The sequence below is a fragment of the Hymenobacter sp. YC55 genome (assembly GCF_029433095.1).
GTDB lineage: Bacteria > Bacteroidota > Bacteroidia > Cytophagales > Hymenobacteraceae > Hymenobacter.
The window spans coordinates 1,554,918-1,612,588 of the sequence record NZ_JARNTX010000001.1 but is presented as its reverse complement, the minus strand read 5'-3'; the positions used below and the strand labels follow the sequence as shown (position 1 = coordinate 1,612,588).

Genomic DNA, 57,671 nt, shown 5'->3' with positions numbered 1-57,671 from the left:
CGGCTTTGGGCCCGCGGGAGGTCGGGTACGGCCCAAGTACGAGGCACTTTAGACGGAGAATTGATTTACTTGCGCAGTGGACGCGGCAACCTGTTCGAGCAAGAGCCGGTGCGTGCATGGGTGAGTTACCAATACAATTTTCAGCAGCGAAAGGGCACCTTCCTGCGCACCCATGCTACGCTCAATGGCGACACCGTACTTATTCGTGGCACCCACCAGGCGCCCGCACCCGGTCAAGCACGGGGTACCCGCCTTGATTTGCGTATGGTAGGCTCGCAACCCCTGATGGAAGTGTTGCACGTGGCCCTCCCTAACAATATGCAGCGGTATCTGCTTGGAGCCCAAAGTACCAGCCATGCTCGTATTTGGTACACGATAAAGGGGCTAAGCGGCCCTACGGCTCGTCCGCGCACAATTCTTCAGTTTCAGCTACACAACGCGCAACTGCAGTGGGCTGATTCTTTGCGGCGTATCCGGCGCTGGGACGCCCGAGGCACGTTCGACAATGGACCGGAGCACTCCCCTCGCACCACTTCCCTTTCTTTCGACCAGTGCCGCCTGTACTCTTCGGCTGGTGAACTAGATGCCGTTATTACGGCGCGCGATTTTACTCGTCCCATCCTGAGTGGCCGGATACGCGGCCGAACCGAGCTTCAGACGCTCGCGGCAGTGGTAGCACCGGGTTTATGGCAAGCCCGCCACGGCAATGCTGCTTTAGACCTAACCCTCAACGGACCACTACCCGAAATACAAACCCGGGCAGTTAGGCGGGCCAGTCGGGCGAGTGGGGCCTCCACCCCATCGGCTTTGGCCGTACGCGGAAATATCACGCTCGAGAATGCCTCGTTTCTGATTCCTAGCCGCGGCGCCGATATGTCGGAGCTGAATGTGCGGCTGGGTCTGCGCGACAGTTCGTGGCTACTAGAAAACCTAACGTGCCGCCTCAATGGCATGAATGTCCGCGCCAACGCCACTACTACCTATTTGCTGTCGTATTTCAACGGGCAGCACCCTACTACCTCTGTTGCGGGCACCTTTGTGGTCGATGAACTAAGGCTCGACCGCCTGCGCCGCTTGCTGGCCCCTCCGGCGGGGCGGCCCCACCGAGTGCCCCGGCCGAGGCGTGTGGGCCGGCCCCGCAACCAAGAGCTAGCAGCCCGCGCCATGAACCTGCTCCCTCCAGGACTGCATCTCAACATCCGATTGCAGTGCGGCAAGTTGGTGCTACCAGCCGATACGCTGCAGCAGTTAGCGGCCACAGTGCGCCACAACGGGAATTACGTACAGCTATCCAAACTGCAAGCTCACGTGTGGGGAGGCTCGGTAAGCGGCGCTATCAGTTGGCCTACTGATACGCTACAGATGCGCCCTGTGAACGTGCAGTTGGCACTGCGCTTCAATACCATAGAGTACCGCCGTATGCTAGCTCTGCTCGACCGACCATCGCGCGCAACAGCACCATCTTCTGTCCCGCCTGACCCTAGCTTGCGTGCAGCCATGCTGAGTGCCACTGGGCAAGTGGTGGCAACAGTGAAAAACCTGCGTCTTCCAGCAGGCGAGAACCTCACCAACCTTCAGCTGCGCATCAACAAAACCGGTCTGAATTTCCAGGTTCCATACCTGAACTTCCGTACCAGTGCCGGTGGGCAAGGTCGCGTCAGTGCTAGTGCTCGGCTAGGCGAGGGCCAATTGGCAGCGGCACATGCCGAAGTGGAGCTACGCTACGGCACGCTCGATGTGCAGCGCTTGCTCGGGCTACTGGCCGCACTTACTCCTCCATCTTCAGCGAAAGATAAGTTTGCTAATCCGGCTCGGCTACGTCCGACCACTTCTCCTTTTCTAGATGGCACTGTAACAGCACAAGTGCGTGTATCGGCCGACCGCGTGCAGTATGCCGTGCTTCGCGGCAATAATTTCCGGTTGATCAGCCACTTAGAGTCTGGGGCGGCGCGCCTGGAAAGCTGTTCATTACAGGCATTCGGAGGAAAAGTGTCCTTACAAGGACAAATGCAAACTGACGAAGGCACCAATCAATATCCCCTGCGGGCGCAGGTGCGTTTGCAAGACGTTGAGTTGCCAGCGCTGTTCCGGGTAGCGGAAGCATTGCATTTCGAAGTACTACGGCCCGATAACATTCGGGGCACTATGCGTTGCGAAGCCGATGTTCACACCACTCTCAACGCTGTCTTCTTACCCAACCTTCCCGAAACATATGCTTACCTTAAAACCGACCTGCGTGACTTGGAACTGCTAGACGTGGAAGCCTTAGCACAGGCTCTGAAGTTTTTGCGCGACAAGCGCACTAATCATTTGTATTTCGAACCAGTTAGTCCTCGATTCGTGCTCGACGGCAATCGAGTAATAGTACCCGCCTTGCACCTCAACAGCAACCTCACCGATTTGGCAGTAAGTGGTGAGTACCAACTCAACGGCCGTGCTAACTTGTACGTCGGCCTAAGCCCAATGCAGGCGTTGTTCGGTAACAACAAAAAGCGAGTGGCTCGTATCAAAAGCGGCGAAGCAGCGGCTCGACCTAGTCGGGGCTTGGTCTACGTAAACCTCAGCCGTGAGCCTGGCAGCCGTTATAAGGTGCGTCCATTTCAAAAGCAAGAGCAGCGCCAGCAGCAAGAAAAGTGGCAGCAACAGTACCAGCAGCTGGTCCGTACCCAACGCCTCGATACCACTTTGCGGCTCCTGCAACGTATTGAAGCCAGAAAAGATATGAACAATTAGTAGAATAAATATTAGCTTATAAAGAAGTCTTGATTCTAGTTTTTTTCTTATTCTATAAACTACCAAATTGCTGTACAAGGTGGTCTTCTGCTTAGCTATTACATACTTACTGTATGAGTTTGATACCCCAAATACTCATTCCCACCGATGAAATGCAACGCCTTCGTTCGATTCATCGATACGACGCGGCACTTTCATTACAGGAATCTGTTTTTGGTGAATTTGTAGCACTCGCAGCCCGTATTTTCAATCTTCCAATTTCACTGATTGCTCTCGTTGACAAAGAGCAAGTATCATACAAAGCAAACTACGGCCTTCCAAACGTACAGATCCAGCCACGGGAGGAAGCCCTCTGCTCGACGGCCATCCTCGACAACAAAGCTGTCGTGTACGCTGATTTAACAAACGAATCCTCGCCCCTGATTACAAATCAGGCCGCCGCCGCTGCCCGCGACAAAAAGCTACGCTTCTACGCTGCCGCTCCCTTACGCATGCCTGATGAGCGTCGTATAGGGTCGTTGTGCATCATTGACTACCAACCGCGCTATTTGAGCGAAGGTGAGCAACAGCTTTTAGAGCAGATAGCCACCTTGGTTAGTCAGATGGTGGCAGTGCGCTACTGCTGCCTACAAACTCCCGAGTTAGGAGAAGACCAGTGGTTCTTGATTCGCAATCAGGTACAGGAAGAGCTACAAGGCCTTCAAGCGCTAGTACGCTATTTGGCTACTCGTCACGGTAGCCCTGCTCCTATTCCTGAAGACATTCTAACGCTTATTAGCCGGCGCCTAAATGACCTTCGCGAGGTGCTCGATCAATACGAAAGCTAAAAGAACAAAAGCCTCCAGCAAGGAAAAATAGATTGAATAATAGCCGCACCTGGCAGTTAACTAGAAAAAGCCGAATCAGGCTTAACTAGCTAACTACTAGGTGCGGCTTTGTTTTGTGCTGCTCTCTTACCTCAGAAGACTTTCGGCAGATCAATACCCCGAATTGTGCGATACAGACTCAGCGCATTTTGGTCGGTAAGGCCACCGATATAATCAGTAAGCAGAATGATTTGCTCGTAGGCTGAAATTCCCTCTTGTGGGCCTTCGGCACGGAACTGAGCGGGCAATAGTTGTTGGAGTTTGCGCGAGCGAGGACCAGCTTGCGGATCGAAGGTGGCATGCAGAAACGCATCGAGCAGCCCAGCCATTACATCGAAGCCGGCTGCTTCTATCTCTAATACAGGCCGGCTATGGTAGAGGTGTTCCACGGTAAGAGCATGCATCCGTTGAAGCTGCTCCCAGCAGTCCAGATGCTGCACCAAGGGTTCGTCGGCGCGGCCGTGAAGGAAGGCGGAGGCGCGGTCGGCGAAGAGGCGGGCCGTTTGCTGCACCAACCGGTTGATGAGGCGCGCCCGGAGGTACCCCAGCTCCTCGCGCCAGTCGCGCCACTCGACAGAACCCCGTCGGTTTGGGGCATCGCCTAGCATTTCGCGAAGCAGCTGTAAGCCCGTTTCGCAAGGAATCAGACCAAGCTTGAGTCCATCTTCGAAGTCGATGATGCGGTAACAAATATCGTCGGCAGCTTCTACAAGGAAGGCCAGTGGATGGCGGTGGTAGAAACCGGCGGCAGAACCGGGCGGCTTCGGCAATAAGCCAAGCTCCTGCGCTATTTCCTGAAACCGAGTGGCTTCGGTTTGAAAATAGCCGTGCCGTTTTTCGCTGGTACCGCGGGTACTTGCTTCCTCCTCAAGCACCGATGGGCGAGGGTACTTCGTGTAAGCGCCCAGCGTGGCATAGGTTAACCCTAATCCTGCCGAGCCGCTGCTATGAGCGGCATACGTGTGCGTAAGGGTTCTAAAGCCTGCCGCATTTCCCTCGAAGCGTTGTAAGTCGGCACGCTGCGCGGCGTTGAGCACCCGCACAAAGGGTTCAGCGGCCGAACTACGGAAGTAAGTTGAAATAGCGTCTTCACCGGAGTGACCGAAAGGCGGATTGCCGATGTCGTGAGCCAAACAGGCCGCCGCTACGATATCGCCAAAGTCGGAATCGAGATGAGGCAGCGTTTGGGCTAGTCCTTCCGTTTCTTCGAGCAGCAGCCGCCCGCCAAGGCGCCCTAGAGAGCGTCCTACGCAAGCAGTTTCCAAGGAGTGCGTGAGCCGAGTATGCACGAAGTCGGTTTCGGGCAGGGGCATCACCTGGGTTTTGCGCTGCATCCGCCGAAACGCCGAACTGAAAACCACCCGGTCGTAGTCGGCTACGAACGCTCCGCGCACGGGTGGCGCATCTGTTACTACGTGCAACTGAGGCTGCTCGGGATACCGACGGCGGCTTAGCAGCCGCTCCCAGGTCATGGCAGGCGTATTGGAAAAATCGGTTTGGAGGTGCATCATCAGGTTGGCAAGGTACGGCAAAGGCCCTAAAACCTGAATCTTGTTGCTTCACATCCGGTGCTACTTGGGACACCACAACCCGCCGCTACACTTTACCCTATCACCAACTAAAAAGCAATGCTCGACTGTGCTGCTTAATAAACACAACAAGAAGTTGTTGGCAGTTAGTTTGGTCTTACCTGAGTAAGCGGCACCTCATGCCATTTGGTGAAGGCCTCCCATTGACGACGCCAGTAGGTATAATCACCTAGAACGCAAATGACTTTATCGCCCTTAAAATAAATACGGGTCTTGATCTGTTGGTTTCTCCAGTCGATAGCGCCCGCCTCATCGGGCTCCATATCCTCCACGTTTTGCCACAAAAAGGAACGAGGAGTTTCGTGTTCTTGGCCTAGCATATCTTGCCATAGCCGCATAGCATGCGCAACTGGAGAAGGAAACATAGAAGGTGACAACAAACTAGTAAATAAGATATAGTCTACACAGCGCAGACTCAACGGTAAAGCAATATAATTTTATTTTTCAATAAGAACACGCACTATTAATAAAAATAAAAAATGTAAAATTTTAAGTAACTGGTTACTTACTAGTCAAAATATGCCGCATAATTAACAATTATGATAGCACTTTGCACTTGTTTGTGAAATATTTGCTGACTTGCTATGCTGGCTTTCCTCACGACATAATCATACTATTCTGCGTGAGACATGGTAGTAAAACGTTTGCATCGAAGCATAACAAGCTAGTAGTAGGGCCGTCTACACTTCTACCGAGATCCTACGTGCTGCTTTTTCTCCCAACATATGTTGGCCTCTTCTAAGCAGCGAGTTATAAACAACTGTTAAAACGTAGCCTTGCTAGCTACTCAACACCAAAAAGCCAGGCAGTTAAGTGCTTGGCTTAAATGAACCTACATAAGGGTCGTTTCGGTACAGGCTAATCTACTAGCCTTGCTCATCTCCCATCCGGCCGAGCAGCCGCACGGTAGCATAGCCTAACACCAAAAATACGCCGTAAAGCAGCGTCACGCCCCAGGTGCTAGGGTGAGAAAAGGGATGCAGAAGTCTGCTAACAATGTCGAAAAACAAGGTGAGCGGGTTGGTGACTACATCCCAGGAGTTGAAGCGCAAGTAGCGACCCAAATAGATGCCAAACGAGCTTAATAGCAAGGCTACCGTAGCAAATGCCCATCCGGCACCAGCGCCTAACCGACGCGCCACTAAAGTTTGCATATCAATAAGAGAGGCGTAAGCCAGCATAAGCCCATTCCAAGCACAGCTTAGAATAAGTGCTAGATCGTACCAGTACGGGATGCTTACACGGCGCTCCAGATGGAACAGGTCGGTGAGGATGTAGGGAGCGTTAGGGAAAAACAGCAGCCACACCAATCCTACTGGCAGCAATACGCGGGCTTTCAATCGACCAGCCGACAAGCCAAGCATAGTGCTCAAGCCGAATGGTATGAACGCCAGAAACAGGTTCCAGAGCAGAAAGACGAACGTAATCTGATGAGTGAAAAACACCCGGAACGCAATGAGCACTACGCTTAAGGCAAGCGAAGCACCTAAAAGTAAAATGAGGTTGAGGCGCTGCCGAATATGGGGCAGAGCTAACGTAGCGAGAGGAAGCGGCATAGATACAAGAACGGAAGTTGCAACAGCAGATTGTACTGAATCAGGTGGTTACAAAATGATCTACTCCTGAAAGGTACAACGCACTAGCTGAAAGTGCATGCCGTTACTTGTTGAAAAACCAAGAATATACCAGCCACAGCACGGCAATAACCGCCATAATATACCATCCCCACTTGCCGGGGTTGCGTGGAGTTTCGTCGCTATAGTTTCGGGGGCGGGGTTTCAAGCCAGGTAACAGTGCCATGTGTCTATGCCATTTGTGTGCAGAATCAATTCTGTTTCAACAACGCAGATCGTTTACGTTCCGTTGCAGCACCAGCAAATGCAAACAGCCAGCCTTCCGCTCCCACCATCCGGCCTACTCTAGGCCCTGCTCAGTTCTGATGCTCCTACCTCTACCGACTTATAATATGCAGGTAGTAGAAAGCAAACACTGCGTTTTATTCAATTCCGCCAGCGGCCCAGCGCAAAGTAGCTTGGGTTTGGGCGTATTTGGCTTGCAGCTCAGCAAGTTTGACGCGGGCGCTAACGAGCGTGGCTTCCCGCGAATTGAGCAGAAACACCGAGCTTTCCCCATTTTCGAACCGAACTTGCTCGCCGTTGCGCAGGCGTTCCGCGTTTTGCACTACTTGCTCTTGCAGGCGCAATTGCTCACGCAGGGCGTCCCACTCATTTGCTACGGTGCGCACACCGGTTTGAATCTCGCGGCTATCCTGTTGCAAGTCCAACTCGGTTTCGCGGAGTTTGAGGCGGTTGAGTTGCAGCTTAGCGCGCTCCTGGCGCAGTAACAACGGATAGGCAAAGCTTACACCCAGCTTGTAGTTATTCTGCAGATAACTGCCGCTAAGGCGGGCGCCTGCTTCAGGATTGAACGGCTGACCGGCTTGCAGCAGATTATAATCTAAGTTAAGCTTCGGCAGAAGCTTGTTGGAAAGCAGGCGGCGCTCTATAGTTAGCTGACTAAGCTTAGCGCGGCTTTTCTGCAGCTCGGGATGAATCTGCAGGGCCAGTTCTGCTAAGGCTGCTACCGAATCGGGTGGCAGAAGGCGCCAGGCAGTGGGAACGGGCAACGCTTGGGGGCGCACCTGTGGGGGCAACTCCCGGGGTTGCTGCTGCTCGTCCCAGAGGTACGTACTAAGTAGTAACGTGGCGTTTTGCCATTGTACCTGGGCCTGTACCAGCGTGGCCTGGCGATTTTGCAGTTCCGTCAAAGCTTCAATCGAATCGATGGCGGCCAGGTCGCCTTGCCGCACCCGCTCCCGCACAGCACGAAAGCGCACGTCGGCCAAGTCGGTATTGCGGCGTAGCAGCGCTAGCCGCTGATAATGCAAGCTCCACTCCCAATAGTCTTTGGCAGCTTGTAGCACCAGCTTGTTGAGAGCCCCGCGCCGCTCGGCTTCCGCCAAGCCCTGCAAGGCTTGTGCCTGCCGTACGGCTGCCCGTCGCTCATCCATGAGTAGGCCCTGAACGACCGGCACGGAAACGCCCACGTAGCTTAAGCCAGCTAGCGGAGTAGCATTTTCGGGGTTGACGTAGGTACCCACGCCCCGCTCGAAACCGGCTTTTACATCGGCGCCAAACCAAAGCGGCACGCGCAACTGGGTGTCCCAGTCATGAAAATACTCTTTGCCACCAAAGGTTTTGCCGTAGTACTTGCTGCTCGCCGCCGGATCGAAAAGGCCACGGGCATAACGCACTTCCTGACGGGCACGCTCGGGTTGCAGCCCGGCTTGGCGGGCTACAGGATGGCGCAAGGTCACGTACGTTAGCAAATCGGCAAGGCTGAATACCTTGCTAGTATCTGTCAGCTCCACTGGCTGGGCTGTCCGTAGTGCCTGCTGGGCGCTCGGCGCTACAGATTGCTGAATCACCTGCCCCACTGCTCCTGCTGGTGCCCACAACCCAAGGGCGCCCACCAGCAGAGCTACTTTAATAGCACGCAAAACCGTCATTTCACTTCCTCCTCTCCGGCTTCCGTGTCGGCCTTGTCGGCTTTCTTGGCATCCTTAGCGGCGTAAGCAGAAGCCGGCTTACCCACGAAGTTGGGCGGGAAGCCGTTAAGTTGCCGCCACAGCTCGTACCAGATGGGCACATCATCCAGCAGCGCCCAACCATAAACACCTGAACCCACGCGCAAAGGTTTAGGCCAAGGCTCCTGCTCCGGGTCGGGGGTGACGAGCACGCGGTATTGGCCCTGCGAGTCGATGTTGTCGATAACGGCCACCACACCACCGAAGGTACCGAAGCTGGTGCCGGGCCAGCCACTGAATACCAGTGCTGGCCAGCCGTCAAACTGCAAGCGCACTCGGCGGCCTACACTTAGCAGCGGAATATCCATGGGCCGCACGTATAGCTCCGCGGCTAGTTGCGGCGCATTCGGCATCACCGACACTATCGGCTCTCCTTCTTTTACGATGTCGCCGAGGCCGGTTTTGAGGGCGCGCACCACGTAGCCGTCTTGCGGGGCTTGAATATGGTAGAACCCAGAGCGGATGCGCAGGTTGGCCAGCTCGTTACGCATTTTGGCAATCTGACCTTCGGTATCAAACTGGTAGGCAGTTACTGAGCGGCGGTCCGACTCGGATTTAGCTAGCTTATCCTGATACTCGGCCGACAACGAAGCCAGTTCCAGCTGGGCATTTACGAGTTCTTGGCGGCTTGCGCCCAGCTTGTTTTCCACGGCTTGGCGTTTGGCGGTGCTTTCCTGAAACTTCAGGCGCCGCTGCTCTAGCTCCGTCAACGATTTCAAGCCTTGTTTGTAGAGATTTTCCTGACGTTCGAGCTGCTGGCGCGCAATGTCGAAGTCGTTGTTGGCGGCCCGCAGTTCTGCCTCGTCGGAATTCACCTTGAGGCGGGTTTGCTCTACTTTGTTGCGGGCTTTGTCAAGACTCACGCGCAGGCCGCTGCGCAACGCTACTTGTTGGCTACTCAAGGCCGTGCCCTTAGCACGGTTTTCCTGCAGCGAGGCAATTTTGGCTTCTAGCTGCTCCCTAGTCCGGGCCAGCAGTTCGGGGTCGAAGTATTTGTCTTTGATTTCGGTGATGACTACCAGCGTGTCGCCTTTGCGTACGCGCTGGCCTTCGCGCACCTGCCACTGGTCGATGCGCCCGGCTATGGTACTCGGCACAATCTGAGGACGGTCTTGCGGGCGCAGCGTAGTGAGCGTACCGGTAGAGCGAATATTTTGCGTCCAGGGCATAAACCCCGCTACCAGTACCAAGAGCCCTAGCCCTGAGGCCCAGCGCGCCAGCATACGGCCAGCCCGCGGCGTTTGTACGTGCCGGAACGCGCGGAAACGAGCCACCATTGGGTTGGTTTCATCAAGCGGATGTTCGGCGAAAGGCATGGGAGTGAAAGTTTGTGGTGTGATGAAAAGGTGAGTGGGCGATAACTAGCTTAGATCGGTAACGAAATAGCATGTGCCACCCCTATGGATTGTCAACTGCTTGCTTAAGCGAGCAGCTCTTGTACTTCGGAGCGGCGGCTGAGGTCGGCGTAACTGCCATCGGCGAGGAGGCTACCATTGCGGAGCAGGGCTAAGCGGGGGCACAAAGCCAGCACGCGGGCATCATTGGAAGCCAGCAGAACGGTCCATTTGTGCTCGGGAGCCAGTATGCGGCGCAAGATGCGTAAGCGCTCGGCGGGCTCTACGCCGGGCAGAAAGTTGTCGAGCAGCAGCAGGCGGGGGCGGCGCACCAGTGCCCGGGCCAGCAGCAGCTTCTGGCGAGTGCTGTCGGCGAGGGGCGACCCAACTCCAAGGGGGGTATTCAGACCTAAAGGACGGGAGTAGATGTCGTCGCGCAAGCCAACCAAGTCCAGCGCCCAGGCGACATCGTCGGGCTGGATGTCGGCCTGGTTGAGGGTAAGATTTTCGAGTAGCGTAGCATCAAACAGGTTTTGGTGGGAGATATTATCCCCGACGTGCTGCCAGAGCGAAGCCGGTGCAATGTCTTGCATAGCCAACCCATCATACGCCACTACGCCCGTGTACCCTTCCAGCAAACCCGCTAGAATGCGGAGCAGGGTGGTTTTGCCGGATCCATCGAAACCCGCCAAGCCTAAGTGTTCCCCCGGCTTTAGCTCCAACGATACCTCTTTTACGGTCTGCTTGGTACTACCAGGATAGTGATAAGCAACGTGGCGTACTTCCACGCGCATTCCTTGCTGAGTGGCAGGCAACGGCAGCGCCGACCCCACGTGGCTTCCCACCATCGGCAGGTCGAGTACGTGCCCAATTTTGTCGAGCGAGGTGAGGGCGTCGTATACCACATCCAGCTTGAGCAGCACTTTCTCAATGGCCGAGATGGTAAGAATAATAACGATTTCAGCGGCCACAAACTGACCAATGTTGATCTGGCGGCTAATCAGCAGCCAGCAACCGATAATGAGCAACGCGGCCGTGATAAGCGTCTTGAAGGCGACAAAGCCCCAGTACTGGGTTAGCAGCACACTGAAATGACTTTTGCGCGCGGCCAGATACCCTTCAACCAAGCTATCAGTGCGGTCGAGTGCCAGCTGCTGACGCGGCGGATGCCGGAAGGTGTGTACCGTACGGGCCACATCTTCGAGCCAGGCCACTACGCGGTATTTGTACTTCGACTCGGTGAGGCTGGTGCTCAGGCCTCGGGGGCCCGTGAAGCGGATCATAAGGGCCAGTAGCCCTATCAGCAGCAAGCCAAACGCTATGAAAATAGGATGATAGAACGAGAGCAGCAGCAAGCCAAACAATAGTTGCACCGCGGCCGCTGAAAATTCAACCAGCAGCGTAGAAAGGCCTTTTTGCAGGGTCGGCGTGTCGAGCAGGCGGTTCATCAGCTCGGGCAGGTACTGGCCATTCAATGACTCGGTACGCACCCGCGGCAAACGCACGGCAAAATCAAAGCTAATACGGGCGAACAACCGTTGCTGAATGAATTCCACCAAGTACACTTGCATCACCTGCAAGCCTCCTACCAGCAGCGTACCCACCACAATAAACACAATGAGCACCACTAGCGACGTACTCACGTCGCCGCTGCTCACAAACCCGATAACCGACTGCACACCCAATGGCAGCGACAAGCTAATCAGCCCAGTAAGCGCCGCATACACATATAAGTAAGTGATGTCACGCCGCTCGGCTCCGAGCAGACGGAAAAGGCGCTGCGCAGGCGTGAGGGCAGAAGCATGATTATCAGCCATTTCTAAAGTAAAGTTTCTGGTTTGTAGACGCTCGTTGGTGAGCAGTCAGGGGTAGTTTCGGTGTGTTCCGAATGAGGGCAAAGAGCACGGTAGCTTATCGTCAGCCCCGGCGAGTACGGTTGGCAGTTGGTTGATTAAGTCAAGGCTTTGAAAACCAGATTCTCAAGAAAAGCATAGACCGTTTCCTCGGCAGTTTTTTGCTCGGCCGAGTTAGTGAGAGACGGCAGATGCTGCGCAAAAAACAGCTGCTTGCGCGTGGCTTCTAGCAGCGTGCTTACCAGCATGTGTGGATACGGGTACGTGGGGTTGATTTCGCTCACGACGGCCGCTATACCTGCTGCCAGCCGCTTATATTCCCGAAACAAACCCGCTTGGTTGTCTTGGTCGACATCCTTGGTGAGGTAAGCTTTTGAGGCCTCGTTCACTACAATGCGGTACAGTGCCGCTCCATCAACTTGCATGGTAGCTGCGTCGCACTGGTGGCCACGCGTGAGAATGCGCAGCATCAGCCGTAGCCGCTCGGCCGGATTTGGCACGTTGTGGGTGTGGAATCGGATTTGGTAGCTTAGCCACGCCCAATACCACGACACCAAATAGACCAGCAGCCGGTGTTTGTTCTCGAAGTAGCGGTAGAGCGACGCCTCCGTTGATTCAATGCGTATAGCTAATCGTTTGAAGGTGAACTGCTCGAAGCCAATTTCATCAATCAGCTTTATGCTTTCGGCCATCAGCCGGCGCCCTAAATCTGTTTGTTGCGGGTCGCGCAAATACAACCGCTCGTTCAACTCGATCCGCAGATGAGTGTTTGCAAATGGATGCGTTTCCATGAGGCAGAGCAAAGTAGCAGTATCGTTTATGATAGTGTTACTATCATACCGAGCTGTAAAATCGTTTGGGAGGACAAGTGAGAAGGTGTGTTGACTGGTTATTATTTGAATGCAAAGGTATTTCGCGAAGGAAAGCCTAGACTTAAAAAACCGTTAAATGGAGCTTAATTCGACATTAAATTCAGCTGTTGCTAACCAATGCTACTTCGAAGTGAAGTCGGCGTAGAGTGTAATTTGCTACGTAGATTTTTTGCTAGCTACATAACCAAGCAGCTACACCAGGTGATAGTAAAGCTATCATCTGGTGTAGCTGCTCTTCTGTTTGTATACCTCCCCATCCATCCTTCGTACATTTGAGCAATCAAGCTGCGGTGTTGCAGCTTGGCTCTTATTACGCCTCACTTTCCGGTTTCCTGGCTTATGCCGTTTTTTTCTTTTGTGCGACTTGCTGCGTTGGGTAGCTGCTTAGCACTAGCCCTGCCTAATCAAGCCCAACAAACGACCCCCAAGCCCGCGGCGACTCGCCCGCCAGCTACGACAAGCAAGCCCACTACCCCTGCCACCAGCAAACCAGTTGTTCCAGCCACCAAGTCTGCCACGCCGACCGCTGGTAAAACTACCACACCCCCTGCCAGCAAACCGGCGGCTACGGGTACTACCCCAGGTAGTAAACCCGCCGCATCCGCTACAACTAAACCAGCCACTGAGGGCAACGCGCCTAAAGCAGCTGTTGCGGCGCCCAAGCCCACTGGTCCGCCCTTGCCAGCCAACTTAGGCTCTTCGGACCCAAACACGCGCTACAAAAACGGCAAAACGCTCATTGGCCAGGCCCGCTACGACTTGGCCATGACGGAGTTGGAGCCGGCTGCCGCTCCTGGTACTCAGTTCAAGCAAGCTCCTGAAGCCGCTTACCTGTACGCCGTGGCTGCTAGCCGGGCGAAAAAATGGGCCGAGGCCGAACAGATGCTCAATCTGCTGCGCAATGAATACGCGCAGTGGCCTAGTATGCCCGAAGCATTGTTTTTGCAAGGCCAAGTATCGTTCGAGCAAAACGACTTCGATAATGCGCTGAAGGTGCTGGCGCAGATACCCGCCGACAAGCTAGTGCAGGAGCGCGAGAACATGAAGGCCATGTATTTGCCCCGCGTGAAAGACAAACCCACTTTCCAGAACCTGCTGAAAGCCTATCCGCAGGAAGCAACTGTGGGCCGTGCCTACGCCAGCAAGCTTGCCAACGGGGGCTGGTACACCGATGCCGACAAAGGCCAGCTCGACCAACTGATTACGAAGTTTGCGCTGGACCGCAGCCGCTATACCCCGCGCCCAGCTGCCCTCAAGAAGAGCATGTACAATATTGGTGTGCTCTTACCTTTCCAGTTCAACGACCCGAGCTGGGAAACGCGCCGCAAAAACCAATTCGTGACGGACCTTTATGCTGGCTTGCGCCTCGCGCAGGACTCTCTGCAGCGCGAAGGCCACCCGGTGCAGCTGTTCGCCTACGACACGGGTGCGGATACACTGCAACTCAAACAAGTGCTGGCTTTGCCTGAGTTGGCAAGCATGGACTTGATTATTGGACCTATATATAAGTCGGGCAGCAAGATTTTGGCGCGCTATGCTCAGCAAAAGCAGATTGTTTGTGTGAACCCGCTTTCCCAGGACGGTGACTTGGTGCTCGACAACTCGTGGCACTACCTTTTCGAGCCGAGCACGGCTACGCAGGCCCGGCAAGCAGCGCAGTTTGCTTACAACCGCTTAGGCGGAGCCCGCACGGCCGTTGTGCTGTACGAGGACACCCGGGATGAAGCAGCTTTCGGATTGGCGTACAAGCAGGCGTACGAGGCATTGGGCGGCCGCGTAGTGGAGTTGCGCCGCGTTAATTCCAACGTTGAAGAGTCGTTGAATGCCGGCTTTGCTGGCCTCGACTTGAAAAATGTGGGGCACTTGGTGGTAGCATCCGACGCTAAAAAGATCGGGCCTTACACCTTAGGGGCTTTAAAGACGCAAGATGCCCGCCCTCCCCTACTCACCTATGCATCCTGGCTCGACAACAACCGCATCGGCCTAGGCCAGCTCGACGCGCGCGACGTGTACTTTGTGCATCCGAAGTATCTTGATCCTGCTAGCTTTGGGGTGCAGCGCTTTCGGCAATTGTACACCCAGCGCCAGAACCTGCCGCCCTCGGTGTTTGCCTTTACGGGCTTCGAGCTGCTGTACTACTTTGGCTCGCAGCTCCACCTCAACGGGGCAGCGTTTCAGCAGCAACTCACCAACGCGGGACCGGTATCCGGAGCCGTATTCCAAGGCATTGGCTACCCCGGCGGAGCCCACGACAACCAGTATGTGCCGCTCACCAAATTAGAGCGTTTGGAGCTGGAAGTACTGAACCCAGTGGGCATCCGATAGGTTGTACTACTGGGGACGCGAAGCTCCAGTTTCGCGTCTTGGTTTGTATTTATCGTCACGTTACTCGTCTAACGATACGTGAAGCTGGAGCTTCGCGCTACTTTTCTGCTATGCAACTTTCCTCGCCTACAACCACCCCCGAACTGGCTCTGCAAACTAGTGCCGACCTATTCGAGCGCGCCAAAAACCACATTCCTGGCGGGGTCAACTCGCCGGTGCGGGCCTTCCGCGCGGTGGGTGGCCACCCCGTGTTCATGCAGTCGGCCAAAGGAGCTTGGCTGACGGATGTCGATGGCAATAAGTACCTGGATTTCATCAATTCCTGGGGGCCCATGATTTTGGGGCACGCGCCCGACGTGGTGCTGGACGCCGTGCAGGCGGCCATTCCGGCTTCGCTTTCGTTTGGGGCTCCCACGCGCCGCGAGGTGGAAATGGCCGAGCTTATCAAGCAAATGGTGCCCAGCATCGAGAAGGTGCGGCTGGTAAATTCGGGCACAGAGGCTACTATGTCGGCTATTCGGGTGGCGCGGGGCTACACGGGCCGCAACAAGATCATCAAGTTCGAGGGCTGCTACCACGGCCACGGCGACTCGTTTCTGATTGCGGCTGGCTCCGGCGCTCTCACCCTCGGCACCCCCGATTCGCCCGGCGTGACAGAAGGAGTAGCGCAGGATACTCTTACGGTGCCTTACAACGACTTAGAAGCCGTCGAGCAAATCATTGTAGCCAACGAAGGGCAAGTAGCGGCGTTGATTCTGGAGCCGGTAGTAGGCAACATGGGCTTGGTAGCGCCGCAGGAAGGGTACTTGCAGGGCCTGCGCGACTTATGCACGCAGCACGGCATTGTGTTTATCTTCGATGAGGTAATGACAGGCTTCCGCCTCGCTCCAGGTGGCGCGCAAGAGCTCTACGGCATCACGCCCGACATGACCACGCTCGGCAAAATCATTGGGGGCGGCATGCCCGTGGGAGCTTACGGTGGCCGCCAAGACATCATGGACAATGTGGCTCCCGCAGGCAAGGTGTACCAGGCGGGTACGCTCTCCGGCAACCCCATTGCTACCGCCGCCGGCATTGCCCAGCTTACGTACTTGCAGCAACACCCCGAACTCTACGACGAGCTAAACCGCGTTACCACCCGTCTCGCCGATGGTACCCGCCAGATTGCCGCCGATCTTGGCTTGAATTATACAGTGAACCAAGTAGGCTCGATGTTCAGCGTGTTCTTCACCGACAAGCCCGTTAACAACCTTGCCGACGCCAAACACTCCGACACTGAGGCATTTGGCCGCTACTTCCGCGCCATGCTGCAACGGGGCATCTACCTGGCTCCGGCTCAGTATGAGGCCCTATTCGTCAGCACGGCCATCACCGATGACTTGGTAGAAGTGTACCTGACCGCCTGCCGCGAGTCGATGCGCGAGGCGCACGGGCTGTAGCACTTCCTTGCTTTCCTCGCCACGAGTAAGAGTCTTCTCTGACAGCAAACAAAAAAGCCGGCCCTGTTTGGGGCCGGCTTTTTTGTGATGCTTGAGTTGGGGTTACTGAACCACCAACTTGAGTTGTTGTACCGTGTTGCCGGTGGTGAGGCGGGCCATATACACGCCTGCCGGAGCATTGCCTGCCTGCCACTCCACCTGTACTGCTTGCCCGGCCAGGGCTTTGCCAGTTTGCAAATGCTGGACTAAGCGGCCTTGCATATCGTAAATATCCAGCTGGTAGTTCTGGGCTTGCGCGGCAGTGAAGGTGATGGTGGTACGCCCCGTGAATGGGTTAGGGTAGCTGCTCACCACGCTTCTGGCCGCGGCGCCCGAAGTCGGCTTCATGGCTAATGCCGTAGCATTTTGTCCCCGAGCGCTGGTCTGAGTGGCACCCGTAGGCTCCTGACCGTATACCAGCTGGCCTTGCACGTACGCCGTAATGTGCATGTTTTCGGCTAATGCTCCCGCAGCTACCTGGTACGAGAAGTCGTTGGCTTGATTGAAATCAGACCAGTCGGCTTTGCCTAAGCGGTATTGAATGTTGCCGGTGCTGCTGAGCGGCGAGAAGCTGCCAAGCGCGGCGGCAAAATGCAGTTCGGCGTACGTTTCGGTGCCAGCCTGGCCGAAGGTTATCTGCACATTGTTGGCTCCGAAGTCTGCGTAGTCCAGATACGACTTGAGTTGCTGCGTGCCTTCTGGGCTAAACCAGTACCGCACCGTCAGGTCCTTGTATGCAATGGAGGTGTTGCCTTCGTTGCGCAGTTGTAAGTAGGTACTGATGGTGTTGGAAGTAGCTTTCTTCTCCCGGTTCTGCGACAAAGCCACCAGCTTCGTTACAGATGGCTCCAACGCTGGTTCTACTCCGCCTAACAACTCCCCGTTACGGTACACCGTGATGCGCTCATTCTTCAGATACGTGCTAGTGGCAGCGTAAGAATAGTCGTCGGCCTCGTTGAAGTTGGTTTGCGTCTGCTTGTTGATGCGCGACTGAATAGCACCGGAATTTCCACCGGCCGGCAGCGTGCCAGCCGCGCTAGTGAACGAATATTCCACGTAACCCGCAGCACCCTTTGCTGGCTCAGTAAGGGGTACGTACTGCGCCTTCACTGCGCCGGTGCCCACTTGGGCATAGTCAATTGTGGCTACCATCGTGGCGAAGTCCTCGGCCGTCAGCCAGTAGCGCACGCGCAGCTCCGAATAAGGAATAGCCTGGGTGCTGTTGTTTACCAGTTGCAGATTAGGCTTGATGACGTTGTTTGCCACTACCCCATCGGCATTCTGGTGCAGTACGCTGATGGTCGTTGGGCTTTGCACCGTCACTGGGAAAGTAGCCGAGGTGGTACCGCAGTCGTTGGTAGCCGTGGTTGTAACCGTAGTTGTACCCAAGGGGAAAATATAGGGCGACGTGATAGGCGTTGCAACGCCATTTTTCACAATCGAGTACGTGATGGCTGGAGCTGGCGTACTGCCAGTAGCGGTAGCCACGAAAGCAACCGAAGCACCGCGCAAACCTGCCGTGGCGTTGGTAGCTGGAATGGTAGGCAGGGTGAGCACCGGTACGGTATTCACAGTTACGGTAGCCGAGCCTTTCGGAGCCAGTCCGTCGCAGTTGCCATCCGAAACCGCTACCAGCGTGTAGGTAGTGGTAGCCGTTGGGCTCACCGCCAGCAAATAATCACCGGCACTTGATACGTCAGCGGCATTAATTGTCAGCGCAGTTGAGGTTGTACCGCCATCCGTGGAGTACTTCACAATCCAGGGAGCAATGCCGGTTAGGCGCAGAGCCAGCTTCGTGCTGGTGCCCGCGCAAATGGTTGTAGTGCCGCTCAGCGCCACAGTTGGCAATGCCCGTACCGTCACTTGCTGCGTGTACGTATTGGAGCAGGTGCCTTGCTTGATCGTTAGCTTGGCGGTGTAAGTGCCAGCGGCAGCATACGTATGCGCAATATTCTTGGTAGTGTAATCAACCGTGCCGTCGCTGTTCACGTCCCATGAATAGGTTGCATTGCTTTCTAGTTCTTCGGAAGTATTGGTGAAAGCGGTAGCTGCACCCACACAAACCGTGGTGGCCGTGAAGGCCGCTTTAGGCTCCAAGCAAATAAGTCCGGTCCGCACTACTCGGTAAGAATTGCCTACCCGAATGCCGTCAACTGTCAATTCAGCCGCATTGGCGCTAGCGCCCTGACGCAGAGCAACCGACCCAATATCTGAAGGTGAACTGCCCGTTTCCGTGGCTTCGATTTCGGCAGTAGCTGGCTCGGCATTCAACGCCGGGTTAACAAAGAGCTGCGCTGTGTTACCCGTTTCATCAAACCCGTACTTAATTACTAATAAGTAGGTGGTTTTCAGGTCGTAGTCGATGGTCGAGTACTTAGGCCCAGGGTTGGTGTTATTGCTGAGACCAAACTGGATTTTACCTGCCGCGCCGCTCCGAACGTATACCCGGCCCTTATAAAAGCTGGAGTTGGTGGTAGCGGTGCCCAAGTGAAAGAAATAATCACCGGTTTCTGAAGCGCTAGTTACGTTCACTAAGAGCGAGGCATACACTGGCGTGCGGGCATACACCGGGCTAAACTTTCGGTTCAGGTCTTCGCCGCTGGTTTTCAGCGCTACCGCATTACCGATGTTGCTGGCGCCATAGCTATCATACTTCAGGTCGTTAGTTGTAACCTTGATAGGGCTGGTTCCACCACTGCTGTGTGCGGTCCAATTGTTGGTAGAAGTTAGGTCTGCATCTGCCGTGTAGTTGAAGTTTTCTTCTAGCAGCAGCGCCGCTGGCAGTGCCAATGTGGTTTTGCTTAGCTTGCCAGGTACAGTAGTCAGGTAGTTTTCGGCATACGGCATGTTGTTGTCGTTGTACTCGAAAACGGCAAACGAGTACGCTGTGCTTGGCCGCAGGCCGCTTACCAGTACTGTGTCGCTGGTGCCCGCGTATACCACGTAATTGCCGGTGCCGAGCACTGCTCCTTTGCTGAACACTGTGCTGTCTGCATAAGTGGTAGCATCAACAGGAGTTGCATCTACGGCCCCGCCAATGCGCGCTACCACCAAATGCTTGGCTCCGTTGCCGCCGTTCAAAGCCAACCGGATGGAATTGCTGGTGACTTGGCTAGCTGCCAATGCGGCCGACTGCGTAGGTTCGGTTGCGAGTAGTACTTCTACGGTGGTCAAGGTAAATTCTTCACCGTAAGTTGTTCCAGCGGTGTTGGTGGCATACGCCCGCACATAATAAGTAGTGCCGGGCACCAGCCCCCCAATGGTACTGGCAAACGTTCCTGTTCCAGCACCATCAGCGGTTTTCAACGTACCGAGCACGGGGTTAGGCGTTTTGGCCCACACCACGCCACGAGCCGTAACTGGGCTACCGCCGTCGGGCTCAATGGTGCCACCCGTCGTAACGCTTGTTGACGCAACGTTGGTCAATGCGGCTGTGCTAACCGTAGCGGGGTATACGGGCGCTGTGCTAGCGCCGCTCACGGCTATAGCCTTGTCGGGAAAGCCAGTACTAGTTACCGGAATAGCGGCCTGGTACGTTTGCGCCGCGGTGGGGGCAAAGCGCACCTCAATCGTTGTTGTGTTTACGGTGCCGTTGTTGGGTTGAAGCTGAATAGCGCAGCAAGCAAACGGCTGCGTACCCGTGCGAATTTCAAACCCAGCTGGTGGCGTAACCACTAGCGCTGAAGTCAGACCGGTACCACTAACCGTGAAGCTTTTTGCAGCCGAAGCAGCACCCACTGCGGTACCACCGAAAGCGGGCACAGCTGCCACGGACGTGGTAACTTCTGGCTGTGGCGCCGATACCGTAATGGCAACCGATTCGCTCTTACCAGTGACCGGGCCGCAAGGTGTAGTGGCACTTGCGTTGGCAATTACATAATAGGTACCCGCCGCACCGAAGTCTGCGCCCTTAGGCTGGTAGGTAGCGCCGGTGGCGCTAGCAAGCGTTGTAGTGAAAGGACCAGTAGCACTTGTGCCGTATTGCCAGGTGAAAGTAGAACCCGTAGCGGCCGTGGCGCTCAACGCGGTACCAGAACCCGTTAGGGTAATGTTCTGTGCCGCAGTTGGCGTTACGGTTACCGAATTGGTTGCCGAGCCAAGGTTGACAGTCAGATTAGCGCCGTTGTCGGTACCGTTGATGGCCGCGGATTCATTTATCACGCGCACCCGGTAGCCGGTACCGCTGGCCGTGCTAGACGGAATAGTGGCTGCAATGGGCGAGTTAGTTCCCTCGCCAATAATGGTAGTGCCGGTTGTGAAACTGCCCGAAGCATTGGACAGCTGCGCTTTGAACGTACCCGTAATAGTGCCAGTAGTCGTGTACGCAACGTTGAACGGGCTACTGCCCTCAGCGGAAGTAACACAGAAGGAAGACGACGTGACAGCGCTGGTACTGATTGCAGCAACAGGAACACCACCCGTTGCACTTGAAGTTATCTGAACGTTGTCAACGCTAATCTTTGGTCGGCTACCGCTTGGTGAGTTACTGCTGGCAGTAGGCGTTATATAGAAGCGAATCTTAGCGGCAGGATTGTTATTGAACGCTGCTGGCAAGGCAATATTCGTTAGCTTGCCCGATGAGGCCTCGCCGTTGGTAATAACAACAGTTGTTTGGGGTAAATCGACAAATAGCCCGCCTGAGCCCGTATTGGTTTGTAACTTAAAAGTAGATTGCCGATTGCCGGTTGAGTTGGTAATCTGCGCCCAATCTAAGCTGATAGTACCAGCAGCAACGTCACTAAAATCAAGGTACAGGTCAAAGGCGGTGGCAGTTGCGTTATCACTGCCAACTGCTAATAAAGCAATAGCCGTGCTGCCTACTTTTTGCACTCCTCCAGCCGTACCAGTTACAAAAACCTTGTTCGAGCTAGGCAGTGTAGATGGCACCTGGGGAGAAGCCACTCCAAATCGATTAGCGCCGCTTCCACCGACGAAGTTGTCTCCCCAGTTAGCAATATCGTTGAAGTTCTCCGTGTACGTTCCGCCCGCAAGTGGATAAGGCACTGTCTGTCCCCAGCTTAGCTGAGTAGTGAAAAAGAACAAGCACACTAGGAAGGCCGGCAAGTATCCAAGCTTCCGAGCAGCTTTATAAAACTGTGTCATATAGACGATGATGTCGTTGGGAAAATCTGGAAGGAAGTGGCCTTACAATACCGGGCCGTTGTCAACTTTCGACTCAATGGCATTCTGCACTTCAACTGGCAGGTTCGACAGCAAGTCGTAGCCAGTAGCGGCCTCAATGGCATCAACGGTGGTGCGGTAGGTGCCCCAGTTTGCGTCGATTGCGTTGATGTTGGGCATGTTCACGGCGATGACGCGGGTGTTGGCGTTTACCCGGGCCGCATCGTTGATACCAACTGGCAGAATAACGATAACCTTCCAGCAGTTGGAGGGCACCGTGATGCGGCCATTATCCAATGTCTCGTAGTACCCGTTGGTTGCTCCAATGCCTCCCTTTCCGTAGCTACCGCATACAACGTACATCTCGTTGCCGGGCAAGAAAGTGCGGGTGTAATCTTCTAATTTAGCCCACGGGCCCTGGTTGTTTTTCGACGACTGCGGCATCATGTTCGTCATGAAAAACGTAGCCGAGTTGTTTTCCACCGACGAGGTACGGTCGGCCGAGGGGCAGTTATGGCCCCGGTCAAACCCCGTAACGCTGCCATTGTAGCTGTTGGACTGTACCTGATACCAGCCGGCTGGCAGCGCAGGATCGTTGCGGAAGTCATCTTGCCGATCAGAAGTACCTCGGTCATCCATATCGAGGTGCCAGCTTACCCAGTTGGGCTTGCCTTGGTCACGGTTGTAACCCACCGTAAACTGCGGCTTCACCAGCAAATAGTTGTTGGGGCTATTAACATCTTCTACAGCGCCGCTCGGGTTGCCCAACGCGAGGCTGCTGTTATCGAGGGAAGGCTGCGCCACCCCAAATTCCGTGACGGCAAAATCGTCGATGTTGAGGCGGGCTTTGCCACCGGAAGTTTTGCGAATCTCGAACTTGACGCGACCCGAAATATTAACCGTGAAAGCTGCCGTCTGCAAAACAGAAGAACTCGTCAGTACCGTTGAGCCAACCTTTGTCCACTTGTTGCAGTTGCACGATTCCGACTGAGCGAAAAGCTCCCAGCTGCTGCTCGCATCGGTACCATACACGGCGTGCTGCACGGTTATGGTAGACGCGCCTGTGGGCAGAAAGAACTCCATCGTTAGGCTCCCACCCTGTTGCAAGCGCACGGCCTGAGCTCCGTTTTTGTGGTCGGCTGCCGTGTTGCCTAGCACTGCGTCGTCCAGCGTCCAGCTACCCGTGCTAAGGGCCACCGACCCGTTGGAGTAATCCGGCTTCACGCCTATTTCAAAAGCTTCTTCTGTGTTTTGGGCGAACGGCACTCGCCAGAGAGAAGAATTGTTGATACTTTCCGTGTAAAAGGAAAAGCATGGCAGTAGCAGCAGTAGGCTACTACATCCAAGTAATTTTTTCTTCATTAACAGCACAAATGTTATTTTGAAATCAACTGGAAATTGCAAGCCAAGACCCCTCTGAAGGAACGGGCAACAAAATTAGCTATGCAATATCAAGTGACACTAATAACATTACTGCCTATATAGTTCAGGCAATAAAATAATTTGCTATAATTATTAAAATAGTTTAACACACTTTACATAATACAAATTACATTTATCCAACTAATAACCTGCAAATAGGCCCTTGCTAACAATTTAGTAATAAAAGCCTGGCACTATATATAGGTTTTCTTCGCAGTAGTATTGCTGCTAATACTGATCAAATAGAAAAGATATGCAGCGCTTAGTTTAATGGAATAAACAGCATTATAATTTAACGTGCGTTTAGTATCAAACAATAAAATATTTCACAATTTTCGCTGTCAGTAATTACGCTTAGCAAATTAAGTCTTATATAAATTTAAATTTATCCGCTAGTTTATTTTGCTTCATTACTTAGCTTATTTACACTACTTATTTCCTTGACAAATCGTAGTGTTGAATTCAAACCTAAAAAGCAGCAAATTGACGCTAGCAGTAGATTCCGGGGCAAACAGCGGTTACCTTTGCCGCTAAACTTCCTCGCCTCTATGCCTCGACTTCGACTCTTTCTGCCGCTATTCCTGGTTTTATGGCTTGCAACGCCTAACCTACTCAAGGCCCAGACGGAATCGGCAGCTGCTACCAACAAACGCCTGTTCGACCGTACCGTTGATGAGTTGAATTTCCGAACCATGGAAACCGTGTACGACAAGTCATTTACACGGCGCAAATTTCCTGTCTCGCTACGTACCGCTAAGGCTCGGAAAGAATTCAACGATTTCGACGGCCGCGCTGATTTGCAAAAGCTGTTTCAGAATTATAACGGAGTTTCGGAGCGCTACAAAAACCGCTTCGGCCGCGGCCGCACCGACTTAGCCGAGTTTGAAAAACAGCTGCGCAGTATTTTAGTCGACAAAAACTTCGAGTTCTTTGTTCGGGTGCTGCCCCGCGACGAGCGGGTGTCCCTTATCCGGGGCCTGGAGCGCTTTATTCAGCAGAGCGCTGCTCAGTTCAACGCCTCCGAAGATGCTGCTCCCGATGAGCTAGCTGCCGACGGCGCTGCTGTCCCTCCCGCCGACGTGGACGCTCCCCTAACTACTGAGCCCGAAGAGACGGCTCCCACCGCGGCTACTACCACTACTCCTGCTGTCAGCCCCAGAACGCTTGACAGAGCCGTAGAGCACGACTGGGTGGACTACTTGACCCTAATGCTGTCTGGTGCCTCCGTGCTGCTGCTGCTATTCCTGCTTACCAGCGTTTTGCCCGACCTTCGCAGCCGCCTCGACGTTCTCACCGACGAGCTAGACCGCCAAAAGGGTACTCCTCCTACTATACGCCGCTCTGCCAACGCCTTGCCCGAAGACCGCTACGAAGACGAGGACGAGAACACGTAATACTTCAGCATCCCCTCCCCTTTATGATCCTTACCGACCAGCAAATTCTCGCCGAAATTGAGCGAGGCAACATCGTTATCGAGCCCTATGACCGCACGTGTCTGGGCACCAATTCCTACGATGTGCACCTGGGCCGTTACCTCGCTACCTACCGCGACGCCGTGCTGGATGCCCGCAAACACAACGAGATAGAGCAATTCGAAATTCCGGCCGAAGGCTTCGTGCTGCAACCCGGCGTGCTCTACTTAGGCGTGACGGAGGAGTACACCGAAAGCCACGCCCACGTACCCTTTCTTGAAGGGAAGAGCAGCGTCGGCCGCCTTGGCATCGACATCCACGCAACGGCCGGCAAAGGCGACATTGGCTTCTGCAACCACTGGACCCTGGAAATTAGCGTCTCGATGCCGGTACGGGTCTACCACGGCATGCCAGTGGGCCAGCTCATCTACTTCACCGTGCAAGGCGACGTTGAGACCTTCTACAACCGCAAAGCCAACGCCAAATACAACGACCGCACCGACAGGCCAGTGGAGTCGATGATGTGGAAAAATAGCTTTTAAGAAGTCGTTGGCGAGCTGTAATAGATCAAGCAATTAATTTCTTGAGAAACTCAGCACTTGCCATAAACTCCTTGGCACTGTTTTTCGTTAGGAAGAGACATCCGGCAGCCTACAATTTATCTGTAAGCAGCTGGATGTCTTCTTTTTCAACTTCATATTGATATATCGACCGATGAGAAAGCAACTTGCCCTCGCCTTACTGCTGCTTGCTAGCACACTTAGCATTCAGGCTCAGCAACAGCCATCCCTCGCTCCTGCCGATAAAGCCCAGTCGTCGCGCTCGACCCAAGTACAGGAACGTGCCAAGCGCCTTTCCGACCAAATGGCGCGCGACCTGCGTCTGAACGGCTATCAGTCTACCCGCCTACGGGCCATCAACGAAGATAAGGTTGCCAAGATGGCCGCCATTGAGCAGCGCTACGCTGGCAACAACCAACTCATTACCCAGCAGTGCGACGTAGTTTGCAAAGAGCGAGACAAGGAACTGCAAGCCGTCCTTTCCAACGATCAATACAGTAACTACTACGACTCCCGCTCCGCGTACCGCAAATACGACCGGGACTATGCTTCGCGCACGGCAAACGTGAACTCCAACTTCGTGAAGTCGGTACAAAACCCATCGCCGGCCAGTGGCGGTGCTGTTATTGCCCCGGCCCGTACCCCAGCTCCCAAGCAAACTCGTTAGTAAAACTCTTTCGGTCCTTTACAACAGAAAGCCCCATCAGCAGTGCGCTGATGGGGCTTTCTGTTGCAAGACACTAAGGCTTATGCTACGGAAGCAGCTACTTCAGGCTAGCCTTGCTTTCTCTCCTCTTCGTCGATGTGGTTCATGAGTTCCTTGCACAGGTTGCGCATTTTGGTTGCCATAACCGAGTCGTTGGTGGCCGTCACGATGCTTTCGGCCATGGCGCCCATTGTATCCACGTAAAAGCGCTTCATCTCATCAACGGGCATTTCCTTGGTCCAGAGGTCTATTTTCATGGTACCACGCTCGTCACGGTCCCAAAGGGCAATGTTGATAGCCTTGGCGAAGTGAATATCAGGGCCGGCATCGGTGGCAGTCCAGCTGATGGCCTCGGGCACTTTCTGGTCGTCGAGGGCGATGCTGAAACGAATTTCGGATTTCTTCATGTCGAATGGTTGGAGAGTGAATAGCTACCTGGCAGGTTTCAGCTAGTCGATGGAGTTGCAAAACTACTAAACAGAAAAATGGCCGGCCGCAAGAACGACCAGCCATTTAACAAATCAATAAGTACGCTATTAAACGTAGTTGTTGAGCATTACCGGCATTACCAGCATCAGAATGCTCTCGTTGTCGTCGGCCAGGGTTGGCATCAGCAAGCCCGCACGATTAGGAGTGCTCAATTCCAAGGTGATTTCCTCGGAGTCGATGTTGGACAGCATTTCCTGCAGGAACTTGGCATTGAAGCCGATTTCCATGTCCTCACCGTCGTACTGGCAAGGCAGCTTTTCGTTGGCTTCGTTGCTGAAGTCCAAGTCTTCGGCCGAAACCGTTAGTTCGGACCCGGCCAAGCGCAGGCGCACTTGGTGGGTGGTTTTGTTGGAGTAGATGCTGATGCGCTTCACCGAATTCAGGATTTCCTGACGGCTGATGATGAGCTTGTTGGGGTTGCTCACCGGAATTACGTTTTCGTAATCTGGGTACCGCTCGTCGATCAGGCGGCACACGAGGCGCATCTGGTTGAAGCTGAAGAAAGCATTGGAATTGTTGAACTCCACTTTTACTGGCGTTGCCTCGGAGGGCAAAGCACCTTTCAACAGGTTGAAAGCTTTGCGCGGAATAATCAGGTTGGCGGTCTGGCCAGCGCCTACATCGGAGCGGCGGTAGCGCAGCAAGCGGTGGCCGTCGGTAGCTACAAACGTTACTTGGCTGTCGGCTAACTGCACCAAAATGCCGGTCATGGCGGGGCGCAACTCGTCGGTGCTCACCGCGAAGATGGTTTTGTTGATGGCCCGAGCCAGCGAAGACGATGGTATTTCAATCGGCGTAGACCCTTTTACTACGGGTACACGCGGGAAATCGGTAGCGTTTTCGCCAGCTAGTTTGTAGCGGCCGTTGCTGCTGGCAATTTCAATAGTGTAGGTTTCCTCGTCCAGCGTGAAGGTCACGGGCTGGTCGGGCAGGTTCTTGAGCGTATCGAGCAAAATGCGGGCCGGGGCTGCAATACGGCCTGCTTCGCGGGCTTCTACGGGCAGCTCGGTTATCATGCTGGTCTCTAGGTCAGAGGCCGTAATCGTTAGTTTTCCTTCCTCAATCTCGAAGAGGAAGTTCTCCAGAATCGGCACCACGGGATTGTTCGTGACCACGCCATTGATGCTCTGGAGTTGCTTGAGCAAGGCGGAAGACGAGACGATGAACTTCATACAGAGGCAGGGGTCGAAAGTGTTTGGGGGAAGGGAGACAAAGATAGGTAATAGGGTCTGTTTTTTAGTTTCTTTTCGCAGCAGCACTGCCCATAATACTAGTACAGCCGCCAGGTGACCGAGGATATAGAAACAATTCTCTCCCCCTTCGCAGGCCTGTAGTTATATAACTGCTGCTGATGCCTTTATGCTTATGCAAGCACCTCATCAGCTAAAAGGCGCCCTGCATGTTCGAAAGAATATCTTCAATGGAAAACAAATCCAGTTACGGGTTGCCTTAAGGTATGATATTCCGCATCAGCACACACGCTTTCAAACACTTATAATGCTTCGCGTATACTGCCTTGCTTCTGCGCCACAGCTACGCCTTATTTTCTAAGCATAAACATCAGTTCTTGCTTAACAATGGCGTGTAGAATTCATAGGAAATATAGTAGCTTTCCACTGCAGCAAGACTATTTCAGGTTTTAAACCGGTTGAGTGAGACAAAACACTGCCTTTACCACTATCAGCGTTCCACTACACGGACATCTTTACTGTGCTGATAAACGCAAGTTTGCTTTGTAAAACCCTTTCGCAAAGGTTTACGCCTCACCACCAAGCAACACTACTGTCTTTGAGTTTACTGCTAGGCTAGGCACAGCAACTTCTCTTGAGCAGCAGTGCAAGAAATTAGATTGAAAATTCCCGCACATAAATAATTTCGTATGCTTTCTAAACACCAGTACTACATTCTACTTGCTAGTACCACTGCTTCCTTGCTAACCTCTGGCGCTGGCCTGGCGCAAAGCAAGCCCGCTGGCACCGCCAAGAAGCCAGCTACTCAGCCCAGCCAGACCGCCTCGAAAAACCAGCAGGCTGCGCTTACCACCAACGATGCCAAGATCAATGCCCTCATCAAGAAGATGACCTTGGAAGAGAAGGTAGCCATGATCCACGGCAGTTCTTCGTTTACTTCGGGGGGCGTACAGCGCTTAGGCATTCCCGAGTTTACTTCCTCCGACGGTCCGCACGGGGTACGTCCTGAATTCGGCCGCGACTGGGTTCCCGACAAAGACGCTAATGATGCTGGCACCTATCTGCCTACTGGCAACACCTTGGCTTCCACCTGGAATCCGGCGCTAGGCTACGCGTATGGCCAAGTATTGGGCAGCGAGGCAAAGTTCCGAGGCAAAGACGTAATTCTCGGCCCCGGTATCAACATCATCCGGACGCCGCTCAACGGCCGCAACTTCGAGTACCAAAGCGAAGACCCGTATCTGGTGTCGCGCATGGCGGTGGGCTACATCAAGGGTGTGCAGGATCAAGGCGTATCGGCCTGCGTGAAGCACTACGCGGCCAACAACCAGGAAACCAAGCGCACCACCGTAGATGTGGATATGAGCGAGCGGGCTCTGAATGAAATCTATTTGCCCGGCTTCAAAGCTGCCGTGCAAGAAGCCGGCGTGTACACGCTTATGGGCTCCTACAACAAGTTCCGCGGGCAGTGGGCCACCCACAACGACTACCTGATGAACAAGATTCTGAAGGAGCAGTGGGGCTTTAAGGGCTTCGTAATGAGTGACTGGGGCGCTGTACACAGCACGATGGAGGCCATCAACAACGGCACCGACATGGAAATGGGTACCGACCTGCTGTTGATGAACCAAACCGTGTCGCAAACGGCGGGTGGCCCGGCCAAAAAGGTGGAACTGAGCACTGTATATCCTAAGTTCTTCCTCGGCGACACTGTAGTGACCTTGGTGAAAAGCGGCAAGGTGAAGGAAGAGTTGATTGACGACAAAGTGCGCCGGATTCTGCGCGTGATGTACAAAACCAACATGATGGAGGGAGCCAAGCGCACCCCCGGCGCCTACGCCACCAAAGAACACGCCGCCACCGCTCTTAAAGTGGCCGAGGAGGGTATTGTGCTATTAAAAAACGAAGGCAACATTCTGCCCCTCAACAAGGCTTCTATTAAAACCATTGCCGTTATCGGCGAAAATGCCGATCGGGCCAACTCGATGGGTGGGGGCAGTTCGCAGGTGAAAGCCAAGTATGAAATCACGCCCTTACAAGGCCTGAAAAACGAGCTAGGCAGCGGGGTAACCGTGAATTACGTGCAAGGCTACAAAATAGCCCGCGGCCAAAAGGCCGATGCCGCTATGATTCAGCAAGCCGTTGATGCTGCTTCCAAAGCCGATGTGGCCATAGTGGTAGGCGGCTGGACACACGGCTACAACTACGCCGTATGGGACGACAACGCCTACGACGCCGAAGGTCCTGACAAACCCGACATGAACATGCCCTTCGGCCAAGACGAACTCGTGCAAGCCGTGCTAAAGGCCAACCCCAACACCGTAGTGGTGCTAATGGGCGGCGGCCCAATTGATGTATCGGCGTGGGAAAAGCAGGCCAAGGGCATTGTGGAAGCGTGGTACCCCGGCATGGAGGGCGGCAATGCCATTGCCAAAGTGCTGCTCGGTACCGTCAACCCCTCAGGCAAGCTGCCTATGACCTTTCCCGTGAAGTTGGCCGATTCACCAGCCCACAAAATCGGCAACTACCCCACCGACAACCCCTCCGACCCCAACGCCGTGGTGGAGCACTACAAGGACGACATCTTTGTGGGCTACCGCTACTTCGACACCTATAAAGTGGCGCCACAGTACGCCTTCGGCCACGGTCTGAGCTACACCACCTTCAAGTACGATAACCTGACCGTGACGCCCGGCCAAAAAAGCGCCACTGTCAAGTTCACCGTCACGAATACCGGTAAAGTAGCGGGCGCCGAGGTGGCGCAGGTGTACGTGCACGACGACCAGGCCAGCGTGAAGCGCCCCGAAAAGGAGCTCAAAGGCTTCCAGAAAGTGTTTCTTAAGCCCGGCGAGTCCAAGACCGTCACCCTGACCCTTGATACCAACGCCTTTCAGTTTTACGACGAAGCGAAGAAAGCATGGGTCCTAGAACCCGGCAAGTTCGGCGTGCTCGTCGGCGGTTCCTCTCGCGACATCCGCCTCACGGGCAACGTGACGCTGTAACGGAAGCTACTAGGGTTAAAAAGCCCGTCAACTACGGAAACCTATTGGTTTACTGTAGTTGACGGGCTTTATTAATTCGAGAGCCTATGGTGTACATTATTTCTTTAGCTCCAGCCGTGGCGTGAAACCACCACTAAAATGAATATCCAAAATGTCAGCAACAGCAGGACTCCTATAATTTGCATCGAGTTATTCATCACGGACGATCCAGCAGTAGCGTATCGATTACCATACTGCTGTACCAAAACTGCACGCACCCGTTGCGGCTGCCAGTAGCGGCTGTAGAGATAGACAAACCCAATTAGCGCCAAGAAACTATTGTTAATTGAACTGATTATTACGTTTCCTAATAGGTCACTTAGTATTTCTCCTAACATGAAGACTACCTTATAATTAAAAACATAATAGCCTAAAACCCTGCGTACCGCCGCTTCCGTCGCCAAGCGCGGACAGCACCAAACGCTCCTAACAGCACCAATGGTGCAACCAGATTCAGCAATTGCCAAGTACGGCGCTGCTCAATAACCTTGAGCTTATCGAGGGGACGCAACGTGACTTGCTTGCTGCGCACGCCGATAAGGCCACTTTCGTCGAGCATGTAATCGACGGCGTTTAGCACTAGCTCACGGTTGGCAAATTCGGTGTTGGCGAGCCGGTCGAAGCCGAGGCGGAAGGGGCGGCCGGTTTTAGGGTCTAGTTCGGAGCGCACAAAGTCCCCGTCGGAAATCACCAGTACTTTGGAGGGCTTGGCTTGGGGCGAGGTAGCGGGCTGAAACTGCGTGGTGCCGGGTTGGGCCCGGTTGGCGTAGAGCGAACGGAACTGCCCTTCGAGCAAGTAGCCGACGGGCTCGAACTTGTCTTTGTAGAGCTTCCGGTCGGGTTGCAGGCGTGCGTCGTTCAGGTTGACGGGCACCGGCGAGGGTAACACCCGGGAGTAGCGCGAGGTAAAGAGCAGCGGCGTCTTGCGGATGCCGGTGGCCTTCACTGTGTCAATGGTGCTCACAAACTTGGTGTATACCGCATCGAGGTTGCGGGTGATGGGGTGCGTACTGAAGTTGTTGACCAGCGGATAGAACTGCCAAGGCATAGGTTCCACCTTTGGCTTGTCGCCTTCCTTGCCCGTCACGAGTGGAATAACGCCCGAATTAAGATCGAGAATCAAGTCGGCATTGACGCGCACGCCATACTTGAACAGCAGGTCGTCGAGGCCCACGGGTTGCGGGAAAGACAGCATGCCGGTGCGGGCGGCGCTGTCGAGGTTGACGCGCATGGCATCAACGAAAAACAGCGCGTTGCCGCCCTGCGTGATAAACTGGTCGAGCTTGAACTTCTCGGGCTCGGTATAAGCCGCGGCGGGCTTAGCCACGACAACGGCGCTGAGGGCCCGCAGGTCGCGCACTTTGCTTAGGTCGACGCGGTACACGTCGTAGTACTGGCTTAGCGAGCCAATCAGGTCTCCGGCTTCCGCATTGTTTAGCTCGCCGTGGCCTTCCACAATGCCAATCAGTTTGCGCTTGCCGGGGCTGAGCCTACGGATAGCGCTGGCCAGCTCGTACTCTAGCCCTTCAATGCTTTGGTTGAGGCGCACATCGGAAGGGGCCGCCTGGTTGCCACGCAACAGCAGCACTTGCTGCTCCTTGCCACCCGCCGACACGGTAGCCCACGGAAAAATGATTTTCTCAACTCGCTTGCCGTTTTCGTTGGCGCCGAGGTTGGTGGGGGTTAGGCCTTTCTTGAAAAGCGAAGCGTAATACTCGTTGCGGGCCTTTTCGGTACCAGCCGCCGACGGGTCGATAAACACGTATTTCAGATTGCCGCCACCGTAAACTTGCATTTCGTTGAGCGTCTCGCGCACCGCCTGTTGCAAGCGCCGAAACGCCGGCGGGAAGTCACCATCGAGGTACACCGTCACCGTAATAGGCTGCTTCAAGCCGGTCAGCAGTTGCCGGGTAGCCGCCGACATGGTGTAGCGTTTTTCCTGCGTGAGGTCGAGGCGAAAGAAAAACTGCTGGCCGATGAAATTGAGTAGTAGCAACGCCCCGACAACCGCCAGAAAGCGAAGCAGGTCACGGCGTTTGCGGGATTGATTTGGAAGCTGTTGTTCAGGCATATCTTGTCGGAGGCCTACCCCCCTATCCTCGTCTCTGGCAGAGACAAGAGACCGTTTTCTGTTCTAGAGTATCTATCGATCCTCCTTGCCGGGAGGCAAAGTAGCTTGAAGCGAGGTTACCAGTTTCGGCTTTGGAGTACCAGCTTAGTAGCCAGCAGCAAGCCAATAATCAAGCTAAGGAAGTAGGTCAGGTCCCGGGAGTCAATGAGGCCTTTGCTGATGTCGCGGTAATGGGCCGCAATACCAAGCTGGCTGATGTAGTACGCCGGCGCTCCATCGAAAACCGACGCCAGCGAATCGAAGCCGGAATACACCAGGAAGCAACCTACTACGGCTACCAGGAAGGCAATAATTTGGTCGCGAGTGATGGCGCTGGCGAAAATGCCAATAGCCGCAAAAACCGCCGCCAGCAGCGCTAATCCAATGTAAGACCCTACGGTAGCTGCCGAATCGATATTGCCTTCGGGGTTGCCGAGCTTGTACACCGAGTAGTAGTACAAAAGCGTGGGCAGCAGCGCCAGCAAGGCCAGCAGTAGGCAAGCCAGGTACTTTCCTCCTATTATCTGACTATCGGTGAGCGGCCGGGTGAGCAGCAGTTCGATAGTACCGGCTTTCTTTTCCTCGGCAAACGTGCGCATGGTGATGGCCGGAATCAGGAACAGGAAAATCCAGGGCGCCATGTTGAAGAGCGTCTGCAAGTCGGCAAAGCCATAATCCAGCACCGAGCTATCCGGAAAGACCCACACGAACAGGCCTGTAGCAACCAAAAACACCCCAATGACCACATACGCCACTGGGGAGTTAAGAAAGGAATTGAATTCTTTGCGAAGTATAGCGTACATCTATTCTTACTTGTTGAATTGTTAAGTGGCTGATTAGTAGATAAGCCGCAGCACGACCAGTCTTTTTACAATACAGCCATTCAACCACTTATTTCGTCAACGACTGGAACACCTTCTCCAAGGACTGTTCTTCCTGCCGCAGCCCAAGCAGCACCCACCCGTGCTGAGCAGCCAACCGCGAAATAGCGCCCCGCTGGTCGGTGCCGCCGGTGGCCCGGATGCGGTAAATATTTCCGGTTTCCACTTCCACCTGGCTGATGCCCGGCAACGCTTGTAGCAAGGCTGTATCAATGGCCTGCTCGAATTCGGCGCGAATCACGGTTTCCGTTTTGGCACGCGCGCCCAACTCCGATACCGGCGAGTCGGCCACGAGCTGGCCGCGGTTGATAATGACGGCGCGGCTACACAGGGCAGCTACTTCGGGGAGAATATGGGTGCTGAAAATGACTGTTTTGTCTTGCCCTAGCTCCCGGATGAGGTTCCGGATTTCGCCGATTTGGTTGGGGTCGAGGCCAGTGGTAGGCTCATCGAGTATCAACACGCCGGGGTCATGGATAAGGGCTTGCGCCAGACCTACCCGCTGGCGGTAGCCTTTCGAGAGGGCGCCAATCTGCTTGTTCTGCTCCCGGCCCAGGCCTACCCTATCCACCAGTTGCGGCACGCGGCGGCGCAACTCGCTGCCACGCAGGCCGTGCACCGAACCAATAAATTCTAGGTACTCGTGCACGTACATATCCAAGTACAGCGGATTGTGCTCGGGCAAATACCCCACGCGGCGGCGCACTTCCAGCGGGGCCGTCAGCACATCGTAGCCTTCGATGAGCACGGTGCCCGCCGAGGGCGGCAAATACCCGGTGGCCATTTTCATGGTCGTGGATTTGCCTGCGCCGTTCGGTCCCAAAAACCCAAGGATTTCGCCTTTCCCAACTGCAAATGAAATGTCATTCACGGCCGTTTGAGCGCCGAAGGTTTTACTTAAGTGTTGAACTTCTACCATATGCTGTAGCGCAAAGCTCCAGCTTCGCGCATCGTTGCTGATGTTGAACAATATCACAACCGCACGGCTTGAATCGTTCAACGATGCGCGCAGCTGGAGCTGCGTGCTTTATTCTGGCTTTACTTGGGTTGCGTAGGCCGCATTTGCACCTCGGAAATCATGACGGCGAAGGGAGCTTCCAGCGCGTGTACAATGGCGGCGGCAATGTCTTCGGGTTGCATCATGTGGGGGTTGGGCTCCTCGCCGGGGTTGGCCCCGTTGAAGTTGGTTTCCACCGAGCCGGGCATGATGCACGTTACGCGCACGCCATCGGGCCGCACTTCCTTGAACAACGCGTCCGAGAAGCCGCGCACGGCGTACTTGGTGGCGCAATAACCCGCCAGATTCGCGGTGCCGGCTGTGCCCGCCAACGAACCCACGTTCACGATATGGCCTTCGTGCTGCTGTTTCATGTACGGCAAAACGGCCTTGGTGCAATAGAACAGCCCGTGCACGTTGGTATCAAACATGGCGTGCCAGTCGTCGGAGGAAAAACCATCGACCGGCCCGAAGTTGCCGATGCCTGCGTTGTTGACCAACACGTGAATTTCGGCACCTAACTCCCGGCGGGTGTTCATGCACGCTTCCTGTACCGACTTCTCGTCGCGGATGTCGCACTCGAAAAACTGGAACCGCTCGTGGGTGAGCCCCTCCGGTGCGGAACGGCCCCAGCCGGCCACTACGGCACCTTTAGCCAATAAGGCATCGGCTGTGGCGCGCCCTATGCCTTTGCTGACGCCTGTGATAATGGCTACCTTGCCGCTTAGTTCCATGGCTGTAAGATGATGATTCGGATTGGATATGCGCCGCAAGTTAGCGGCCTGCGGTGGGTTTTACGCGCGCTACTGCTCGCGTGGCCATTAACAGCCTGCCAAGACAATGATTGCCTGAAAAGTGCTGGCCCCGTAACCACCGAACGACGCGACCTGGCTGCCTTCAAGGAACTCACCGCCACCGACAATGTAAACATCACGCTGGTGCCCGATACCACCACCTATGCCGAGGTTCGCACTGGCTCCCATTTGCAAGAAGATCTGAAGCTTGAAGTCCGCAACAATCACCTCTACGTCAGCAACCAAAGCACCTGCAACTGGGCCCGCAGCTACTCGGTGCTGCACGAAGTAACGCTGCACGTAAAGGAGTTGCCGGATATGTCGCTGTACGGCCAAGGCAATATCCGCACCGCCAGCCAGTTTCGAGCCGATACGCTTTTCCTACATCTGAAAGGCGCTGGCGACTACGACTTGGACATCAATAGCAAATACCTCTGGATCGACCAGTATGAGCTAGGCGACTACCGCCTACACGGGCAAACAGAAGACTTACGATTCAGCGGTGGTGGCTTAGGTCGTTTCCTAGCCACCGACTTGCGGGTGAGCAGCTACTGCTACCTCGATCTTTCGCTCTATGCCGACGGCGGTATTTATGTCAATACATCTGGCGAGTTAGGTGGTACCCACGCCGGCACTAGCACCATCTACTACACGGGCAACCCTTCCCAAATTGATGTCCGAATAACGGGCAAAGGAAAACTGGTGAAAACCAACTAGCAGTGTTATCAGCTAACAAGCAACGCGCAGATGGAAACAGCAGGCTGCTGTCCAACCCAATAGTTCACATCTGAACGCTGATTCATAACTATCAAATGTCTAAATGTCCCCCAGCTGTGGCCGAATCAGCAGTTCCTCTACTACAGCATGTGGCGAGAGGCTGTACGTGGAGAAAATAGCCTCGGCAACATCGTCGGACTGGATGAACCGTTCGGCGGGCAAGTCAACGCCGGCCCAACTGGCGGTAAGCGTGGCGCCGGGTAGCACGGCCGTCACGCGCACATTGTGCTCTTTAAGTTCTTCGCGCAGGTTGCGGGTCAGGCCGTAGAGTGCGTGCTTGGCAATGCCATAGGAGCCGCCATTGGGGTAGGCTGTGATACTCGCCGTGGAACAGATGGTGAAGATGTGGCCTTGGCGCCGTGCAATCAGGCCAGGCAGCAGCGGCAACGTCACGTCGTAGGCACTGAGCAGGTTAGCGGCCAACATCTGGCGCAGTTGCGAACCGTCGGCGGGCTCGTCTTGCAACCTTCCCGGCAAAAAAGCGCCCGTATTGTTAACGAGTACGTCCACCTCCCCTTCCAAGCTCAACACAAAATCTGTGAAACGGCGACAGTCCTCTTGTTTACTTAGATCGGCTGGCAACGTATGTAGTACGGCACCGGGAACTTCCTCGTTCGTAGCTGTTTGTAGTTCGGCTAGGTCGCTAGCGGAGCGGGCACAAGTAACGACTGGCCGTCCGGCGCGTAGGAAGCGTAGTACGATGGCCCGCCCAATGCCTTTTGTTCCCCCAGTTACCACGACATATTTTTCCATTCCTTTGATTACTGTTGCGCTTTTTACGTAAGGATTTTCAGCCGTTCGAATCTACCAACCGGCGTTCTGCCGCAAGTATCCGCTTTTACTCTCACTTCTCTCCCCATGGTCAAAACTTTCGGCTCTTTTATTCTCTTCATCCAGAGCATGCTCGTCCGGAAAGAGCGGTTTGCTGTGCTCTGGAACCGTACTATCGATGAGTGCATCCTCATCGGCACCGATTCGGTTTTTATTGTCGCCATTGTATCCGCTTTTATCGGCGCAGTTACGTGCGTACAGATTTCCTATAACCTCGTAAGTCCGCTCATTCCAAAGTCCACCATCGGGTACATGGTGCGCGAAATGACGATTCTGGAGTTAGCGCCTACCATTACCAGCATTGTATTGGCAGGCAAAGTTGGGTCGAGTATTGCGGGTGGTTTGGGTACCATGCGTATTACCGAGCAGGTAGCGGCGCTAGAAGTTATGGGTATCAACTCGGCGTCTTACCTAGTTTTGCCTCGCATTGTGGCGGCTATTCTCATGTTTCCGCTGCTCGTGATTCTGGCTATGTTGCTCTCCATCCTGGGTGGCTACCTGGCAGGCACACTCACCGGTGCTATTTCGGCCGCCGAATATATCGAGGGTATCCGCAGCGACTTTATTCCTTACAACATCACCTTCGCTCTAATCAAGTCGGTGGTATTTGCTTTCCTTGTGTCGTCTATCTCGGCTTTCAAAGGCTATTTCACCGAAGGTGGCGCCTTGGAAGTAGGAGCCGCTAGCACAGGTGCCGTTACTAATTCTATCATTGCCATCCTGCTGGCTGATTTCGTACTAGCCGCAATTCTTCTCTAGAAGTGTAGTGCTACTGGTCTTATGCGGCGTACTCATGGTAGCACGCGGTTCCAAAGACTAGCGAATCACAACTGTAGCTTTTCTTCTTATGATTGAGATACATAATATCCAGAAGTCTTTCGACGGCAACCCGGTTCTGCGGGGCATCAACTGCACCTTCGAGACAGGCAAGTGTAATTTGCTTTTAGGCGGCTCGGGTACTGGTAAAAGCGTGTTGCTGCAATGCATTGTCGGCCTCATCAAACCTGACTTGGGCAGCATCACCTTCGATGGCACCGTGTTTACCAATAATAAGGTGGATATCCGCCAGGAGATTCGGCGCAAGATCGGGATGCTGTTTCAGGGCTCGGCCTTGTTCGACTCGATGACAGTGTATGAAAACACCGAGTTTCCGTTGAAGATGCTGACGCCGGAAATGACCAAGGAAGAGCGCCGCGACCGGGTGGAATTCTGCTTGAAGCGCGTTGGGCTCGAAAATGCCGGCAACAAGATGCCCTCCGAAATTTCGGGGGGTATGAAGAAGCGGGTGGGTATTGCCCGTGCTATTGCTCCCAACTGCACCTACCTGTTCTGCGACGAACCCAACTCTGGCCTCGACCCGGCCACCAGCATCAAGATCGACGAGCTCATCTACGAAATTACCCACGAATACAACATCACCACTGTGGTCATCACCCACGACATGAACTCGGTGGTGGAAATCGGGGACCATATCATCTTCCTACACAAAGGCGAGAAGCTTTGGGACGGCAACAAAGACCAGATCCTGAACGCCAAAGTGCCGGAGCTTCGCGAGTTCATCTTTAGCAGCAGCCTCGTTCGAGCCGCTAAGCGTGTGGACGAGGAATCGGAAGGTGGCCTCGAAGCCTTGGCCAACGAGCCCTTATCGGAAGTATGAGTCTCCTAAGCACCTATTCCGCTACAGCAATTTGATGCCACTTGGCAAAGCACGAAGCCCTGACTTTCTCTCGAAGGTCAGGGCTTCGTGCTTATAAGGGGCGACGAAACGCTACAACTACCAGCCTTGCCGTTTGCGCAGTTCGGTGATATGCGCCAAGTGGTGCCGGCCATGCCAGGAATACATCACGAGGGCTTCATCCAGCGTAAAATCGCGCTGGGTGCCGGGGTGATAGAAGGTACGTTGCCATTGGCCGGCACTGAGGTTGCGCAGCAAGATGGTCCACCGAATGTGCAGGGACTCCAGCATGGCCAACGATACAGCAGGGGGTGTAACAGCTATATCGGGTAGTTCGGCCCAGGCTTGCTCGTCGTAAGGGCGCACCGTAGGGTTCTCTTCGGTGAGAGCTAGGCGAAAACGGGTGTAGCTGTTTAGGTGCGAATCGGGCAGGTGGTGTATCACTTGGCGCACCGTCCAGCCGCCGGGGCGGTAAGGGGTATCAAGCTGGGCTGCACTCAAACCCGTAACGGCCGCCCGCACCTGGTCAGGCAGCAAAGCAATATGCGCAATGTGGGCTATGCGCGCGCCGGGCTCCAGTGGCCCCGTGGGCAGTGCGGGTTGACCAATAGGATAGCGCAAATCCAGGGAAGCATCCATAGTTGTTGAAGTAAGCATCCCACGAAACTCCGTCGGGACAGCACAAGTCTACGCATTTAACCTTTTGGTCATGCCGCCACCCTCGATAATCCGTAGATGATTCTGACGGCTTCTAATCTTAATGTACTGTGGAGCAACTTACTGGAAAGCCGCTGACGTGGCGCTGGGCAGAATGGTTGCTGCTGTTTATAGCCGTTCCGGTGGCGTTGCGCATCTGGTGGCAGCCCCTGGTACTGCTGGCGCTACTTGTGCTAACTACCATCTGGGGTATTTGGTGGCTAAAACAGCAGCGACTGCCTCACTATCAACCTCTCTGGCGTGGCCCCGCCGGTCGAAACGAGCGGCGCCAATTAAAGCGCTTGCTGTGGCGCTTTGCTTTGAGTACCGGCTTGTTGATTGCCACAGTATGGATTTTTATACCCGCTAAGCTCTTCGACATGCCACGTACACAGCCTAAGTTGTGGCTGTTGATCTTGGCCTTTTATCCCTTGTTTTCCGTCTACCCGCAGGAAATTATCTACCGGGCTTTATTCTTCGCCCGTTACCGGCCGTTGTTTCGAGGTGCCTACGCCACGCTGCTGGCTAGTGCTGGTGCGTTCGGCTTTATGCATTTGGTGTTTCAAAACTGGCCGGCGGTGCTACTTACGCTCATTGGCGGTTGGCTTTTTGCCGAAACCTACGCCCGCACCTACTCCCTGCGGTTGGTGTGGCTGGAACATTCGCTCTACGGAGCACTTATTTTCACCGTGGGCCTTGGCGATTATTTCTACCACGGCAACGTAGGGTGAAAAAGCGAATAGTAGGGCTTGTGGTACCACTACTTACTAAGCAAAAAGGCCACACCTTGTAGGGTGTGGCCTTACTGTATCTGAAGTTCAATCAAACTAGCTGTCGCGCTTGTTTAGCTCGTCGCGAATTTTGGCAGCTTTTTCGTAATCCTCTCGCTCCAGCGCTTGAGCCAGCATTTTGGTTAGCTCATCCAAGGAAACCTGGCCGCTTGGGTCGCGAGGCGCAGGCTCGGGCTTGGCTGGACCGCTTGGGCTGTCGTCATCATCCTCGTCATCTTCATCGTCGGAGTCTTCCGCGTTTTCGTCGAGTTCCGACAATATAATGCCCGCTTCGCTCAGCACGCTTTCCACCGTGAAGATGGGCACCCCGAAACGCAAGCCAATAGCAATGGCATCGGAAGGGCGGGAATCCAACTCGAACGTGGTAGCACCATCGGAGCACACAATTTTCGAGTAGAAGACGCCTTCTTTGAGGTCCGAGATTATCACTTCTAGCACGGCAACGTGCACATGCTCGGCGAAGGATTTAAACAAATCGTGCGTGAGCGGCCGATTCGGATTTATTTTCTCTATCTGGATGGCAATGCTCTGCGCCTCGAACATACCAATGATAATGGGCAGGCGGCGGTTGCCAGTTTTCTCGCCTAGAATCAAGGCGAAGGAACCGGACTGCGACTGGCTGGAGGAGAGGCCGAGGATTTCGAGCGGTATTTTTTTCAAGGGTCTTGGTGACTTTAAGACTTAAGTATCGGCCTTAGTACGTGCAAAGAAAACAAAGGCTTCCGGCTCGTACTATAAGAAACGAAAAAAGACTTGAGAATCCGTTGCGTGGTTTCACCCTATACGGCGGATTCTCAAGCCCCTACGTTTCTAGCTTAGCTCTTTTACAGCTTGGGTCAACTTCGGCAGCACATCGAACACGTCGCCAACGATGCCGTAGTCGGCCGCTTTGAAGAACGGGGCCTCCGGGTCTTTGTTGATAACGACAATCACCTTCGACGAGTTGACGCCGGCCAAGTGCTGGATAGCACCCGAGATACCACAGGCAATGTACAGGTTCGGCGACACGGTGATACCCGTTTGGCCTACGTGCTCGTGGTGAGGGCGCCAGTCTACGTCGGAAACGGGCTTGGAGCAAGCCGTGGCCGCGCCAATAGCTTTGGCTAGGTCCTCAATCAGATTCCAGTTTTCGGGGCCTTTCATGCCACGGCCACCGGAAACTACTTTATCGGCTTCGGGCAGCAGGATACCGCCAGCTTGGTCTTGCATCACCACCTGCTTGGGCGCATCCGCAAAGTCGGCATCGGTGAGTTGGGCCGAGAAGCTTTCCACTTGGGCCGTTTTGCCGGCTTCGTGTAGGGCTTCGATAGAATTCTTTTTAACAGCAATGATTTTCCGCTCGCCTTCCAGCTTCACATCGGCAAAGGCTTTGCCGGAGAAAGCACCGCGCTTCACCACGAAGCTGCCACCGTCGGTTTTGGGCAGCTCTACTACGTTGGTAGCCAAGCTAGCCTGCAACCGCACCGATAGGCGCGAACCAACCGAAGCGCCAATATTGGAATTGGCTAGTACAATTATTTTAGAATCTTCTTTTTGGGCGGCAGCAGCAATAAGCTTGGTGTAGGCACCATTCACAAAGTCCTTGAGGCGGGGTTCCGCATCATAGAGCACCTTGCTGATGCCTTGCTCGCCTAGCTTGGCCAAGTTTGCTTCGGTAGCCTCGCCTACGGCAACAGCCGTGGCGGTAGTACCGAGCATTTGGGCTACTTGGCTGCCATAAGAAGCCACTTCCAGCGACGATTTTTTTACCTCGCCGCCATCACACTCAACAACAACTAGAACAGACATTTCTTTGAAATTTAGATGTAAGTCAGGCCGTCAGGCGGAGCTTGCTGAAGTGGGTTGCTAGGTCAGTAAACAAGGTTACCGGGCTAGAAAGACACGTTGGCAAGCGCTGCTTTATGGTCTAGATAACTTTCGCTTCGTTGCGGAGCAGCTTAATTAGCTCGCCAGCATTTTCGGCGGGAATAAGCTTAACACCTTGCTTTTTGGGCGGAAGCGCATACTCGGCAACCGCAGTGCGCGGAGCATCGCCGGTAGGCTCAACAACTTTCAGCGGTTTGGTACGGGCCGTCATGATGCCGCGCATGTTTGGAATGCGGGGCTCGCACATCGGCTGCTGGCACGAAGCCACGAAGGGTGTGTTTACTTGTACAATCTCTTTACCGCCCTCGATTTCGCGCTCGAGCGTAGCAGTGTTGCCACTCATGTCGAGCTTCATGGCTGGAGCTACCGTTGGAATGCCCAACAGCTCCCCTACCATGCCGTGCACCTGGAAGCCATTGTAGTCGATGCTCTCCTTGCCCATCAGAATTACGTCGTAGGCGCCTTCTTTGGCTACGTTGGCAATTTGCTGCGCAACAAAAAAAGCATCCTTCGGAGCGGCATTCACCCGGATAGCATCATCGGCCCCGATGGCCAAGGCCTTGCGAATGTTGGGCTCGGTATCGGCCTCGCCCACGTTGAGCACCGTGACGGTGCCGCCGCCCTGAGCTTCTTTTAGCTCAATGGCGCGCGTGAGGGCATATTCATCCCAAGGATTAATCACGAATTGGACACCCGCCTTATTGAACTCCTTATTGTCGGGAGTGAAGGCAATTTTGGTGGTCGTGTCGGGTACGTTGCTGATGCAAACGAGAAACTTCATCTACGGCTGCTTGAGTGGGAGGATAAACTACGGGAAAGCCCCAAATTTGGGGCAAAGATACTGAAAACTCCTGCCTGATGGAAACCCAACCTAGCCGCCTACAACAACTTCTGGCCTTCTACCAAGACGAGCCCAACGACCCCTTCACGATATATGCCTTAGCTACCGAGTATAAGGCCACTGAGCCGCTTCGAGCTTTGGAATATTTTCAGAAACTCCTAGTCGAGCATCCTGACTACGTGGGCACGTATTACCACGCCGGCAAGCTACTCGAACAAATTCAGAAGCCAGAAGAGGCCGAAAAAGTTTACCGTGAAGGGTTGCGCGTGAGCCGTCAAGCCGGCCAGATGCACGCCGCCAGCGAATTACAACAAGCCCTGAACCAGTGCCTGGGTTTAGATTACGAGGACGACTAGCAGCGCCCAGCTTACTTAAGCCAGCGCACTTACTTTTTTGCCGCTAAACATTCGCTTGGCTTCTTCAATGGCTTGCATGGCGTCGGGGGCCCAACCGTCGGCGCCAACAACCTGCCAAAGACTGGTGTCAGCGTTAAAAGGCGCTCCACCTACCATGACGCGAGTGGTAGCGCAAGCTGCGGGGCGCTCAGCTAACAGTTCCCGTACTCGTGCTACGTGGTGGCTCATAGAAGCTCCTATCACCAGCAACTCGGCGCGGTGGGCTAATACTGCCTGCCAAACCGAAGCCGCTGGCGTGTTGGCGCCCAAGAAGTACGCATCCCAACCGTCTGATTCCAGAAAGTCGCTCACGATGCGCAGGGGCATCACGTGCAGGTCGCCGGAAAGGGTAGCTGCTACCAGCCGGCGGCCATTGCGTGGGGTGGCCATCAGGTGGGCGTGCAAGGTGGCAATAGCCAATTCGGTGGCGGCAGTGCAATAGTGCTCCTGGGCCACATTAATTTGACTTTGATGCCACAGACGCCCAACTTCCCGCTGCACTGGCTGAAATACATACAAGTAGATGGCGCGCACGTGGGCACCTTCGCGCATAGCTTGCCGAATACCCATTAAAGCCTCCGTGCGTTGTCCGGCCAGTAGTCGCGCCAAGTATTGCCGGGCAATGTCTACCAATGGAGCGCCATCTATTAAAGCTGAAACCGTATCCGTCGGCAGTGGTGTAGGGGGCTTGCTCAATAGCGCTAACCCGGCGTAGAAGTAAGGGAGCGTTAGGTGATAGTCGGTGATGGTTAAGCGCTGGCTAACGACTTGGCGCAGCACATTAAGTTCTTGCCGCAACTGCTCGTCGCGCTTTGGCGTGGCGGCGGGCACATGCCGGGCGTACTCTAAGTGCGCTTCCAACAACGACATGCTGTTCATTAGCAGAGCGTCAGCAAGGGGCTGGCAATGGCTCTGCAAATCTTCCAGCAGCTCTGCTTCCGTAAGGCCAAGCAACCGGGTTGAAAGTTGGCTGGCAGCGGCGCGGGCTAAAGCAGGCGCTTGCTCATATAAGAAATCAGCAATACCCTGATGCTGAGCAGACACTTTGGACATCAAAAAAACAGGCAGCTAAAAACTAAGTTGTTGTCTGCACCTTTAGCAAATGCTTTAATGCCTGCAGTACGTATCCCTGCGCTAGTTGGTTTGCAAAAAGCTAATCCACCCTATGCCTTTAACTACAATCAAGTATGAGAATCCTGCTGATAGAAGACGAACCCAAAGTATCGGCTTTCATCCGTCGGGGACTGGAAGAAGAGGGATTTACGGTGGACACGGCCTTCGATGGCGACATGGGCGGACGTTTGGCGTTGAGCCAAGCCTATGAGTTGATAATTCTGGATGTAATACTGCCTCACCGCAATGGCTACGAGGTCTTGAGCGTCATTCGCCAGCACGACCAGCAGGTGCCCGTGCTAATGCTCACGGCGTTGGGCGCCACCCAAGACAAACTCCAAGGTTTCAACGGTGGCGCCGACGACTACTTAGTCAAGCCCTTCGACTTCCCCGAACTCGTAGCCCGCGTGCGGGCCCTGACGCGCCGCCGCGGCCACGAAGTGAAAGGGGCCGTACTGACCCTCGCCGACTTAACCTTGAATACCACGGCCAAGACGGTAACCCGTGCCGGGCAGCCCATCAAGCTCACGGCCCGTGAGTTTGGGTTGCTAGAGCTGTTTATGCGCCACCCGGGCCGCGTACTGAGCCGCGCCGAAATAGCCGAAAACTCGTGGGAAGAATCTTTCGACTCCGGCTCCAACGTTATCGACGTGTACGTGAATTACCTGCGCAATAAAGTGGATAAAGGCTTCGAGCAGAAGCTGATTCATACCGTCGTGGGCATGGGCTACGTGTTGCGGGTGGAGTAAAGTGGGTTAGCCGCTTCAACCATTCGCCGTTCATCCTATTTATGGCATTCGTGCTTATCAACGCCTCTTCACTTCACCATTCATGACCATCCGCAACCGTTTGACGTGGCTCTTTGTGGGGTTGGTGGCCGTGCTGCTGCTGGCGGTGATGTCGGTGATTTATATTCTTCAAACCGACTACACTCATCAGGAATTTCATCAGCGCCTGCGCGACCGGGCCGAGGTGACGGGCTACGTGTTTCTGGAGCAGGATGAACTACGAGCCGAAGCATTCCGTGACTTTCAGCGGCGCTATTTGCGCACCCTTGCCGGCGAGGTCCTGCAGATTTACGATGCCAAGCTAACGCCGCGCTTTATCGAGCAAGACGAGCGGGTGCAGATTTCCGACGCTATCCTGGTCCGCATTCTGACGGAGAAGCTCGTGTATTTCGACGTGGGCCCGCGTCAGGCGGTGGGGTTGTTCTACCACGATAACCAAGGCGACTATATTATTGTGGCGGCCGCTAAAAACCATTCGGGTCAAGCCCGGCTGGAACACTTGGCTACTATTTTGGCTTGCATCTTCGTGATTAGCCTAGTGGTTATTTACGTGGCCGGGCGGTTGTTTGCGGGCAAGGCACTGGCTCCTATTGCCGCCGTCAACGACCAGGTGGACCGCATCACGGCGCAAGATTTGCACCGGCGCGTCGATGCCAATATCAGCCATGAGCAAGATGAAATTACCCGGTTGGCCCGCACCTTCAACCGGCTGCTGGAACGGTTGGAGGAAAGTTTTGAAGGCCAACGCACCTTCGTCAGCAATGCCTCGCACGAGTTGCGGACGCCACTTACCGCTACTATTGGGGAATTGCAGGTGCTGCTGAATCGTGACCGGGACCCTGTTGCTTACCGCGAAGCCGTGGCCTCGGTGCTAACCGAGTTGCAGCAACTAAAGCAGCTTCTCAACAACCTGCTCGACCTCAACCAAACCAGCAACGCCCACCTCACCGACGACTTGCGGCTAGACGAGTTGCTTTGGGAAGCCCGGGAAGCAGTAGCGCCCGACCAGCGCCGGCGCGTGCACATCACCCTCGACGAGTTGCCACCCGACCCGACCCCATTAGAAATCCACGGCAACCGCCAACTGCTAAGCCGGGCCCTCACTAACCTGCTCGACAACGCCCTCAAGTATTCTGCCCCCGATGCGCCCGTTGTTGTGCGCTTCGCTTACGCTGCTGGCCGCACTCGAATACAGGTGACGGACCAGGGCATTGGTATTTCGGAAAAGGCATTGCCGCAGATATTTCAGCCTTTCTACCGCGCCGACAACGCGCGTGCCGTGGTAGGCCACGGAGTTGGCCTACCGCTGGCCCGCCGCATTATTGAGTTGCACGGCGGGCAGTTGCACATTTACTCACGCTTAGGCGAAGGAACCACAGCGGAGGTAGTATTTGCAGCGGCACATAGATAAACGCCAAAGAAGCTTGTTTTAAAGGTGACCACTCGTTGAACGGCATCAGACATCAATAGACCGTCATGCTGAGCGCAGCCGAAGCATCTCGCTAGTGTGGTAAACCCTTCTGTCAGCTCAATGATTCGAGCGAGCTGCTTCGGCTTCGTTGCACTGCGCTCAGCATGACAATAGTTTTACAATGTCGGTACCCGAGATGCTTCGACAGGCTCAGCATGACATAGGGAATAAACAGCGATTATCAACCATCCCTCCTCTAAGAAGCAGAACTAGCTCTCTGGTCGTAGCCCTAGAACATAATCTGCATTAATACATCGCTCACAATGTGCTATAACTAACTAGTGACTACACTGGCCTTGCAGACTATTTTTCTTTGATCGAACAATCAAAATCTTCCTTTACGACCTCTAAATGCCCATTTTTAAAATATTATCAGTTTCTAATCTGTTTCTAATCTACCTCTAATTCAGGCCTAATACCCCCCGCGTACTCTTGCATATCCAAACACCAAATAGGATATGCAACGCCTCTGTTTTCTACTGCTGACGGCCCTGCTGCTCGGCTTTACCCCTCGCACTGCTTCGGCTGCCCCACTTAGCGCCGATACTGTAAAACTTACCCTGCCCGAGGCCGAGCAACGGTTTCTGCAGAACAACCTGAGTTTGCTGGCTCAGCGCTACAACGTATCGGCGGCCGAGGCTCAGATTTTACAGGCCAAGCTTTGGGATAACCCAACCATCTACCTGGAGCAGAACGCCTACAACCAGCAGACCGGCCGGGTGCTGGACGTGACGCGCACCGGCAACTCTATTGTGCAGGTGCAGCAGCTGTTTGCCATTGCGGGCCGCCGCAAAGCCGCTGCCAAGGTAGCGCAGCAAAACGCGCTGGCCGAGCACTTCAACCTCGAAGACTTGCTCCGGACCCTGCGCTACCAACTCCGTAGCACGTTCTACGACCTGTACTACAAGCAGCAGAGCGTGCGCGTGTACGACCTGGAAGTGACCAGCTTCCAGCGCACGGTCAACCTCTACCAAGGCCAATACGACAAGGGCAATATTGCCCTCAAGGAAGTTATCCGCCTGAAAGCCTTTCTGTTCCAGCTGCGCAACGAGCGGCAAGCTCTCCTCAACGACATTGCCTCTGAACAAGCCGACCTGCGCATCCTGATGCGCGACACGTCCGGGGCCTACTATGTGCCCACCGCCGACGATAACCGCCTGCAAGCACTGAACCTGGCGGGCCGTACCGAGCAACAGCTTATTGATTCGGCGCAAGTGAACCGCGCCGACGTGAAGGCTCGGCAAGCCACCCTGCAACAGCAAAACCAGAACCTGCGCTACCAACGGGCCCTAGCCGTTCCTGACTTGTCGGTGGGCTACGTCTACGACCGGGCCGGCAACTACATCCAGAACTACAACGCCCTCACGCTCGGTATTGCGGTGCCCATCTTCAACCGCAACCAGGGCAATATTCGCACGGCTCAGAGCCAGATTGAAATCAGCAAAGCCCAACTAAGCCAGCAGCAGCTCCAAGTACAGAACGACGTGCAGGAAGCTTGGCGCCAAGCCAGCCAGACCGACGCCCTCTACCAAACCGCCGGCCGCGAAACCCGCGACTTCGACCGCCTGATGAAGGGCATCGACGAAAGCTACGCCAAGCGCAACCTCACCATCGTGGAGTACCTCGATTTCTACGAGAGCTACAAAAACAACCTCGTGCAGCTCAACGCCCTGAGGTCCAACCGGATTCGCGCCTTCGAGCAGCTCAACTTCGCCGTGGGCCGGCCCCTGTTCAACTAACTGCCTCTATCCATCCTTCACGCTCCCGAAAGTTTAAGTCCTCGATTTATATGAACCGCTTCGCCCCCCTCCTACCCGTTGCCCTCGGCCTGTTGCTGACCGGCTGCTCTACCACTCCCGAAGCTGATACCAAGCCGAAAGCCGATGCTGGTTTCACTCTTTCCGACCAGATGATGAGCGAGTTAAAGATTGACACAGTCCGCAACGAGCCCATCCGCAACGAATTAACCCTTTCGGGCCAGATTGCCACCAACGGCGACAAAACCGTGCAGGTATACCCGCTGGTGGGCGGCGTGGTGGAACAGCTCACGGTGGAACTCGGCGACCATGTCACGAAAGGCCAGGTGCTAGCCGTGATTCGGAGCGGGGAAATAGCCGACCTGCAAAACCAGAGCAGCAGCGCCGGCACCGACCTCGCCATTGCCCAGAAAAACCTCTCGGTGCTGGAAGACCAATATGCTGCGGGCCTTGCCTCGGAGCGCGACGTAAGCCTGGCCCGCCAGGAGCTGCGCAAGGCCCAGGGCAACGTGGGCAAGAGCCGCAAGCAGCTCGCCATCTACGGCGTATCACCGGACGGCACCTACACACTGCGGGCCCCTATTTCCGGCTTCATCACCGAGAAAAACGTGACCGACCACATGCAGTTCAACGACGACAATGTGGGCAGCCTGTTCACGGTCAGCAACTTGGATGATGTGTGGATCATGGCCAATGTGTTTGAGGCCGACATTGCCAAGGTGAAAGAAGGCTACGCCGCCGATGTCACGACCCTCGCCTACCCCGACCAGCACTTCACGGGCCGCATCGACAAGGTGTTCAACGTGCTCGACCCGGAAAGCAAGGTGATGCGGGTGCGGGTGCGCCTCGAAAACCCCGGCTACCTGCTTAAGCCCGAAATGTACGCCCAAATCAAGGTGCGCAACACCGAAACCGGCCGCATGCTGGCCGTGCCCGCCAAGTGCGTGGTGTTCGACAAGGACCGCAACTTCGTGATGGTGTTCAAAGACCGGCACCACATCGAAACCCGCGAGGTGGAAATAACCAAAACCGTGGGTGATGTAAGCTACGTGCACTCCGGCCTCCACGACGGCGAGCGAATCATTGCCCAAAACCAGCTGCTGGTTTACGACGAGCTGAACGACTAGCTGCACGTCTGCTGAGCGGAGTTGAAGCACCTTTCTCGCCAGCGCAGTACATCCTGACACTTGCGCAACGATGCACGCGAGATGCTTTGGCAAGCTCAGCATGACCAATACCCATATCAACGTCAGCCCGCGGGATACTTCGCTCAGCCTGACGATACCTATCTAGTCAGCCACGACTTATCATGAATAAATTCATTCAGGGCATTATTGCCTTTTCGCTTAAAAACCGGGGCTTCGTGTTCTTAATGACGCTGGTCGTTATTGTGGCCGGGGTCATGAGCTACCGCAACACGCCCATCGAGGCGTTTCCAGACGTTACGAACACGGAAATCACCATTATCACGCAGTGGCCCGGCCGCTCGGCCGAGGAGATTGAGAAGTTTGTAACAGCTCCAATTGAAATTTCCCTCAACCCGGTTCAGAAGAAAACCAGCATCCGCTCCACTACCCTCTTTGGGCTGTCGGTGGTGAAGGTGATTTTCGATGACGGCGTGGACGATGCCTTTGCCCGCGTGCAAGTCAACAACCTGCTCAGCCAGGCCGACCTGCCCGAAGGCGCCGAACCCGACGTGCAGCCGCCCTACGGCCCCACCGGCGAGATCTTCCGCTACACCCTCCAGAGCAAGGGCAAGACCACGCGTGAGCTGAAAACCATTCAGGATTGGGTGGTAGAGCGCAACCTGAAAGCCGTGCCCGGCGTGGCCGACGTAAACAGCTTCGGCGGGGAAGTGAAAGCCTACGAAATCAGCGTGAATCCGGGCAAGCTCCAGACCTTCAACATCACGCCCCTCGATCTCTACAACACCATTCAGCGCTCCAACATCAACGTGGGCGGCGACGTGATAAACCAGGGCCAGCAGAACTACGTGGTGCGCGGCATTGGCTTGCTCAACAACATCTCCGACATCAACAACACGGTCATCAAGAACGTGAACGGGGCCCCAATTCTGGTGAAAGACGTGGCGCAGGTGCAGGAGTCGGCGCTGCCGCGGCTAGGCCGGGTCGGCCGCGGCCTCAACGACGACGTGCTGGAAGGCATTGTGGTAATGCGCAAAGGCGAAAACCCGTCCGAAGTTATTGCCCGCCTCAAAGACAAAGTCGCGCTGCTCAACGAGAAGGTTCTACCGGCCGGTGTACAAATCCACACCTTCTACGATCGGCAGCAGCTCATCGACTTCAGCACCGAAACTGTGATTCACAACTTGCTAGAAGGCATTGTGCTCGTGACGGTTATCGTGTTCGTGTTCATGGCCGACTGGCGCACCACGGTTATCGTGTCGGTGATTATTCCGCTGGCTTTGCTGTTCGCCTTTATCTGCTTGCGGCTGAAAGGCATGAGCGCCAACCTGCTCAGCATGGGCGCCATCGACTTCGGTATCATCATCGACGGGGCCGTGGTGATGGTGGAAGGGCTCTTCGTGGCCCTCGACCACAAGGCGCATAAGATGGGCATGGAGAAGTTCAACAAGCTCGCCAAATCGGGTTTGATCAAGAAAACCGGCCGCGACATGGGCAAGGCCATTTTCTTCTCTAAGGCCATCATCATCACGGCGCTGCTCCCCATCTTCTCGTTCGAGAAAGTGGAAGGTAAGGTGTTTTCACCCCTAGCCTGGACCTTAGGCTTTGCCTTGCTCGGCGCGCTCATCTTCACGCTCACGCTGGTGCCAGTGCTCACTAGCATTTTGCTGAAGAAGAACGTAGTAGAGAAAGACAACTTCTTTGTGCGCGGCATCAACAAAGGCGCGCAACGGTTCTTCTCTTTCACCTACGCCCGCAAAACCGCCAGTTTGCTGGTAGCCACGGTGGCCGTGGTGGCGGGCATGGGCGCCTTCCACTTCCTTGGCTCCGAGTTCCTGCCCGAACTGAACGAAGGCTCCATCTACGTGCGGGCGCAGCTGCCGCTAAGCATCTCGCTGGAAGAAAGCAACAAGCTCTGCAACGACATGCGCCGGGTGTTCCTGAGTTTCCCCGAAGTAGGCGACGTGGTGAGCCAGACCGGCCGCCCCAATGATGGCACCGACCCTACCGGCTTCTACAACAACGAGTTTCTAGTGCAGCTCAAGCACACGCCGGAAGTGCAGGCCGAAATGAAGCACAAGGACAAGCGCGAGGCCCTAATTGCGGGGATGAAGGAGAAGCTCAACCGCTTTCCCGGCGTGGATTTCAACTTCTCGCAGCCCATCACCGACAACGTGGAAGAAGCTGCTTCGGGCGTGAAAGGCTCGATTGCAGTGAAAATCTACGGCAACGACCTGAAGCTGATGGAAGAAAAAGGCCGCCAGGTGTACAGCGTGCTCAAGCACATCAAGGGTATCGACGACTTGGGCGTACTCCGCAACATCGGGCAGCCGGAGCTGCACGTGGAGCTAGACGAGCGGCGTATGGCCAGCTACGGCGTAAGCAAATCCGACGCCAATGCCGTACTAGAAATGGCTGTGGGCGGCAAGCAAGCCTCGCAGATGTACGAAGGCGAGCGAAAATTCCCTATCCGTGTGCGCTACCAGCAGCAGTTCCGCGAGTCTACCCAACAGATTGCAGCCCTGATGGTACCCACGCAAAATGGCAAGTCTGTGCCCCTTTCCGAAATTGCGACCATCGAAGACGTTACGGGCCCATCGCTCATTTACCGCGACGACAATCAGCGCTTCTCGGCCGTGAAGTTCAGCATCCGCGGCCGCGACATGGGCAGCACCATTGAAGAAGCACAGCGCGAGGTGAACAAGGTGGTGAGCTTGCCCAAAGGCTACAGCATGAAGTGGACCGGCGACTTCGAAAACCAGCGCCGCGCCACGGAGCGTCTAACGCAAGTGGTTCCGGTTTCCCTGGCCCTGATTTTCTTTATCCTGTTCATGCTGTTCGGCAATTTGAAAGACGCCGGGCTAGTGCTGCTCAACGTACCGTTTGCCATCATCGGCGGCATTGCGGCGCTGCTCATTACCCACACCAACTTCAGCATTTCGGCCGGTATTGGGTTCATTGCTCTCTTCGGCATCTGCATCCAAAACGGCGTGATTCTGATATCGGTGTTCAAGCAAAACATGGTGCGCAAGCTCAGCCTCGACTTCAGCATTGCCGACGGCGTAACCAGCCGGGTGCGCCCCGTGGTAATGACGGCTCTGATGGCCACCATCGGCCTGATGCCCGCCGCCATGAGCACCGGCATCGGCTCCGAAACTTCTAAACCGCTGGCTATCGTGGTTATTGGCGGTCTGATTACCGGCACCATCCTGACCCTGTTCATCTTTCCCCTCATTTTCGAGCGGGCCTACCGCGCCGAGCATTCCAAGTATGGCCCGCAGCCGGAGCTGGCCCTTGAGGAGCGAGAGCCGGTACTGGTGCATTAATCATCAGTTTACTGAAGCCTGCCTATTCCTTTAGAAGCCCCGATGCTGCCTAGTATCGGGGCTTTCTGGTGTGATTAGGAATGGTTTGTACCTGCGAAAAGCGTCTGCTATACTACGCTACGTGGGTCATCAGCAGCCCTGACATCTATGCCATACCACGTTGTATCGGTTGGGATTAGCAGATTACGTTTCTGGCCCGGACGAACTTTCTTCGGCGTACTGGCGTCCGGAAGACATGCGCATCTCCACCCTGCTGACTGCCACCGGCTTTTTACTGGCCGGTTCGGCCCGCACTCTGGCCCAGACCGTTGACCCCAACGTCGACAATGCCGATACCCCGTTCATCCGCAATATTCGCCCCGACCGGCCCGGCCAAACCGTCACGACCAACATCCTGCGTCCGGGTCAGGTGCAGCTCGAAGTAGGCAGCCAGCGCCAGCTGCGGGCCACTGATGGTACGTCTAGGGCTTTTTCGCGGGGCTTGTTGCGGGTTGGCTTTTGGGGCCTGATGGAGTTGCGGGTAGAGCAGGATTATCGGCACTCACCCTCTCAGAGCACAACATTTATTCCGGAGGTCGGGCCGGTTCCGACACCTACAGTGGGACCGACGGGGTTTGCGCCGCTCACTGTTGGCGCCAAAATGCTGGCTTCCTCCAACCAGGATAACCGCTCTCAGGTGGCGCTGCTCGCCGAAATGACGTTGCGCAATGGTGATGATTCCTACCCCGACAAAGTGTACGAGCCCGCAGCCCGTTTGCTGATATCCCAACAACTCGGTAAGCGGTTTGGCTTGGAGGCCAACCTTGGCTTCCGGCAACGCGGCTTCAAGGCAGCCGACACAAGCCGGGGTCAATATATAGGCACCTTGGCACTAAATGGCCCTTTAGGCGAGCATTTCGGCTTTTTCGCCGAGACGTATACCACATGGCAGCGCGTGGCAGGGTGGCACCCGGGGGTGACTTCAGGGGTATATTGGCGGCCTCTTCCTAGCCTCCGCCTTGACCTAACGGCGGGCAACGGCCCTGGAACTGCTTCTTATGCTCCTACTGGGTCTTATGTAGGCGCAGGTATAAGCGTACGACTACCACATTAACAGCAAGCACTGCTTGTGTTTGGTGAGCAACATTTAGGCTGACTTTCATGCAGCCTTCTAGTTAAATAGAATGCTTATTCAATTGCATAATTATCAGTTGCCTGAAATTCATTCATCCATATTCCTCCCTGCATCTGATTGCGCTGAAGCACTCCAATAAGTCACTAATCATTTACAACAGATATACGATATGTCATATTTCAATACTAAAAATCATCTGTACTATCTGAGTAATATGCTTATTCTTTAGACATTACGAGCCGTTTTAACCTTTTATTGACCGCAATTGAAGAACATTAGGTCCATACTAAAACTTGAGCTTAACCTTATTATTATATCGAACACAGCGTCCAATATCAAGGCAAATCTAATGGCAATTTTTGCACTTAACTATTTTTATTTGCTTATACATATAATTCGACTATGTTTAATTCTATATTTAACATAGAATTATCCGTAGATTTGACCAGTAGGTCTATAGCTACTGGTTGCCAAGTTATCGTGAAAACATTATTACTCTTTTTTACACTATCTACTTTACCTATCTGGGCGGCTGAGGCGCAGAGTGCCAACCCAGCTGTCCTTGACAGCTTACAAAGGCAGTTAGCTCTTACCGAGCCTACCGATACCCTGCGCGTATTGCTACTCGATGAGTTGTGCTGGAACTTAAGTCATTCCGATTTGCCGCGCGCCCGTACTTACGCCGAACAAGGTATTGCTCTGGCCCGCAAACTCAACTACCCCCGTGGTGAGGCGCGCTGCCACAACGACCTTGGTACCTGCCTGACTCTGGCTGGCAGTGCCGACGAAGCACTGCGGCAGCATTTAATTGCTTTACGCATTTTCAGGTCGCTGGGCATGAAGAAGTCCATGGGCTATGCGTACAACGGCATGGCCAAGTGCCACATTCTGCACAACCATTTTGCTACGGCGGCCAGGTTCTACCACATGGGGTTGTTTCTGGCCGAGCAGCGGCATGATTCCGCCGACCAGGCCCTGTTCCTAACCAATCTGGCTGACGTTGCTTGGCAACAAGACAGCCTCAAGCAAGCCAACCAGTATATCCGGCGGGCTTTGCTGTTGTTTGCCGTTGTCAACGATCTTTCTGGTCAGGCCAACAGCCTCTTCACCCTTGGCAAAGTGCAGGCCCGCCAGCATCAGCCCGATTCGGCGCGCATGAGCTTGCTGGAAGCTGTAATGCTCTACCGGGTGCTAGGTGATGGATACGGCTTGTCTGGTGCATACACGTACTTGTCAAAAGTGATGCAGGCCAAAAAGGAGCTACAGCCAGCCCTGGATGCAGCAACGCTTGGCATGCGCTACGCGCAGCAAGTAGGTTCGCCCGAACGGTTACAGAACGCTTATCAGCAGCTCGCCGACAACTATGCCGCACTTGGTCAACACCAACAGGCGTACGCCATGCAGCAGCGTTTTCAGCATCTGCGCGACAGCTTAATGACAGAAGTAAACACCCGTGCTATGGCCGCGCTCCAAAGCCGCTACAATGCGCGCGAGCAGGAAGATAATATCCGCCTTCTCACGCAGCGCCAAAAGGTAACGCAACTGCGCGCCGAACGAGATGAAGATCGGATCCAATTACTGGGGGTGATAGTTGGGGGGTTGCTGCTGCTTGTGGCAGTCGGCAGCTTATTATACGGCCAGCTTTTGCGGAGCCGCCAGGAACTAGCTGCCCAGCACCAGCTAGTAGCGGCCAAAAATACGGCCTTGGAGGATGCCGCCCAGGAGCTTCGCCAACTAGCCGATTCCAAAGCGCGCCTCTATGCCATTATCGCGCACGACCTACGCGGACCGGTAATGGCCTTTACCGGGGTGACAGAGCTGATTAGCTTCTATCAGCGGACCAACGACCAGGAAGGCCTCCGCCACTTGCCCGAACTCGTCCGAGAATCAGCCCAAAGCCTCAATGGGCTACTCGACAACTTATTGAATTGGGCGGTCAGCCAAACAGGCGAACTAAGTTGCCATCCTGAACATCTGTACGCGCGGGATCTTTTATCGGAGTGCTACGAACTGTTTCAAACCAGTGCTCATTCCAACCAGATTCAGCTTCAGTATGATGCAGACCCACACTTGGTTCTGTACGCTGATCAGAACATGGCGCGCACTATTCTGCGCAACCTCGTCAGCAACGCCCTTAAATTCACTCCCACCGGCGGCACCATCCGGCTGCAAGCCACCCCCGACACTACCGACCCAACCCAGGTTTGTGTTTCAGTAACTGATACGGGGCCGGGCATGCCCATCAGCCAATTAAAGCAAGTGCTGCACCCCCAACAGCCACAGCTACGAGCTAGCAATTCGGGTGGGCCAGTCCAAGGCACAGGCTTAGGCCTGCAGCTATGCCGGACTTTCGCTGAATGCCACGGCGGTACCCTGGGCATGAGTGCAGGCCCCGAAGGAGGCGCAATGGTATGGGTGACGCTGCCTGTAGCTGGCAAAGTTCTTAAGGTTGACCCCACGCAAAGTCAGTCATCTTTCCAAGCGCATACGGCCGCTTAAGTCATTATTCCTGAGCAAGAAAACGCTGCCAGCGACACACCTTTACTATAGAGCAGCGACGAGCCAACGTAAAGATAAACAGCTAGGGCCGGCAAAGACTGCTTCTTTGCCGGCCTTAGCTGTTTTCAATTATACCCTATTGATTTTAGGGCTTCTGGGTAGCAGTAGCTTCTGGCGCAACGCGGGTTGGGGTTTGCTGACCGGATATGATACCGGTGGCACTTCGGGCAATGCCATTGATTATGGCCGTCATGTTCGGCAAATTCAATGATTCAATTTCGTCATCTACCGAGTGATAGAGCTTGTCGGTAGGAATTTGGTCGGTGCTGATGCTGTGGGCGGGCACTCCTAGGCGGGCCAGGGTAGCATTATCGGAGCGGTAAAACAGGTTTTGCTCGGGGTACGGGTCGGGTTCAACATGAAACGCCGAGCCCTTCAAATTTGCTTGCAGCAACGGACCGAAATCAGACCGTTCGAAGCCGGTGATAAAGGCAGCATTGGGCCCAAACTTGGATACTTTGCCAATCATTTCAATGTTGAACATGGCAACGATCTTGGCTGGGTCGAGCTGCTTCGAGAAGTATCGGGAGCCAAAGCCGCCGATTTCCTCGGCTGTAAAAGCCACAAAGATGAGGGAACGGGCGTTGTTGTTTTTCTTTTTGAAATGCTCAGCCAGAGCCACCACAGCCGTTGTACCACTGGCGTCATCATCGGCCCCGTTGGCAATGGAGTCGCCGGCCACGGCAGGCAAGAAGCCGATGTGGTCGTAGTGGGCTGAAAAGACTACCTGCTCAGCGGCGCGCGCCTGATCTTTACCTGGCAATACGCCTACAACGTTGCGCAGCTCCAGCGTACGCACTGTGGTGTTAGCAGCTACCTTGAAGGTTACTTTTCCTTCGGGCAGCGCTGAGGTCAGCACCACGACGCTAGAGAACGGACTCTCTGTTTTTTCAGCCCGTACGTTGCTGTGACTTACATAATCGGCTATTCGCTTGAAAGCCGGGGCATGCGTGGGGTCAAGCAGCACCACAGTATTCTCACGCGGCCGCACGATGTCGCGCATGTATTGCTGCATGTTGTCCTGCGGACCAACTACCAGAACCCGCGTGGCGGGCTCGTCGGTATCGGTCCAGTTTAGGTGGGGCTGCGTGGAAACAAGCAAAGCCTTCTCCTTAGCTACGGGCGCATTATTCAGCGTCACGAACAAGGCCGCCACGTGCGTCTCAT

Annotated in this window: 43 protein-coding genes (2 of these 43 cut by a window edge); 20 read left to right on the top strand and 23 right to left on the bottom strand. The window is 54.8% G+C overall.

Translation table 11 applies throughout. The features are described from left to right. Both P1X16_RS06885 and P1X16_RS06880 read left to right on the top strand, forming a co-directional pair. A protein-coding gene (locus P1X16_RS06885) for an AsmA-like C-terminal region-containing protein (protein ID WP_277227214.1) crosses the window boundary here: on the top strand, window positions 1-2,733 show its 3' portion. 540 nt of this gene lie to the left of the window's left edge; only the last 2,733 of its 3,273 coding nucleotides appear in the window; the start codon falls outside the window, past its left edge; it ends in the stop codon at window positions 2,731-2,733. A gap of 113 nt (window positions 2,734-2,846) precedes the next feature. Next, the gene (locus tag P1X16_RS06880; protein ID WP_277227213.1) at window positions 2,847-3,560 is read left to right on the top strand and encodes a GAF domain-containing protein; all 714 of its coding nucleotides are present in this window, start codon (window positions 2,847-2,849) and stop codon (window positions 3,558-3,560) included. A 131-nt stretch (window positions 3,561-3,691) separates the two neighbouring features. Here P1X16_RS06880 and dgt read toward each other — a convergent pair whose 3' ends face one another. From dgt to P1X16_RS06840, 8 genes are all read right to left on the bottom strand, one after another. After that, entirely contained in the window at window positions 3,692-5,110 is a 1,419-nt protein-coding gene (dgt, locus tag P1X16_RS06875) for a dGTP triphosphohydrolase (RefSeq protein WP_277227212.1), read from the bottom strand. A 164-nt stretch (window positions 5,111-5,274) separates the two neighbouring features. Then, a complete protein-coding gene (locus P1X16_RS06870; protein ID WP_277227211.1) occupies window positions 5,275-5,553 on the bottom strand; it encodes a hypothetical protein in 279 nt (92 codons plus the stop codon). A 501-nt stretch (window positions 5,554-6,054) separates the two neighbouring features. Next, window positions 6,055-6,744: a DUF1361 domain-containing protein gene (locus P1X16_RS06865; RefSeq protein ID WP_277227210.1), complete on the bottom strand. Its 690-nt coding sequence runs from the start codon at window positions 6,742-6,744 to the stop codon at window positions 6,055-6,057. Between the two features lie 103 nt (window positions 6,745-6,847). Next, window positions 6,848-6,988, bottom strand: coding sequence for a hypothetical protein (locus P1X16_RS06860; RefSeq protein ID WP_277227209.1), 141 nt, complete (start codon window positions 6,986-6,988; stop codon window positions 6,848-6,850). Window positions 6,989-7,184: 196 nt separating this feature from the next. Continuing rightward, a complete protein-coding gene (locus tag P1X16_RS06855) occupies window positions 7,185-8,687 on the bottom strand; it encodes a TolC family protein (protein ID WP_277227208.1) in 1,503 nt (500 codons plus the stop codon). Window positions 8,688-8,692: 5 nt separating this feature from the next. Continuing rightward, entirely contained in the window at window positions 8,693-10,090 is a 1,398-nt protein-coding gene (locus tag P1X16_RS06850; RefSeq protein WP_277227207.1) for an HlyD family efflux transporter periplasmic adaptor subunit, read from the bottom strand. 104 nt (window positions 10,091-10,194) lie between these two features. Further along, window positions 10,195-11,925, bottom strand: coding sequence for an ABC transporter ATP-binding protein (locus P1X16_RS06845; RefSeq protein ID WP_277227206.1), 1,731 nt, complete (start codon window positions 11,923-11,925; stop codon window positions 10,195-10,197). Window positions 11,926-12,059: 134 nt separating this feature from the next. After that, window positions 12,060-12,752: a TetR/AcrR family transcriptional regulator gene (locus P1X16_RS06840; protein ID WP_277227205.1), complete on the bottom strand. Its 693-nt coding sequence runs from the start codon at window positions 12,750-12,752 to the stop codon at window positions 12,060-12,062. A 420-nt stretch (window positions 12,753-13,172) separates the two neighbouring features. Between P1X16_RS06840 and P1X16_RS06835 the strand changes: the two genes are divergently transcribed. Together P1X16_RS06835 and hemL are read left to right on the top strand one after the other, a co-directional pair. Beyond that, complete coding sequence (locus P1X16_RS06835) at window positions 13,173-15,158, top strand: ABC transporter substrate-binding protein (protein ID WP_277227204.1); 1,986 nt, start codon at window positions 13,173-13,175, stop codon at window positions 15,156-15,158. Window positions 15,159-15,268: 110 nt separating this feature from the next. After that, the gene (hemL, locus tag P1X16_RS06830) at window positions 15,269-16,597 is read left to right on the top strand and encodes a glutamate-1-semialdehyde 2,1-aminomutase (protein WP_277227203.1); all 1,329 of its coding nucleotides are present in this window, start codon (window positions 15,269-15,271) and stop codon (window positions 16,595-16,597) included. Between the two features lie 102 nt (window positions 16,598-16,699). Here hemL and P1X16_RS06825 read toward each other — a convergent pair whose 3' ends face one another. Continuing rightward, complete coding sequence (locus P1X16_RS06825; RefSeq protein WP_277227202.1) at window positions 16,700-21,640, bottom strand: cellulose binding domain-containing protein; 4,941 nt, start codon at window positions 21,638-21,640, stop codon at window positions 16,700-16,702. Window positions 21,641-21,781: 141 nt separating this feature from the next. Beyond that, window positions 21,782-23,023: a DNA/RNA non-specific endonuclease gene (locus tag P1X16_RS06820; protein WP_277227201.1), complete on the bottom strand. Its 1,242-nt coding sequence runs from the start codon at window positions 23,021-23,023 to the stop codon at window positions 21,782-21,784. Window positions 23,024-23,727: 704 nt separating this feature from the next. Between P1X16_RS06820 and P1X16_RS06815 the strand changes: the two genes are divergently transcribed. The 3 genes from P1X16_RS06815 (at window position 23,728) to P1X16_RS06805 (ending at window position 25,818) form a co-directional block, all read left to right on the top strand. After that, window positions 23,728-24,573 (top strand): hypothetical protein, encoded by an 846-nt coding sequence (locus P1X16_RS06815; protein ID WP_277227200.1) that lies wholly within the window; start codon window positions 23,728-23,730, stop codon window positions 24,571-24,573. Window positions 24,574-24,596: 23 nt separating this feature from the next. Further along, on the top strand, window positions 24,597-25,133 hold the full coding sequence (dcd, locus tag P1X16_RS06810) for a dCTP deaminase (RefSeq protein WP_277227199.1): 537 nt from the start codon (window positions 24,597-24,599) through the stop codon (window positions 25,131-25,133). A 172-nt stretch (window positions 25,134-25,305) separates the two neighbouring features. Continuing rightward, a complete protein-coding gene (locus P1X16_RS06805) occupies window positions 25,306-25,818 on the top strand; it encodes a hypothetical protein (RefSeq protein ID WP_277227198.1) in 513 nt (170 codons plus the stop codon). 107 nt (window positions 25,819-25,925) lie between these two features. On the opposite strand, the gene gldC is transcribed toward P1X16_RS06805, so the two are convergent. Both gldC and dnaN read right to left on the bottom strand, forming a co-directional pair. After that, window positions 25,926-26,264 carry a gliding motility protein GldC gene (gldC, locus tag P1X16_RS06800; protein ID WP_277227197.1) on the bottom strand — a complete coding sequence of 113 codons (339 nt, stop codon included), beginning with the start codon at window positions 26,262-26,264 and terminating at the stop codon, window positions 25,926-25,928. 129 nt (window positions 26,265-26,393) lie between these two features. Beyond that, complete coding sequence (gene dnaN, locus P1X16_RS06795; protein WP_245124101.1) at window positions 26,394-27,518, bottom strand: DNA polymerase III subunit beta; 1,125 nt, start codon at window positions 27,516-27,518, stop codon at window positions 26,394-26,396. A 707-nt stretch (window positions 27,519-28,225) separates the two neighbouring features. On the opposite strand from dnaN, the gene P1X16_RS06790 reads away from it, so the two are divergent. Then, window positions 28,226-30,538, top strand: a complete 2,313-nt coding sequence (locus P1X16_RS06790; RefSeq protein WP_277227196.1) for a glycoside hydrolase family 3 C-terminal domain-containing protein — start codon at window positions 28,226-28,228, stop codon at window positions 30,536-30,538. Between the two features lie 409 nt (window positions 30,539-30,947). Here the strand turns inward: P1X16_RS06790 and gldG are convergent, their stop codons facing one another. The 4 genes from gldG to P1X16_RS06770 all read right to left on the bottom strand — a co-directional run bounded on the left by gldG (window position 30,948) and on the right by P1X16_RS06770 (window position 35,299). Further along, a complete protein-coding gene (gene gldG, locus P1X16_RS06785) occupies window positions 30,948-32,648 on the bottom strand; it encodes a gliding motility-associated ABC transporter substrate-binding protein GldG (protein ID WP_277227194.1) in 1,701 nt (566 codons plus the stop codon). Window positions 32,649-32,764: 116 nt separating this feature from the next. Then, window positions 32,765-33,490, bottom strand: coding sequence for a gliding motility-associated ABC transporter permease subunit GldF (gldF, locus tag P1X16_RS06780; protein ID WP_277227192.1), 726 nt, complete (start codon window positions 33,488-33,490; stop codon window positions 32,765-32,767). Between the two features lie 88 nt (window positions 33,491-33,578). Continuing rightward, window positions 33,579-34,487, bottom strand: a complete 909-nt coding sequence (gldA, locus tag P1X16_RS06775) for a gliding motility-associated ABC transporter ATP-binding subunit GldA (protein WP_277227190.1) — start codon at window positions 34,485-34,487, stop codon at window positions 33,579-33,581. Between the two features lie 119 nt (window positions 34,488-34,606). Further along, entirely contained in the window at window positions 34,607-35,299 is a 693-nt protein-coding gene (locus P1X16_RS06770) for an SDR family NAD(P)-dependent oxidoreductase (RefSeq protein ID WP_277227188.1), read from the bottom strand. 9 nt (window positions 35,300-35,308) lie between these two features. Between P1X16_RS06770 and P1X16_RS06765 the strand changes: the two genes are divergently transcribed. Beyond that, window positions 35,309-36,076 (top strand): DUF2807 domain-containing protein, encoded by a 768-nt coding sequence (locus tag P1X16_RS06765; RefSeq protein ID WP_277227186.1) that lies wholly within the window; start codon window positions 35,309-35,311, stop codon window positions 36,074-36,076. A 99-nt stretch (window positions 36,077-36,175) separates the two neighbouring features. Here P1X16_RS06765 and P1X16_RS06760 read toward each other — a convergent pair whose 3' ends face one another. After that, on the bottom strand, window positions 36,176-36,889 hold the full coding sequence (locus P1X16_RS06760; protein ID WP_277227184.1) for an SDR family oxidoreductase: 714 nt from the start codon (window positions 36,887-36,889) through the stop codon (window positions 36,176-36,178). 105 nt (window positions 36,890-36,994) lie between these two features. On the opposite strand from P1X16_RS06760, the gene P1X16_RS06755 reads away from it, so the two are divergent. Further along, entirely contained in the window at window positions 36,995-37,726 is a 732-nt protein-coding gene (locus P1X16_RS06755) for an ABC transporter permease (RefSeq protein ID WP_277227182.1), read from the top strand. An 88-nt stretch (window positions 37,727-37,814) separates the two neighbouring features. After that, window positions 37,815-38,624, top strand: a complete 810-nt coding sequence (locus tag P1X16_RS06750) for an ATP-binding cassette domain-containing protein (RefSeq protein ID WP_277227180.1) — start codon at window positions 37,815-37,817, stop codon at window positions 38,622-38,624. Between the two features lie 117 nt (window positions 38,625-38,741). On the opposite strand, the gene P1X16_RS06745 is transcribed toward P1X16_RS06750, so the two are convergent. Further along, window positions 38,742-39,281, bottom strand: coding sequence for a YfiT family bacillithiol transferase (locus P1X16_RS06745; RefSeq protein ID WP_277227178.1), 540 nt, complete (start codon window positions 39,279-39,281; stop codon window positions 38,742-38,744). Window positions 39,282-39,409: 128 nt separating this feature from the next. On the opposite strand from P1X16_RS06745, the gene P1X16_RS06740 reads away from it, so the two are divergent. Then, window positions 39,410-40,069, top strand: a complete 660-nt coding sequence (locus tag P1X16_RS06740) for a CPBP family intramembrane glutamic endopeptidase (RefSeq protein WP_277227176.1) — start codon at window positions 39,410-39,412, stop codon at window positions 40,067-40,069. A 96-nt stretch (window positions 40,070-40,165) separates the two neighbouring features. Here P1X16_RS06740 and P1X16_RS06735 read toward each other — a convergent pair whose 3' ends face one another. The 3 genes from P1X16_RS06735 to P1X16_RS06725 form a co-directional block, all read right to left on the bottom strand. Next, on the bottom strand, window positions 40,166-40,789 hold the full coding sequence (locus P1X16_RS06735) for a bifunctional nuclease family protein (protein WP_277227174.1): 624 nt from the start codon (window positions 40,787-40,789) through the stop codon (window positions 40,166-40,168). Between the two features lie 150 nt (window positions 40,790-40,939). Further along, window positions 40,940-41,917, bottom strand: coding sequence for an electron transfer flavoprotein subunit alpha/FixB family protein (locus P1X16_RS06730; protein WP_277227172.1), 978 nt, complete (start codon window positions 41,915-41,917; stop codon window positions 40,940-40,942). 118 nt (window positions 41,918-42,035) lie between these two features. After that, the gene (locus P1X16_RS06725) at window positions 42,036-42,776 is read right to left on the bottom strand and encodes an electron transfer flavoprotein subunit beta/FixA family protein (protein ID WP_277227170.1); all 741 of its coding nucleotides are present in this window, start codon (window positions 42,774-42,776) and stop codon (window positions 42,036-42,038) included. A gap of 77 nt (window positions 42,777-42,853) precedes the next feature. Here P1X16_RS06725 and P1X16_RS06720 point away from each other — a divergent pair, with 77 nt between their 5' ends. Next, window positions 42,854-43,192 (top strand): tetratricopeptide repeat protein, encoded by a 339-nt coding sequence (locus P1X16_RS06720; protein WP_245124061.1) that lies wholly within the window; start codon window positions 42,854-42,856, stop codon window positions 43,190-43,192. Window positions 43,193-43,207: 15 nt separating this feature from the next. Here P1X16_RS06720 and P1X16_RS06715 read toward each other — a convergent pair whose 3' ends face one another. Next, window positions 43,208-44,284 (bottom strand): cobalamin-dependent protein, encoded by a 1,077-nt coding sequence (locus tag P1X16_RS06715; RefSeq protein WP_277227167.1) that lies wholly within the window; start codon window positions 44,282-44,284, stop codon window positions 43,208-43,210. A gap of 134 nt (window positions 44,285-44,418) precedes the next feature. On the opposite strand from P1X16_RS06715, the gene P1X16_RS06710 reads away from it, so the two are divergent. The 7 genes from P1X16_RS06710 to P1X16_RS06680 all read left to right on the top strand — a co-directional run bounded on the left by P1X16_RS06710 (window position 44,419) and on the right by P1X16_RS06680 (window position 56,444). Continuing rightward, window positions 44,419-45,093, top strand: coding sequence for a response regulator transcription factor (locus P1X16_RS06710; RefSeq protein WP_277227165.1), 675 nt, complete (start codon window positions 44,419-44,421; stop codon window positions 45,091-45,093). An 82-nt stretch (window positions 45,094-45,175) separates the two neighbouring features. Continuing rightward, complete coding sequence (locus P1X16_RS06705) at window positions 45,176-46,543, top strand: ATP-binding protein (protein ID WP_277227163.1); 1,368 nt, start codon at window positions 45,176-45,178, stop codon at window positions 46,541-46,543. Between the two features lie 518 nt (window positions 46,544-47,061). Then, window positions 47,062-48,342 carry a TolC family protein gene (locus tag P1X16_RS06700; RefSeq protein WP_277227161.1) on the top strand — a complete coding sequence of 427 codons (1,281 nt, stop codon included), beginning with the start codon at window positions 47,062-47,064 and terminating at the stop codon, window positions 48,340-48,342. A 50-nt stretch (window positions 48,343-48,392) separates the two neighbouring features. Further along, window positions 48,393-49,487 (top strand): efflux RND transporter periplasmic adaptor subunit, encoded by a 1,095-nt coding sequence (locus P1X16_RS06695; protein WP_277227160.1) that lies wholly within the window; start codon window positions 48,393-48,395, stop codon window positions 49,485-49,487. A 182-nt stretch (window positions 49,488-49,669) separates the two neighbouring features. Continuing rightward, window positions 49,670-52,831: a CusA/CzcA family heavy metal efflux RND transporter gene (locus tag P1X16_RS06690; protein WP_277227159.1), complete on the top strand. Its 3,162-nt coding sequence runs from the start codon at window positions 49,670-49,672 to the stop codon at window positions 52,829-52,831. A gap of 235 nt (window positions 52,832-53,066) precedes the next feature. Continuing rightward, window positions 53,067-53,924, top strand: a complete 858-nt coding sequence (locus P1X16_RS06685) for a transporter (RefSeq protein ID WP_277227157.1) — start codon at window positions 53,067-53,069, stop codon at window positions 53,922-53,924. Window positions 53,925-54,425: 501 nt separating this feature from the next. After that, window positions 54,426-56,444, top strand: a complete 2,019-nt coding sequence (locus P1X16_RS06680; protein WP_277227155.1) for a HAMP domain-containing sensor histidine kinase — start codon at window positions 54,426-54,428, stop codon at window positions 56,442-56,444. Window positions 56,445-56,589: 145 nt separating this feature from the next. On the opposite strand, the gene P1X16_RS06675 is transcribed toward P1X16_RS06680, so the two are convergent. Continuing rightward, window positions 56,590-57,671, bottom strand: partial view of a M20/M25/M40 family metallo-hydrolase gene (locus P1X16_RS06675; protein ID WP_277227153.1) — the 3' portion only. 271 nt of this gene lie beyond the right edge of the window; only the last 1,082 of its 1,353 coding nucleotides appear in the window; its start codon lies beyond the right edge, outside the window; it ends in the stop codon at window positions 56,590-56,592.

Bases quoted from the DNA above. Each gene is read 5' to 3' on its own strand.
- P1X16_RS06840 (WP_277227205.1), bottom strand. From the start codon at position 12,752: ATGGAAACGCATCCATTTGCAAACACTCATCTGCGGATCGAGTTGAAC.
- P1X16_RS06690 (WP_277227159.1), top strand. From the start codon at position 49,670: ATGAATAAATTCATTCAGGGCATTATTGCCTTTTCGCTTAAAAACCGG.
- dcd (WP_277227199.1), top strand. From the start codon at position 24,597: ATGATCCTTACCGACCAGCAAATTCTCGCCGAAATTGAGCGAGGCAAC.
- dgt (WP_277227212.1), bottom strand. From the start codon at position 5,110: ATGATGCACCTCCAAACCGATTTTTCCAATACGCCTGCCATGACCTGG.
- dnaN (WP_245124101.1), bottom strand. From the start codon at position 27,518: ATGAAGTTCATCGTCTCGTCTTCCGCCTTGCTCAAGCAACTCCAGAGC.
- P1X16_RS06750 (WP_277227180.1), top strand. From the start codon at position 37,815: ATGATTGAGATACATAATATCCAGAAGTCTTTCGACGGCAACCCGGTT.
- hemL (WP_277227203.1), top strand. From the start codon at position 15,269: ATGCAACTTTCCTCGCCTACAACCACCCCCGAACTGGCTCTGCAAACT.
- P1X16_RS06755 (WP_277227182.1), top strand. From the start codon at position 36,995: ATGGTCAAAACTTTCGGCTCTTTTATTCTCTTCATCCAGAGCATGCTC.
- P1X16_RS06700 (WP_277227161.1), top strand. From the start codon at position 47,062: ATGCAACGCCTCTGTTTTCTACTGCTGACGGCCCTGCTGCTCGGCTTT.
- P1X16_RS06725 (WP_277227170.1), bottom strand. From the start codon at position 42,776: ATGAAGTTTCTCGTTTGCATCAGCAACGTACCCGACACGACCACCAAA.
- gldF (WP_277227192.1), bottom strand. From the start codon at position 33,490: ATGTACGCTATACTTCGCAAAGAATTCAATTCCTTTCTTAACTCCCCA.
- P1X16_RS06710 (WP_277227165.1), top strand. From the start codon at position 44,419: ATGAGAATCCTGCTGATAGAAGACGAACCCAAAGTATCGGCTTTCATC.
- P1X16_RS06715 (WP_277227167.1), bottom strand. From the start codon at position 44,284: ATGTCCAAAGTGTCTGCTCAGCATCAGGGTATTGCTGATTTCTTATAT.
- P1X16_RS06805 (WP_277227198.1), top strand. From the start codon at position 25,306: ATGAGAAAGCAACTTGCCCTCGCCTTACTGCTGCTTGCTAGCACACTT.
- P1X16_RS06695 (WP_277227160.1), top strand. From the start codon at position 48,393: ATGAACCGCTTCGCCCCCCTCCTACCCGTTGCCCTCGGCCTGTTGCTG.
- P1X16_RS06865 (WP_277227210.1), bottom strand. From the start codon at position 6,744: ATGCCGCTTCCTCTCGCTACGTTAGCTCTGCCCCATATTCGGCAGCGC.
- P1X16_RS06705 (WP_277227163.1), top strand. From the start codon at position 45,176: ATGACCATCCGCAACCGTTTGACGTGGCTCTTTGTGGGGTTGGTGGCC.
- P1X16_RS06880 (WP_277227213.1), top strand. From the start codon at position 2,847: ATGAGTTTGATACCCCAAATACTCATTCCCACCGATGAAATGCAACGC.
- gldG (WP_277227194.1), bottom strand. From the start codon at position 32,648: ATGCCTGAACAACAGCTTCCAAATCAATCCCGCAAACGCCGTGACCTG.
- P1X16_RS06720 (WP_245124061.1), top strand. From the start codon at position 42,854: ATGGAAACCCAACCTAGCCGCCTACAACAACTTCTGGCCTTCTACCAA.
- P1X16_RS06860 (WP_277227209.1), bottom strand. From the start codon at position 6,988: ATGGCACTGTTACCTGGCTTGAAACCCCGCCCCCGAAACTATAGCGAC.
- P1X16_RS06770 (WP_277227188.1), bottom strand. From the start codon at position 35,299: ATGGAACTAAGCGGCAAGGTAGCCATTATCACAGGCGTCAGCAAAGGC.
- P1X16_RS06870 (WP_277227211.1), bottom strand. From the start codon at position 5,553: ATGTTTCCTTCTCCAGTTGCGCATGCTATGCGGCTATGGCAAGATATG.
- P1X16_RS06845 (WP_277227206.1), bottom strand. From the start codon at position 11,925: ATGGCTGATAATCATGCTTCTGCCCTCACGCCTGCGCAGCGCCTTTTC.
- gldC (WP_277227197.1), bottom strand. From the start codon at position 26,264: ATGAAGAAATCCGAAATTCGTTTCAGCATCGCCCTCGACGACCAGAAA.
- P1X16_RS06815 (WP_277227200.1), top strand. From the start codon at position 23,728: ATGCCTCGACTTCGACTCTTTCTGCCGCTATTCCTGGTTTTATGGCTT.
- P1X16_RS06745 (WP_277227178.1), bottom strand. From the start codon at position 39,281: ATGGATGCTTCCCTGGATTTGCGCTATCCTATTGGTCAACCCGCACTG.
- P1X16_RS06730 (WP_277227172.1), bottom strand. From the start codon at position 41,917: ATGTCTGTTCTAGTTGTTGTTGAGTGTGATGGCGGCGAGGTAAAAAAA.
- P1X16_RS06685 (WP_277227157.1), top strand. From the start codon at position 53,067: ATGCGCATCTCCACCCTGCTGACTGCCACCGGCTTTTTACTGGCCGGT.
- P1X16_RS06835 (WP_277227204.1), top strand. From the start codon at position 13,173: ATGCCGTTTTTTTCTTTTGTGCGACTTGCTGCGTTGGGTAGCTGCTTA.
- gldA (WP_277227190.1), bottom strand. From the start codon at position 34,487: ATGGTAGAAGTTCAACACTTAAGTAAAACCTTCGGCGCTCAAACGGCC.
- P1X16_RS06850 (WP_277227207.1), bottom strand. From the start codon at position 10,090: ATGCCTTTCGCCGAACATCCGCTTGATGAAACCAACCCAATGGTGGCT.
- P1X16_RS06760 (WP_277227184.1), bottom strand. From the start codon at position 36,889: ATGGAAAAATATGTCGTGGTAACTGGGGGAACAAAAGGCATTGGGCGG.
- P1X16_RS06790 (WP_277227196.1), top strand. From the start codon at position 28,226: ATGCTTTCTAAACACCAGTACTACATTCTACTTGCTAGTACCACTGCT.
- P1X16_RS06765 (WP_277227186.1), top strand. From the start codon at position 35,309: ATGATGATTCGGATTGGATATGCGCCGCAAGTTAGCGGCCTGCGGTGG.